The organism is Peptostreptococcus sp., from assembly GCF_977045075.1.
Map to the genome: position 1 here is coordinate 1 of NZ_CDRRTB010000005.1, position 42415 is coordinate 42415.

A 42415-nucleotide genomic window follows, 5' to 3' on the forward strand; every position below is an offset into this window, starting at 1 on the left:
CACTAGTAGGAGATACACAGTGTTCTCTTGCAATTAAGTCCATTGACTTAGTCTCACATAGGTTTAAAACTATGGACCTCTTAACATCATTCGATATGAAGCACCCCTTATCTACGATAGGTGTTTTGGCCATAAATGTTGACTCGCAATGCTTACAGAAAAATCTCTGCTTTTTAACCATTAATATCAAAGGGTTTGTATTAACCCTATTAAAAAGTATTTTTACAGTCTGACTCCCATTTCTAATTATGTCATAATTTTCATTGACTATACCACATTTAGGGCAGCAAGCTGGCCTATATGAAAGCTTTCCCCTTAGTACTGTATATTCTATCCCCTTGATATTTTCTTTTTCGTTACCTAAAATTACTAAATTGTTATCGTTAATTCCCAAGATTTCTGTTATACTAGCATTAGAACACATATCATTTCTCCTTTTTTTATTTTGTGGTGATTTAAATTATACATGAGATTTGATGTGTGTTCCTATTTTTTTGCAAAAAATTTAGCGTTGGGAGAGAATTTTCTCTCACCAACGCTAAATATTATACAACCCATTTTTTATGCTAGATTATGAGTTTAATTACTTGTTTAGAGTATTTACTAATGATAATTTAAGAACTAGTCTAATCTTTAGACTTTTGTAAATTACTTCAAGTTCAGAGATTTTAATTTTCTATATACCTGTCCGATGGGGAGACCCATAATGGTATAATAATCACCCTCTATATATTCTACTAAAAGGGCACCCATATCCTGAATACCATAGGATCCAGCCTTGTCCATTGGAGAACCTGTAGCAATATAGTCCTTAATAATTTGGTCCATAGCTGGATCAAGGTCGTAAAACTTGACCTGGGCTATACTTACAAAGCTATCCTCAAAGTCTGGTCCTACTATGCTTACACCTGTATAAACCCTATGTACCTGGCCTGCGAGGTTCTTTAACATCTTATAGGCATCATGGGAGTCCATTGGCTTACCAAGGATTGACTTGTCGGTAACAACAAGTGTATCTGATCCGATAACATAGTGGTCTTTTTTTTGTCTGTAGACATGGAGGGCTTTTTCCCTGGCCAATCTCTCAGTAAGTATTTTAGCCTGGTCAAAGGTCGATTTTTCCCTTGAATCAACTAAGATATGAGATTTTATAACCCCCTCATCTATGTCGGCAGCAAGGCTGCTGAAGTCAAGCCCACACATTTGTAAGAGCTCGATTCGTCTAGGAGACTTGCTAGCAAGTATAATTTTATTCATAGAATATCCTTTCCAAAAATCAAACCTATATAAGATACCTAGGAATTTGAGGACTATATAGGCTAGTACTTATATAAACTTTGTATCTATATTTATGTATACATTATAGCCTAGATATTTTTCCTTTACAAGTTCTTTGACCTGGTTCTTGACCTGGGCATGGTCCACCGAATAATCCAATAGTAGGTCAAAGTAGATGGACTTTTCTTCTTCATCTATATAAAGTCCATGGTAACCAAGACACGATGGGTTATTTGAAATATAGTCATTAATTATATTCAAAAAAGCTTTAGCAACCTTGTGGTTTTTATTGACAGAATAAAAACCAAATGTGAGATAGATGTTATGCTTCTTATAAATTTCCATCTGTAGCCTGTGTAGGGTAGGGTAGATATCGCCTACCTTGGTTTCATGGTCTAGTTCAACATTTATAGATCCCATATTATAGACTGGTCCATAATTGTGAATTATTAGGTCATATGCACCAAGAATACCTTCCTGAGACTTGACCATATTTCTTATTTCAGCAGTTGTTTTGGGGTCTAATTTTACTCCAAGAATATTATTTATAGAATCAAGGAGAATATCTGCCCCAGTTTTAATAATAAAGCCGGATATGATTATACTAGCATAGGCTTCGACCTGTATCTTTAGGAAGATACTGACTAGGGCAGAAATAATCGTAAGGCTGGTAATTATAGCATCATTTTTTGCATCTTTTCCAGATCCTATTAGGGCACCAGAATCTACCTCCCTACCAAGTTTTTCAGTATAGGAACCCAATATAACCTTTGTTACCACCGTCAATACCATAATAACTAGGCTAAGGCTTGTGTAGTTTGTATGTACAGGGTGAAATATACCATTTACAGATGAAATAAGGACCTGTATACCTGTTACTATTACAATTATGCCTATAACCATACTTGTAAGGTACTCTATCCTACCGTGACCAAAGGGATGCTTATCGTCTTCCTCTTTTGATGATAGTTTTGTACCTATAATAGTGATGATTGAAGAAGAGGAGTCCGTCAAGTTGTTCATTGCATCAGTAGTAATAGCAATAGAGCTTGTTATTGATCCCAGTACAATTTTAATTATGGCTAGGCCTATATTTGCTATAATACCAATTATAGACGTCCTCATTATTTTTCTTTCCCTATTGTCTATATTAGTCGTCCTATTTTCCTGGCTTGAGGCCCTATTATTTACTTTATCTGAACTAGCCTTAATATCTTGATTAAAAATAGCACTGTCTATTTGCTTTAAACTATTAATATTTTTCTTATTATTTTTCATTTTATAACCTCCTTTATCATTAGATTATCGATTGATAATAACCTAGTTAATATAATACCACTTTTTATAAATAAAAAACAAGAAATTTAATATACTAGTATAAAATAGATTTTTAATATATAATATATCTAATAGTTTTGAAGAGGAGGCAGTATGGATATATTATTCGAAAATAAGCAAATTTTTGTGTGGATTCTTTATTTTTTTATATATGCCTTTATAGGCTGGATAGTTGAGGTTATCTACCATGTTGTAAAACAGGGAAAATTTGTAAATAGAGGTATGCTGGCAGGTACTATTTGCCCAATATACGGCTTTGGTTCAGTCATGTTGGCCTACTTATTATTTCCTATGAAAGACAATATACCAGTCCTATTCTTGGGATCGGCCTTTATATGTACTTTCTTGGAGTATATGGCTGGCCTGGTCTTGGACAAGTGTTTCCACAGGAGGTGGTGGGACTATTCTGATAATAAGTTCAATATAGGGGGTTATGTGTGTGTAGAGTTCCTACTATATTGGGGAATAGGTGGTCTTATACTGATAAGGGACATACACGCCACTATAGTTAACCTAGTAGGCCTGATACCAATTAGACTTTTGATTATAGCTGATATTATATTCTTGCTAGTTTTTATAATAGACTGGGTATCAACAGTTCAGGCTATCTTGAAGTTCAACAAAAAGCTTAAGTTACTAAGTGAAATGCGAGAAGATATATACAAGCTTAGCGACAAGGTTGGGGCAGGGGTAGCAGATAGGACCCTGGATGTTATGGACAAGGCTCAAGTATTGTCTGAATTTACACGTAGAGAGAGAAGGGTATTTAAGGCCTTCCCAAGTATGAGGGAAAATAGGTATAGAGAGGCCTTCCTTGAGCTTAGGAAAAAGTTTGATGAATCACAGCTAAAGCAGAGATTAAAGGACAGCTAGAAGACAAGGAAGCTTAGGGGAAAATAAATTAGTATATAAAGACAAATAAGTAAGGGGCTAGACCTCAACCATAAATTGGTAGGAGGAATAAGCCCCTTTTTATGATAGGGTCTAATAGGAGAATCCTATAAATATAAAAAGAAGGGATATTTGCCCCTTTTTAGACCTAGATACCTTGCATATAATACCATTTTAAGTTATTATATTTATTGTATATATCAGCTTTTAAGTCTGTATATATATGCTATAGATGAATTTGAATAGATTGAAGATAAACGAGGTGTGGTTAATGGAAAAAACAAAAATACAACCAATTTTATGTGGTGGTGACCTAAATTGCTACAGTGTAGCAAGGGCCTTTCATGAAGAATATGGAATAAAGTCAATTGCCTTTGGTAGGTACTACCTAGGTGCAACAAAGGACAGTAAGATAATAGACTTTAGGGTGACGCCAGATATTACAGATCCTGAAAAATTTGTTGATATATTACTAGAGGAAGCAAAGAAACATCCAGCAGATGTTAAACTTATACTTATGGGTTGTACTGATGAATATGCTGAACTGATAATAGACAAAAAGGACCAGTTAAAGGAGGCCTTTGTGCTTCCATATATAGATGCAGACCTTAAAAATAGGCTGGTCGAGAAGGAATCCTTCTACGCTGTATGTGAAGAGTATGGATTGGACTACCCAAAGACATATATATACAATAAGGGAGACCAGACAAGGGACTTTGGTTTTATGTATCCGGTAATAGTAAAGGCCTCTGACAGTATATCCTTCTTCCAAAACCCATTTGAGGGCATGAACAAGGCCTATGTAGCCCATAGTGAAGAAGAGTTCAACCAGATAATATCCGACGTATACTCGCATGGTTATGAAAAGAGTATGATTATACAGGATTTTATACCTGGTGAGGACGACCACATGAGGGTCTTGACATGCTATTCAGACCAGAATGCCAAGGTAAAGATGATGTGCCTAGGTCATGTTCTTTTAGAGGAACACACACCTAAGGGAATAGGCAACCATGCGGCCATCATTACAGAATATGAAGAGGAATTGATGGAAAAGTACAAGGCCTTCCTAGAAAAGATAGGCTATGTGGGTTTCTCAAATTTCGATATCAAGTATGATGACAGGGATGGCAAGTTTAAGGTATTTGAAATAAATCTCAGACAGGGTAGGAGTAACTTCTATGTAACATCTAGCGGTAATAACATAGCTAGGTATGTAGTAGAGGACAGGATATACAATAAGGAAATGGACCTTAAAATACAAGAGGACCCTTTCTACTGGCATGTAATACCGAATTCAGTAGTATATGACTTTGTAAAGGACAAGTCCTTGGTTAAGAGGTGTAAGGACCTTGTAGCCCAGGGCAAGTCGGCGAGCTCATTTGGATATGACTATGACTTGAGGGGCAACTTCAAGAGGAGGCTATACCTCTTCTTGTATGGCCTAAACCAGAAAAAGAAATTCAACAAGTATTGTAAGAAATACTAGCTATAAATATAAACGGAGAAAAACATGAAGAAAGATAAAACAGTTGGTGTATTGGGAGGACTTGGACCTATGGCAACTGTCTACTTCTACGATATGGTAGTCGAAATGACAGAGGCTAAGAGGGACCAGGACCACCTAGACATGATAATTATGAATAGGGCAACTACTCCTGATAGGACTGCCTATATACTTGGATCATCTGATGATAGTCCACTCGACTATATAGTTAGAGATGCAAAAAGATTAGAGGCAGCTGGGGCGGACTTTTTAGTCCTAACATGTAATACTGCCCATTACTTCTACAATGCTATTGTAGAAGGGCTAGGTATACCCTTGATAAATATGATAGAAGAAACGGTAGTTCATGCCAAAAAGAAGGGGCACAAGAAGATAGGTATACTAGCAACGACTGGAAATATAAATACTGGTCTTTACCAGGACATGTGTGTCAAGCATTCAATGGACTACTATGTTCCGAGTCAGCCGGTCCAGGAAATGGTCATGGATATAATATACGACCAGGTAAAGGCAGGCAAGAAGGCCGATATGGACCAGTTTAACAAGATTATAGAGGTATTAAAGGCTGAGGGATGTGATTGTGCCATACTTGGCTGTACAGAATTATCCATTATAAAAAAGGATGAAAAACTGCCAAACGACTTTTTTGTAGATTCTTCAGAAGTCCTGGCCATGACAACCATATTGAAGGCAGGTAGAAAACTAAAAGAAGACTATCAAATCTAGGTTGATAGAAATAGGGGTGGACTAAATGAAACTTAGTGAATTACTCACAGGCCTGGAATATATTTCAAACAGGGATATGGACCAGCTAAAAGAATGTGAGATAGACAACATATGCTACGATTCCAGAAAGGCAAGAGAAAATGGGATATTTGTAGCCATCAAGGGAGAAACAGTAGACGGACATAAGTATGTAGACTCAGCCTACCAAAAGGGTTGTAGGGTATTTGTGGTAAATGTCAATATGGACCTGGCAGAGGATGCCATTATGATAATAGTAGATGACAGTAGGAACTGCCTATCTCATATATCAGCCAACTTTTTTGGAAATCCTTCAAGAAATCTTAAGGTAATCGGTGTAACTGGTACCAAGGGCAAAACTACTATAACTAATTATCTAAGGTCAGTCTTGACTAAGTCAGGTCTGAACACAGGTGTAATAGGAACAAATGGGGTCTTCTACAATGACTATGCAGGTAAGACTATAAATACTACACCAGAATCATATGAGCTCCACAAGACTATTAGGGAGATGGTAGATGCAGGTGTCAAGTGCGTGGCAATGGAGGTATCTTCAGGAGGCCTAATGATGGAAAGGGTCAACCATGTTAACTTTGATATTGGTATATATACCAACCTATCACCGGACCATATAGGACCTAAGGAACATCCTACTTTTGAAGACTATAGGGATTGTAAGTCCAGACTATTTGCCCTATGTAGGCATGGTATTATCAATATTGATGACGATCATGCTTCATATATGATTGACAAGGCTACCTGTGATATAGAAACTTTTTCTATAAAGAAACCTAGTGATTTTAGGGCGGAGGATATCAGCCTGACTAGGACTCAGACCAGTCTTGGTGTTGACTTTAAGTATATAAGAAATGGTCAGCCTACCCAGACCCATATAGCCTCACCAGGTGAATTCAGTGTATATAATGCCCTGGCAGTTATTGCTACAGCTAATTATCTGGGTATAGATAAGACCAAGATGCTGTCAGCCTTGGCTACTGCCCAGGTGGATGGTAGGGTGGAAGTTATACCGTCAATACCTGATATAACAGTGGTCCTTGACTATGCCCATAATGGTGTCAGTCTAGAAAATGTTCTAGAAACCCTACTAAAGTACAAGCCAAGAAGGCTTATATGCGTATTTGGTTCAATCGGTGGAAGGTCGGTCCTACGTAGGAAGGAGTTAGGAGATGTTGCAGCCAAGTTGTGTGATATAGCAATCCTGACTACAGATAATCCTGACGATGAAGACCCAATGAAAATTATCAATGATATCGAAGAGTCCTTTGTAGATTCTAAGTGTCAAGTCCTAAAGATTGTTGACAGGTCCCAGGCTATCCTAAAGGGAATAGAAATTGCCCAGCCGGGTGACATGGTAATAGTTGCAGGCAAGGGCCACGAAAAGTACCAGATAATACACGGCGAAAGGGTATTTTATGATGAAAAGGCAGAGGTCCTAAAGGCTATTGAGATAGTAAAGGATAGACAGGATTCCTAAGAGACTAGTTGAATGATAGGGGCTATAATAATAGCCGATGAATAATAATTATAAGAAAGGCTACACACCTGTATAGTATAAGTGTGTAGCCTTTCTTATATCTTTGTTTATATATTTTCTATTGCTTTAATATTACAGCCTACTTGCTAGTAAAGTTAGAAAATTTACAGTTGATAACATTTGCTGAAAATACCCAATCTTCATTTAGGAGCTTCAAAAACTGGTCTTTGCTCAGGTAGATAGTAAAGAGGTTAGTCTTTAGGTCATCCTGCTTGCCTATATCCCTCTTGTATATATCGAAGTCATCAGGTATAATTTTCCCATATTCGTACGTGTCCTTTTTACCAGTAAAATTTGAGAGAGAACCGATGGCTATAGAAGTCTGGTCCATTCTTGATCTACTGGTAACAATCTCCTTGAAAGCTACAAATATATCCCTATTATTATCTATTAAGTCAAGGTTAGCCATATATACTTTCTTCAGTTTTTTTCTCAATTGGTCTTTACTAAGCTTGTCAATATCCTCATATAAGGTCTTAGGATCTGTATCTGTATAGGTTTCACCAGTAACCTTATCCTTAAGAGTTTTCTTCTTAACCTGGTAATGAGCACTAGGGTTTATACCTAACTCAAGGTAGTGGTCGTATGGATCACCAGGATAGAAAGTAAGGTCTGTCCCATCCGGTGACTTTTGTATCAAGTCGTAGCTAGCTGGGTCGACTACTCGTAGCCAAAACGGCAATATATCGAAGTTTTTATCAAAGTCTTTTAAAAGGTCAGCTATAGATATTAAATTCTTGCTACCCACAGAGGCGAAAATATATGCTGAATCTGGTAGCTTTTTGACATTTTCTATCAAGTCCTTTTTATCAGGGAAGCTACCATACAAATTTCCATTAATACTAGCTCCATATTTGCCGTGATCAAGAGTTATCTGGCCTCTTTTATAGATAATTTCTAAATCAATATCTCCAACAGCGACTGATCCATCATAATAGTTACCTGTATCAAGGTAAAACTCGTAGGACCCGAACTGTCTATCAACAACATCCAAATTAATTAGTAGTCTGGTAGGATCACTGGTTGCATAGAATGAGTGGACCATATTGGCCAGGTCATTGTACTGACTGGTATAATTTCTATTGTTACCATAAAGGAGGGGACTAAGATACCTATTTTTCACCTGGGTCCATAGGGGTTTGTTTTTTTCCTCGCTATTAGCCATAGTGTAGAAGTCTGGATAAAAGGACTTTACTATGGGGTTAATTATAAAGAGAAGGGCCACAACAAGTATAGCCGTCTTTAGTAGGACAGACCTGGTAGTCCTTGCTATCCTTTTTTTTATTTCCTTATCAATTAGTTTTTCCATTTTGGCTTCCAATTCCATTTGGTCAGGGTCTTGGCTAAAAAGGTCTTCAAAGCTTTCAATAGCATCATCTACTGATTTTTTATTCTTGGAAGGACCCTCCTGAAGATTGTCTTCATCAAGAAGATCTTTGCTAGAACTAGCCTTATCTATATTGTCTATGTCAATAGCACTATTTGTAGTTATATTGTCTCTATTATCATTCTTCATACTTTTCACCCCATTTTCTTTCAATTAAAATTTCCTTTAGTCTTTGACGGGCCCTGGACCTAATCTTTCTAATGTTGGCAGGGCTGGTGTTCATAATATCGGCAATTTCCTCATCCTTGAGCTGCATATATATGGTGTACATGAGGACAACCCTATAATTTTTAGGTAAGAGGGTGATGCCGTGGGCAACCTCTCTCATACTCTCCTCTTTTATAAGGATATCCAAAGGGTTATCTGGTCCAGATAAACGCTCAAATATTAGGTCAGGGTCATCTACATAACGTGAACTATGCCGTATGTGGTTTATAAACTCATTTTTAAGAACCTTAGACAGCCAAAACTTTAGGCTACCACCCTCCCTATATGAAAGGTAGGCCTTGGCAAAGGTAACCTGAACCAAAGACTTGGCCAGCTCGTAGTCACCACATAAGGAAAGGGCATATACGAGTAGGTTCTTATGGTATTTTTTGTATATCTCTTCAAAGTCCGTATTCTTCATATATACCTCCTAGAAGATGGTGCCTAGCTATCAACAAATTAGAATCCAAGAATTTACTTAAATCTTGTTTGAGAAATCAACTCAAGAAAATTTTCTTTATATTAATATAACACAGGAAAGATGGATTTGTGACACTATTTAATAGGATTTATTTAAAGGTGGGTCGGGTGTCTATATATATACTTGTTTGAATATCTATTTTATGCCCATTTGATTGATTTTAAGGCTCTTATAGGTTATAATATATGGTGTTGAATAATGTAATTTAGCAAATATATTTTCTTTAAGAAAAGGATTTGGATATATATTTGTTTGCTAAGAATATACTTCGGAGGTTAAATTTATGAAATTAGGTATAGTAGGCTTACCAAATGTTGGTAAGAGTACACTTTTTAATGCAATTACGCAGGCAGGTGCCGAATCTGCCAACTACCCATTTTGTACTATAGATCCAAATGTGGGTGTGGTATCAGTTCCTGACAATAGATTAAACAAGCTAAAAGACCTGTACAATTCAAAGAAGATTGTCCAGACAGCTATAGAATTTGTCGATATAGCAGGTCTGGTCAAGGGTGCTTCTAAGGGAGAAGGGCTTGGTAATAAGTTCCTTTCAAACATAAGAGAGGTTGACGCCATAGTTCATGTAGTCAGGTGTTTTGAGGACTCAAATGTAGTCCATGTTGATGGTTCAATCAACTCTTTAAGAGATATAGAGACTATAAACCTTGAGTTGATTTTCTCAGATATGGAAATTTTAGACAGGAGAATAGCCAAGACTACAAAAGGTCTGAAGGCTGATAAGACCCTACAGGGAGAATTAGATATACTCAATCAGGTTAAGGCTACTCTTGAAGAGGGCAAGAGCATAAGGACAATGGACCTGTCAGATGATGATTGGGCCTTTGTAAGGTCACTGGACCTGCTTAGTTCAAAGCCAGTAATATACGTGTCAAATGTTTCAGAAGACGACCTAGTTGATGATGGAGTAAACAATGATATGGTTAAGGCTGTTAGGGAATTTGCTGCAACTGAAAATTCTGAGGTAGTTGTAATCTGTGCCCAGATTGAGGCTGAAATATCAGAATTAGAAACTGAAGAGGAAAAACTAGAATTCTTGGAGACTTTAGGTCTATCCCAGTCTGGTCTAGACAAACTTATCAAGTCCTCTTATCATCTATTAGGCTTGATTTCCTTCCTTACTGCTGGTGAGCAGGAGGTCAGGGCTTGGACTATAAAGAATGGTACTAAGGCTCCTCAGGCTGGTGGAAAAATTCACTCAGATATTGAAAGAGGTTTTATCAAGGCGGAAACTATAGCCTATGAGGCCCTTATAGAGTATGGAACTATGTCTGCAGCCAAGGAAAAGGGTCTGGTAAGACTTGAGGGCAAGGACTATATAGTAAAAGACGGGGATGTTATACTATTTAAGTTTAACGTGTAAAGTCATTTGAATATTACTAGTCTAGGGCTAGAAATATATAAATAATCAGGTGGAAATAATAAGGGGATTGAAGTAACTAGGTCCCAATAAACAATGTGAGGTGTAGATATGTTTGTAAAGTTTGAGTGTGACAATTTTAAGAGAGCAATAATTGATAATTACAGGGAAAAGATTGATCCTGCCTTTGATGGTCAGGAAATCAGTCCTGATATGATGGAAAAGTTTGACCTATTGGATATGAATGACTATGGAATTACTAGTATTGAGGGTATTCAAAATGCTAAGAATTTAAGACTCCTATATATGGCCAATAATGAGATAAAGGATCTTACCCCACTAAAGGAATGTGGTAAGCTTGAAATCCTTGACTTCCAGAGAAACCAGGTGGAGGATATATGGCCACTTGAACTCTTGAGAAGGCTTGAGTCTTTAAATATAGCCTACAACAATATTACAGATGTAATGGCCTTGAACGATATTGCCAATATTGATAGCATCAACATATCTGGTAATACTATTGAAAATAGGCTACCCCTACGTCATATCAGGTTTGTGAAGAAGTAAATCCTTGATATATGGTGACCATTCACCAGGAAGGTAACGATAATGACAATGATGAATATTATAGACCTAGGAGATGGCTTATCCCTAGGTCTAGTAAAGACAAAAAAATTTAAATCTAATTTGATTTCTATATATTTCCAAAGGCAACTTGACAGGCAGGAGGTTACGAGACTTTCTTTATTGACAAACCTTCTACAGGTTGCCAGCAATAAGTATCCAAGCATGAAGGCCATATCTCAGAAACTAGATAGTCTTTATGGACTGTCTATGAACCTAGGTCTTACTAAGCATGGTGAAAAGCTAATTGCTAGTCTCAAACTATTGACTATATCAGACAAGTATCTTGACCAGCCAGTTTTTGAGGATGTGATTAACTTTGCCAGTGAAATACTATTAAATCCACTAGTGGTTGATGGACAGTTAAACCCAGACATGCTAGACCTAGAAAAGAAAAATCTTGAGGAAGAAATAAGTTCAAAGATTAATGATAAGAGGACCTATGCAAGTCTGAGGTGTATAGAACACATGTGCAAGGATGAGCTTTATTCAATTGACCATATTGGTTATGTTGAGGACTTAGACTCAATAGACGCCAAGGATATTTACGATACATATAGGGACCTCATATCAACATCTAGGATTTTTATAATGGTTGAGGGTGACTTTGACGAAGATAAGGTAAAAGACCTTTGTATCAGAAAGTTCAAGTTTGAAAGGACAAATGTTCAAAAATTAGTAAGAGAAGACTACAAATATTTGCCCACTAGGACTAAATATTTCGAAGAGGATATGGAGACCAGCCAGGCAAAGCTAGTAATAGGTCTTAGGACTGGTGTGGACTATATGGACTATGAGAGATACTATAGTCTGATGCTTGCCAACAGTATATTTGGTGGTGGTCCCCACTCCAAGCTATTTAATAATGTGAGAGAGAAGGAGAGCATATGCTATTATGCATCCTCTAACCTAGAAAAGACTAAGGGACTTATGTTTATAAGCTCAGGCATAGATGTAGAAAATTACGATAAGGCAATATGCCTCATATGGAAGGAACTTGAGGATACAAGGCAGGGAAGGATAAGCCAGCTAGAGCTAGATAATGCCAAAAAGAGCCTGATTAACTCCTTGAAGGCCATGGGAGATTCCATAGTTTCAGATGTTGACTTTATATATAACCAGTATATATCTGGTAGCAAGTTGACCGTAGAGGATGTTATTGGATATGTAGAAAAAGTTGATATACCAATGATCATAGAATCCATGAAGGATGTAAAAGAAGATACAATCTTCTTTTTGAAGTAGGTAAAAGGGGGATTTTATGAAGAAAATATATAATGAAGTAATAAGAGAAACTTTATACTATGATTGTCTTGAAAATGGTCTAGAGGTATATTATATGCCTAAGAGAGGCTATACGAATAAGTATGCGGTTTTGGGAGTTGACTTTGGTTCTAATGACCTTGATTTTATACCTATTGGTGAAAGTGAGAGGATTAGGGTCCAAGAGGGTATAGCCCATTTCTTGGAGCACAAGATGTTTGAGCAACCAGATGGTGGTAATGCCTTTGACAAGTTTTCCCAGCTAGGGGCCAGTGCAAATGCCTTTACTAGCTTTACCATGACTGCCTATCTTTTCTCTACTACAGACAATTTTATGGAGTCACTAGACCACTTGATAGATTATGTCCAGACTCCATACTATACAGAAGAAAATGTAAATAAGGAAAAGGGGATAATAGCCCAAGAGATAAAGATGTATGAAGACGATCCTGAATGGAATGTCTACTTTAATTGCCTGAAGGCTATGTATTCCAAACACCATGCTAATATAGATATAGCTGGAAGTGTTGAATCGATAAATAAGATTAGCCCTGAAGAGCTTTATAAGTGCTATAGGACCTTCTATAATCCGGCTAATATGAAGCTATTTGTTGTAGGCGACCTAGATGTAGAGATCTTGATGGATACAATTAAGAAGGCTAACCATAAGGACCTTGACTTTGACAAGAATATTAGGTCATTTATGCCAGAGGAGCCTGTAGAGGTAAAGCAGAAGAAGATAGTTGAAGAATTTACGGTGTCTATCCCCCTATTTTATATAGGCTATAAGGATGTTAAGAAGCCTATGGAGCCTAGGGAGGCCCTTAAAAATGAAATTAGGTCTGACATCCTCTTCGATATGATTTTTTCTGAAAGTGGAGACCTCCACCAGACCCTATATAATGATGGTCTTTTGCTTGGTAATATTTCTGGTGGCTATCTTAGCCAAAAGGACTATGCCTATGCAATAGCATCAGGTGTATCAAGGGATCCGGAAAGACTTAAACAGGTGGTAGACACATATATTGACGAGCTAAGAAAATCGGGTCTCGATAGGCAGGATTTTGAAATAAATAAGAAAAAGAAAATAGGTGGCTTCTTAAAGTCCTTTGACTCTATCGCCTATATTGCCAATAATTTCTTGTCATATAGGTTTAGGGGAATTAACTTCCTTGACTATTTAGAGGTATTAAAGGAGATTAGCTTTGAAGATGTAGAAGATAGGTTGAATGACTTCTTCTGCCAAGATCAAAGTGTAATATCTATAGTGAAGCCTAAATCTAGTAATTAGGAGGTTATTATGGATAGGGTAGCATTTTCCATTTTTGGACTAGATATAATGTGGTATGGAATCCTGATAGCCTGTGGTATTTTAATGGCGATACTAGTTTCTTCTAAGGAGGCACGGAGACTTGGCTACCAGGAAGGACAGGTAACAGACATTTGCCTTTTTGCTATACCACTTGGCATAGTGGGTGCCAGGCTATACTATGTAGCCTTTAATTGGTCCCAGTATGCTGGTGATTTAAGAGAGATTATAAATATTAGAGGTGGTGGACTTGCCATCCACGGTGGGATACTAGCAGGTATATTGACAGTCTGGGTATTTACAAGGATAAAAAAGCTTGAGTTTTTTAGGACGGCTGACATCCTAGTCTTGGGCCTACCTATGGCCCAGGCTATAGGTAGGTGGGGTAATTTTATAAACGGAGAGGCCCATGGTGGTCCCACCAACCTGCCTTGGGCAATCCTAGTTGAGGGCCAAAGGGTCCACCCAACCTTCCTGTATGAATCAGTATGGGATTGGATGATATTTGTCTATATATTTATGATTAGGAAAAATAAAAAATATGAGGGCCAGCTCCTAGTGGATTACATATTCCTATATTCACTTGGTAGGTTCCTTATAGAGGGTCTAAGGACCGACTCCTTGATGCTGGGACCTATCAAAATGGCCCAACTAATCAGCCTAGTAGGTATAGGCATGGCCCTTGTGGCTAGGTACTTCCTTTTAAAAAAGAAGGCATATAAGGAAAATACCGGAAAGTAGGTAAAGAGATGGAATTTAACCATGTATCAGTTCTTTTGAACGAATGCATTGAAAATTTAAATATTAAACCTGATGGAGTCTATGTTGACTGCACAATGGGAGGGGCTGGTCATAGCAAGGAAATAGTAAAAAGACTATCTGCTAAGGGTAGGTTGTTTTGCTTTGACCAGGATATCAATGCCATCAATGTTGCAAAGGACCGTCTAAAAGAGTACAATGATAGGGTGGTCTTGATCCATAGTAACTTTGAGAACCTTAAGGCAGAGCTGGAATCAAGGGGTATATATGGTATTGATGGAGTCTTGGCTGACCTGGGAGTTTCATCCCACCAGCTAGATGAGGCAGACAGGGGGTTTTCCTATATGCACGATGCTCGTCTAGATATGAGGATGGACGATAGGGCAAGTATGTCTGCCTGGCAGGTGGTAAATGAGTATTCCCAGGAGGACCTTTATACTATAATCAAGGACTATGGTGAAGAAAAATGGGCAAAAAGGATAGCCGAATTTATAGTCGAGGAAAGGGCTAACCACACTATTGATACAACATTTGACCTAGTTGATGTCATCAAGAAGGCCATACCTAAGGGGGCCAGAATTGATGGGCCTCATCCAGCCAAAAGAACCTTCCAAGCTATCAGGATAGAGGTCAACAACGAGCTAGGCGTAATAAATACAATGATAAGGGATGCTGTCTCCATGATGAACAAGGGGGGGAGGATCTGTATAATAACCTTCCATTCTCTAGAAGATAGGATAGTTAAAAATGAGTTCAGGTACCTCAACAAGGACTGTTTATGTCCTCCTGAACTGCCATTTTGTCAGTGTAATAAGAAAAGTGAGCTGAAGATAATAACTAGGAAGCCGATTTTACCAAGTGATGAAGAGGTAGAATTTAATCCACGATCTAGGAGCTCAAAGTTGAGGGTAGGAGAAAAGAAGTAAACAATAGCTAGGAATAGAGGTGAAAATATGATTAGCTTAAGAGTTGAAGAAGTTGTCCAAGCGACCCAGGGCCAGCTAGTATGTCAGGGCGAGGACAGCGGAGTAATTACCAATATAGTCATAGATAGCAGGCTAGTATGTCCAGGAGCTATGTTTGTCGCTATAGTTGGTGAAAGTATGGACGGACATACATTTTTAGAGTCTGCCCACCAAGAAGGCTGTAAATTTTTCTTGGTAAGTAACGAAAGCTACATCACAGATAGGTTTAAGGACAGCACTGTTATTAAGGTTGATAATACGGAGATAGGACTTGGCTTGTTAGGCAAGTACTATAGGGATAAGTTTGATATACCTTTCGTAGGTATAACTGGTAGTGTAGGAAAGACTACTACCAGGGACATGGTTTATTCTGTTTTAGCTAGCAAGTTTAATACCATAAAAAATGAAAAGAACTACAACAATCAATTTGGGGTACCCCTTACCCTGTTTAGGCTAGAGCCTAGTCACCAGTGTGCGGTGATAGAAATGGGTATGTGTGACTTTGGTGAGATAGAATATTTGGCTAATATAGTTAGGCCTAAGATTGGAATTATAACTAATATAGGAATGTCTCACATAGAACACCTTGGCTCCCAAGAGGGTATCTTCAAGGCAAAGATGGAAATAACATCGGGTTTTGACCGGGCTTCATCACTTATAATAAACGGGGATGATAGATTTTTAAGGGCTGAGCTTGAGAGATATAGAAATAGCAATAAGGACTCATATAAGGTATATTCCTTTGGCATGGAGCTTCAAAATGATTTATGCTGCAAGTCACAGGAAATAATAGACCATGATAAGACTAGGTTTACATGTGGTTTTGAAGGTCAAAGTTATGATTTTACTATACCTTGTCTAGGAGAGCATAATGTAAAAAATGCCATGGCAGCTATCCTAGCAGGTCATATAATGGGTATGACAATGGAAGAGATTTCAAAGGGATTGATGGACTTTGTTGCAACTGAAAATAGGCAGGACATTATCAAGACTGATAGGTTTGTCCTGATAAATGATGTCTATAATGCTAGTCCAGACTCTATGATAGCAGCCCTAAAGGTCTTGAAGCTATACAAGGATAATAGAAGGGTGGCTATACTTGGAGACTGTCTAGAGATGGGACAGTTCGCAGAAGAGGCCCATAGAAAGGTAGGCTACCAGTCTATAGATAAGGCCGATATTATTATAACTACGGGCCAGGCGGCTAGATTTATTGGTGTAGAGGCTATGGAAAGAGGATTTGACCTAAGTAGGGTCTTTCACTTTGAAAGTAAGGATGAACTGATTTGCGCCCTTCCGGAAGTCGTAGATGATGGTGATGTAATCCTCCTAAAAGCATCTAGGGGTATGAAGTTTGAAGATATAGTAGAGGTCTTGAAAGGAGGCTGTCAATGTTAGGTTTTAGAGACTTGGCCATTACAGGTTTATTTTCATTTGTATTGGTGTTAATAATGGGTCCAATAGTTTTACCAGCCCTTCATAGGTTCAAGTTTGGACAGACTGTTAGGGATGATGGTCCCCAGAGTCACTTAAAAAAGAATGGTACACCTACAATGGGAGGTGTTATGATCATAGCAGCAATCCTGCTTGTTACATTAATCAGGGCAGGTGTCAGCAGGGATATTTTAATGGCCCTATTGTGTATGTTTGGGTTTGGTTTAGTAGGATTTTTTGACGATATTGTCAAGATTAAGATGACAAGATCTTTGGGGCTTACACCTATACAAAAGATAATAATACAGGTTGTTTTAGCCTTTGTACTTGCCTTATATAGGTATTGGACTATAGGTACAGGCGACCAGTTTATCATACCATTTATACAGGTGGGCATTAATATCGGTATTTTCTATATACCTCTTATGCTTATAGTAATTATAGGTACAGTAAATGCTGTAAACTTAACCGATGGTCTGGATGGTCTAGCTTCTGGTATTACGGCGATTGTATCTGCATTTTTTGTGGTATTTGCCCTAATTATTGCGCACAACTTTGGTATATCACAGATGGCAGCAGCAACACTTGGTGCCTGCATAGGCTTCTTGTGGTTTAATGTGAATCCAGCCAGAGTATTCATGGGAGATACTGGGTCTATGGCACTTGGTGGTGCAGTTACAGCCTTTGCCTTGTTTACTAACTCTGTCCTAATTATACCAATTGTTGGAGGTATATACTTTGCAGAGGCCCTTTCAGTAATGATCCAGGTTATGTACTTCAAGAAGACTAGGAAGAGAATCTTTAAGATGGCACCATTACACCACCATTATGAACAATGCGGATGGCCAGAAACAAAGGTTGTATTTATATTTTGGCTAGTATCAATAGTCCTTGCCTTAATCGGACTAGTAGCCATGTTTTAATTAAATAATAGATGAAAATTAGAGCCTAGTTTACTGGGCTCTTAAGATATGATGGGCAATAGCTCACAGACTGACAAAACGAAATGAAGGTGACTATAATGAGTAAGAAAATACTAGTTGTTGGTATGGCAAGGTCAGGGCTGGCAGCAGTCAAGTACCTAGCAAAGAAGGGGCATAGGGTATTTGTTAATGATTCCAAGTCTATAGAAGACCTAGGTCAGGTATTGGATGAATTAAAGGCCTATGAGGACTTAGAATATATTTTGGGACAGGACCCAAGTATAGAAGTTTTAGCCCAGTTGGACCTGGCTGTTGTTTCACCAGGTGTTCCTCTAGATCTAGATTTCTTAGTTCGACTAAGAGAGATGGGCAAGGAGGTCATAAGTGAAATTGAACTAGCCTATAGGGAGGGTCTAGAAAAGGACATAAAATTTATAGCAATTACAGGAACAAATGGAAAGACTACTACTACATCAATAGTAGGTGAAATATGTAAGGAGGCTGGCCTAGATACCTATGTAGTTGGAAATATCGGAAATCCAGCTATTAGTGCTGTTGAAGAGGCTCAGCCAGGTGCAGTTTTGGTGACTGAGCTATCAAGCTTCCAGCTTGAAGCAGTATATGACTTTAGGCCAGAAGTTTCTACAGTTTTAAACCTTACTGAAGACCATATGAACAGGCACCATACTATGGAAAATTATGCTAGGGCCAAGGCTAATATTTTTGCTAAACAGACACCAAAAATGGTGTGTGTTTTGAATTATGATGACCCAATAACAAGGAAAATGGGAACTTCTTGTCCTGCCAGACCGGTATATTTTTCTAGACAGGCTAGACCAAACGGAGGCATCTACCTTGATGACAAAGAGAATATTATAGCTGTCAAGGATGGTGTAGAACTTGAAATAGTAAATGCTGAAGATCTAAGCCTACCAGGTGGTCACAATCTGGAAAACTCTATGGCAGCCATAGGACTTTGCCTTCATTTCGGTATAGATAAGGAAGTTATTAAGAGGGTATTGACTAACTTTAAGGCAGTGGAACACAGGCTAGAATATGTTAATACGGTAAATGGAGTTGTATATGTAAATGACTCCAAGGGTACTAACCCAGACTCTACTATAAAGGCGGTTCAGTCATACAAGACACCTATAATCCTAATCGCTGGTGGCTATGATAAGGGAAGTGATTTTACTGAACTTTTTGATATAGCTGTTAATTATGTTAGGACAGTTCTAGTAATAGGTCAAACAGCTGACCTTATTGCTGATACAGCTTCCAAGGCCGGTATCAAGGAAATATACAAGCTAGAGAGCCTAAAGGACGCAGTTATCAAGGCTAGTAAGCTTGCAAATGAAGACGATGTAGTTCTATTGTCTCCAGCATGTGCTAGTTGGGGAATGTACAAGAATTATGAGGAAAGAGGACAGGAATTTAAGGATATAGTAAACAATATTTTATAGATAAAGGGGAGCATTATGAGACTTATATTGTCAGGTGGTGGAACTGGAGGTCATGTATATCCAGCTATTGCAATTGCCAATAAGATAAAGGAATACCATCCGGATGCAGAGATACTATTTGTAGGTACTAGGGCAGGCATAGAGGCCGAGATAGTTCCGAAGTATGGTTATAAAATAGAATACATTGATGTTCAAGGGTTTAGAAGGAAGATTGACTTCGATAATGTTAAGAGGCTTATCAAGTTCTTAAAGTCCTTGAGTGATTCTAAGAGAATAATTAAGAAATTTAAACCAGACCTAGTTATTGGTACAGGAGGCTATGTAAGTGGTTCGGTGGTTTTAAAGGCTAGTAAGATGGGCATTAAGACCTGTATACATGAACAGAATTCTTTCCCTGGCATGACCAACAAAATGCTATCAAAGAATGTTGACCTAGTTATGACTAGCTTTGAGGATTCACATAAGAGGTTTCCAGACCAGGCACAGTCAAAGCTAACATTTACAGGTAACCCAGTTAGGGATGAAATCCTGAATTCAGATAGGGTTGAATCTAGGAAGAGGTTGGGATTAAGTCAGGATGAAAAAATGCTACTAGTCGCAGGTGGTAGTGGTGGATCTGAGGAGATTAATAATGCCCTTAAAAAGTTGATACCAGCCCTAGTTGAGGGGGGAATTGCCTTCACAATAGCAACTGGTAGAGCTTACTATGATGACTTTATGAAAATCTATGCTAATCTAGACTTTGGACCAAACCAGAAAATACTTCCTTACCTGGATGATATGGCCAACAACCTTGCTGCGGCAGACCTAGTAATAGGATCAGCTGGTGCAATATCAATGGCAGAGATGACAGCAATAGGTATTCCGGCAGTTATAGTTCCGAAGGCCTATACAGCAGAAAATCACCAGGAATATAATGCTAAGAGTCTTGAAAGAGCCGGTGGTGCAGTGTGTATAACTGAAAGGGAATTAAATGAAGACTCCCTATATGACGCAGTTCTTGGCCTTCTTAATGACAAGGTCAAGCTAGAGGAAATGGCTAAGGCAAGTAGGGCCTTTGGTAAAAGGGATGCTATAGACCAGATATATGATAGGATTTCTGCTTTTTTCTAAATTAATTATAGATAAATTGCAAAAAAAGTCAAAAATATGTTGCATAAGTAGGACGATTTGAGATATTATATAATAGATAGAATGTTATTTATTTTAAATAATATAAGATATTTTTTGAGTATTATTTATGAATACAATTTATGAATATAATTACAGATTATTTAATGATATTAAACTATGTTGTGAATGGGGGTTTATAAATGTTAAACTTTGTTGAAGAACAAATCGGTGCTGCCAATATCAAGGTAATAGGTGTAGGTGGCGGTGGAAACAATGCCATAAATGTCATGATTAATTCAGGCGTAAGAGGTGTTGAATTTATCTCACTAAATACTGACAAGCAGGCCTTGGAAGCATCAAAGGCTGAACACGTATTACAAATAGGTGAAAAGTTAACTAAAGGTTTGGGCGCAGGTGCAAACCCAGAAAAAGGAAAGAAGGCTGCAGAGGAATCTGCAGATGAAATAGCTAAGGCAATAGAAGGTGCTGACATGGTGTTCGTAACAGCTGGTATGGGTGGCGGAACTGGTACAGGTGCGGCCCCAGTTGTTGCAAAGATTGCTAAGGAAGCAGGAGCTCTTACAGTTGCTGTAGTAACGAAGCCTTTCTCTTTTGAAGGTAGAGTTAGAATGAATAAGGCTGAAGAAGGTATAATCGAGTTAAAGAAGAATGTAGATACTCTGATAACTATACCAAATGACAAGATTCTTCAGATAATAGAAAAGAGAACTAGTATAACAGATGCCCTTTCTAAGGCAGATGATATATTAAAGCAGGGTATCCAGTCTATATCTGGTCTTATATCAGAGGCTGCCCTTATTAACCTTGACTTTGCTGACGTTGAAGCAGTGATGAAGGACCAGGGACTAGCTCATATGGGTATGGGTACAGCTTCTGGTGAAGATAGGGCCATAGCTGCTGCAAGACAGGCCATAGAATCTCCACTACTAGAAACTACTATAGATGGAGCTAAGGGTGTCCTAATAAACGTAACAGGTGGAACAGACCTAGGTCTATTAGAAGTTAGTGAAGCTACTGATATAATTAGACAGAAGTGTGATCCAGATGCAATGATTATATTTGGTGCTGCTACTAGAGAAGATTTCGGTGATGAAATTGTAATTACAGTAGTTGCAACAGGTCTACAGGATAATTCTGACGATTTGTTCACACCACAGTTGAGAAGAAACAACCCAACACCAGTTACACCAAAGTATAACGAAATACCAAGAGTAACTGAAGGTCAAAATGTTGAAAATATCAAGCCAGCTGAAGAAACTTTCTCAAATAGCTTTGATGATACTGCAACAGCTAGCGATGATGATATGGTTATTCCTACTTTTTTAAGAAGAAAGAAGTAAATAAATCAATAGAAAATTAGGTATGACTCAGCTTTTGTCTGAGTCATATTTTTATAAGGAGGATACTAGTATGATTTGTCCGTATTGCGAATATAAGGAATCTAAGGTACTTGATTCAAGACATATCGATACTTCTTCAATAAGGAGAAGGAGAGAGTGTGAAAGATGCAAAAAGAGATTTACAACCTATGAAAAGATAGAACTTATACCTGTTATGGTCATTAAGAAGGATGGCAGGAGAGAGTCCTTTGATAGAGACAAAATTAAGTATGGCTTGATTAGGTCATGTGAAAAGCTACCTGTATCTGTATCAAAGATTGATGAGTTAGTAGATTCTATAGAGGGTGAAATCAACAAGATGTTCATCAATGAAATAGAGACTACTAAAATTGGTGAAATGGTAATGGATAGGCTTAAGGATGTAGATGAAGTAGCCTACGTAAGGTTTGCATCTGTCTATAGGCAGTTTAAGGACTTGAATACCTTCGTAAACGAATTGGAATCTATTATAAAAGAAAAAAGGGATGATTAGTAGTGAAAATATTGGTAATTGATGATGAAGAACATATACTAGAATTACTAAAATTTAATCTAGAACTATCCGGCTTTGATGTTTGTGTATCTACTGAGGCTAACCAGGCTATTGAACTCATAGGTAAGGAAAAGCCTGATCTTTTGCTCCTAGATTGGATGTTGCCAAAGATTAGTGGTATAGACATATTAAGGAAAATTAGACAAGATGAGAACATATCTGATCTTCCAGTTATAATGCTGACAGCAAAAAATATGGAGGATGATAAAATTCAGGGGCTAAATGTCGGAGCGGATGATTATATAACCAAGCCATTTAGTATCAAGGAACTCATGGCTAGAATTAACACTATTTTAAGGCGCTATAGGATAAGTGACAAATCCCAATCAATAATAGAGGCAGGGAATATAATCCTAAACACAGACCAATATGGGCTGACTGTAGATGGTCGTGCTGTTGACCTAACTCGTAAGGAGTTTGAGTTATTAAAACTTCTTATGGAAAATAGGGGTAAGGTCCTAAAGAGGGATTACCTCTTAGAAAAGGTGTGGGGCTATGAATTTTATGGCGAGACCAGGACTGTAGATGTGCATATAAGGCGCCTTAGGAAGAAACTAGGTCTGGATGAGACCAGTGAAAATGGTATAGATACCATCAGAGGCCTTGGTTATAAAATGAAATAAAGAGGCTGAGGATAGTAAACGGTGTTTATTATCCTTAATTTTTGGAGGTTATTATGGACAGGATTATGTATATTTTAGTAGTTACAATGCTAATATCCTGGTTGATATTAATCCTATATTGGAGATATGTCCAGGCTTTTAAGGATTTTATGAAAGACCTGAATAGGATATCCTATAGGATTCAAAAAAAGGATTTTTCTGTTAGGGTTAGAAAGAGTAATAACACTGAGGTTATGGCATTTGTCAATAACTTTAACTCAACCCTTTCCTCATTGGACAAGTCATTTTATGACCTAGCCAAGAAGAATAGGCAGTTGGACGCCATAATAAAGTCAGTTTCAAATGGCATAATAGTAATAGATATAAATAATAGGGTCTACCTGATAAACTCAGTGGCTAGAGAGTACATTGATTATGAGGCTAGTGGTAGGCTTGAGGGCATGCCAATATCAAGCATAGTAAAAAATGAGGCCTTACTCGACTTTATTGTATATAATGTTGGAATGAACACCAGTGTTTCAAAGGAAATAAGGTCTTCGAAAGGAAGGACCTTCAAGGTAAAGATAGACCCGGTCAAGATGCATCTTGAAAAGGACCTAGTAATATCATCTGTAATAAATATTGAGGATATCAGTGAGAGGATAAGGCTTGAAAATATAAGGAGAGACTTTGCAGCGAATGTTAGCCATGAGCTTAAGACCCCCCTTACATCGATCCAGGGATTTATTGAAACACTCAAAGTGAATGATGAGACCATAGATCCTGCTACAAGAAAGAGGTTTTTGAATATTATAGACAATGAATCTTCAAGACTCAGGATATTAATTAATGATATTCTCATGCTATCATCAATAGAAGGAGACATAGACTTAAGTTTGGAGAAAGTTGACCTAAGGGAGGAAAATCAAAAGATGTTGGACCTCTTTGAGGATAAACTGTCCAAGAAAGAGGTAGAAATATCCTTTGACTATAATGGCCTTGAATCAATATACACACATAGGGAGTACTATAAGGAGCTAATGATAAACCTAATATCAAATGCCATAAAATACAATAAGCCAGGTGGTTATGTGAAGGTTATGTTTTTTGAAGACCAGGATAATTACAGGATATGGGTTAAAGATAATGGTATTGGCATAGGTCAAGAGGAACAGGAAAGAATATTTGAAAGGTTTTATAGGGTGACAAAGTCCAGGAATAAGGAAGTTGATGGGACTGGACTGGGTCTTGCTATAGTCAAGCATATAATCCTATCCCTGGGGGGAGATATAGGGCTTGAATCAGTCCTTGGTCAAGGATCAATATTCAAGATTAGCCTACCGAAAAAGCAATAATTTATTCAGTAGATTAATTTTATTGTAAATTTCAAGCAAAATCGGTTATAATGTTTAGATGGCTGTGATAAAATAATATTATTAGGCAAAAATATAATGATAAGTTTAATAGAAAGATTTTGATAATAAGTTTATAGAAAAGGAAGTGATATTTTGAATAGTGATAATAGACCAATAGTTGCTGTTGTAGGAAGGCCAAATGTAGGTAAGTCTACAATCTTTAATAAGTTAACGGGAACTAAAATATCTATAGTTGAAGACACACCAGGTGTTACCAGGGATAGGATATTTGGTGAGGTAGAGTGGTTAAATAAGTATTTTACAATTATAGATACTGGTGGTATAGAGCCAGAAAGTGATGATATAATTCTTTCGCAGATGAGAAACCAAGCCATGCTAGCGGTAGATATGGCTCATGTCATCTTGTTTGTAGTAGATGGCAAGAGTGGTTTGACAGCTGCAGACAAGGAAGTGGCAGATATATTAAGGAGGACTAAAAAACCAGTTCTTTTGGTAGTAAACAAGATAGATTCAAAGAGCCAGTTTGACAATATCTATGATTTTTATGAGCTAGGCCTAGGTAATCCTATCGCTATTTCCGGAGCCAATAGCATGGGACTTGGTGACCTTTTAGACGAGGCCGTTGAAAACTTCCCAGAAGGTATGAATATGGAATATGATGAAGATGTAATTAGGGTGGCCATCACTGGTAAGCCTAATGCAGGTAAGTCTTCTATACTTAATAATATACTTGGAGAAGAAAGGGTAATTGTGTCACCTATAGCGGGTACTACTAGGGATGCAATAGATACCTATTTCGAAAAGGATGAAAATAAGTTTCTTCTTATTGATACAGCAGGTATCAGGAGAAGGAGTAAGGTGTATGAAAATGTTGAGCGTTTCTCAGTAATCAGGTCTATGAGTGCAGTTGATAGGGCAGATGTAGTCCTAATAGTGATAGATGCTACTGAGGGGGTTACTGAACAGGATACAAAGATAGCAGGTATAGCCCATGATGAAGGTAAAGCCTGTATATTCGTCGTAAATAAGTGGGACCTAATAGAAAAGGATAATAAGACTATGGGTAATTTCAGGATGAGTGTTAGGGAGAAATTCCCATTTATGACATATGCCCCTATTCTATTTGTGTCTGCAGTTAGCAATCAGAGAATTGGAAAGATACTTGAGACAGTTGTTGAGGTATCTGCTGAACAGAATAAGAGGGTTACTACTTCTGTATTGAACCAGGTTATTGGTGAGGCCATAATGCTTAACCAGCCTCCATCTGACAAGGGCAGAAGGCTAAAGATATACTATGGAACTCAGACTGGAGTTAAACCTCCAACATTTAACCTATTTATAAATGATAAGGAGTTGACTCACTTTTCATATACTAGGTACCTAGAAAATAGGTTGAGGGAGAACTTTGGCTTTGAGGGGACATCGATAAAGATAGAATACAGCCAAAAGAAGAAAAAATAAGGGGGCTTTATTATGCTTGTATATTTATTAGTAGTTGTAATTTCCTACTTTATGGGCACCATTTCGTGTGCCTACTTAATAAGTAAATATATATTCTCGAAAGATATAAGACAGTATGGATCTAAAAATCCAGGCACAACTAATATGTTGAGGACCTTTGGCAAGAAAGCTGGTGCCGTTACTCTTGTAGGTGACTATTTAAAGGGTACAATAGCTGTTTTGATATCAAGCTTTTTGGCAAAGAAATTAGGGGCTGACCCTGACCTAGCCAAGTATATATCTGCACTTGCTGTAGTATGTGGTCATAACTGGTCTGTATTTATGAGATTTAGGGGTGGTAAGGGAGTAGCTACCAGCTATGGTGCCATGTTAGCTATTTCTCCTCTTATGACCCTTGCCAGTATGGTATTTTATATAATAATACTCCTAGTGACAAGGTATGTATCAATAGCTTCTATGCTTGGTGTATGCCTATTCCCGATTTTGATGCTGATGACAGATGATATGTCTGGCCTTTGGCTTGGTATTCTACTTTCAGTATCGGTTGTATATAAGCATAGGGAGAATATTAGAAAACTATTAAATGGAAGGGAAAACAGGCTTGGGACTAAGACGAGATAGTGGGTGTCTAGGCATAAATAGACAGTAAATAGACTATAAAATTCATTAGTGTATTAACTACAAAATACATTATTTTCATAATTCTTGGAGGATACTATGAGTAAAGTTTGTGTATTGGGAGCAGGCAGCTGGGGCACAGCACTTGCATCTGTGTTAGATGAAAATGGACATGAAGTTTTGATTTGGGCCAGAAGGCAGGACCAGGTTGATGAAATAAATAATAAAAATACAAATGAAAAGTACCTACCTGGAGTGAAGCTATCGAAAACTCTTAGGGCTTCTAGTAATATTGATCAGGTGGTCGATGGGGCAGAGTTCATAGTTCTTGGTGTACCGTCCCAGCAGATTAGGTCTGTTTGTAGTGATATAGCAGACAAGATAGGGCCAGACCAGGTATTGGTAAATGTAGCAAAGGGTATAGAAAAAAATACCAGCAAGAGGCTGTCACAGGTATGCTCTGAGGTATTACCACAAAATCCCTATTGTATGTTATCTGGACCATCACACGCCGAAGAGGTTTCAAGAAAGATGCCAACAACACTAGTCGCTGCTTCAGAAAATCTTGATATATCACAAGGGGTACAAGACCTATTTATGAATGAGTATTTAAGAGTCTATACAAATACTGATATGGTGGGTGTTGAGTTAGGTGGTACTACCAAGAATATTATTGCTTTTGGGGCAGGTATCCTAGATGGTATGGGTTATGGTGATAATTCAAAGGCAGCCCTTATGACTAGGGGTATAGCTGAAATTTCTAGATTTGGTGTAGCCTTAGGAGCAGATATATCTACCTTCTCAGGCTTGTCAGGCATAGGAGACTTGATTGTTACCTGTACAAGTATGCACTCTAGAAATAGGAGGGCTGGGATCCTAATAGGTCAGGGCTATAGCATTGAGGAAACTCAAAAAAAGATAGAAATGGTTGTTGAGGGTATTACAGCTACTGAAGCTGTATACAAGATAGCTAAAGAATTGAATGTTGAAATGCCGATTACTGAGTGTATATACAAGGTGGTCGAAGGTCAAATTGATCCAAAGACGGCTGTCAAGGAACTAATGACAAGAAATAAAAAATATGAAAATGAATCAATTTTTAAATTATAGATGAACAAAAGTATACAAATATAAGCTACATTATGCTATAATGGAATATATATGTGTATTCTTAATTGATTAAAGTAGGTGATATGATGAGCGATATTTCGGTTAGAATTGACCAGGTAAAGTCAAGCATACGACAAGCATCAACTAAGGCCAATAGGAATCCAGAAGATATTTTACTTCTTGGTGTCACTAAGACTGTTGATGTAGATGTAATTGAAGAGGCTCTTGAATGTGGGATTACAGATGTTGGTGAAAATAAGCCCCAGGAATTACAACGTAAGTATGGACTGATTGGGAATAGAGCCAAATGGCACCAAATTGGTACACTTCAGACCAACAAGGTCAAGTACATAATAGACAAGGTCGACTTGATTCATTCTTTGGATAGGATGGGCCTGGCAGAAGAAATTAATAAGAGGGCAGAAAGTATCGATAGGGATATTAAGTGTCTAGTTCAGGTAAATGTATCTAAGGAAGAAAGCAAGCATGGTATTTATGTAGAAGACCTTGAGAACTTTGTTAGAGAATGTGCTGATAAATTTGATAGAATAAAGATTGTTGGTTTGATGACAATGGCCCCAGATTCAGATGATGAAGCTGAAGTCAGGTCTGTTTTTAGGGGTCTTAAGGAGGCCTTTGAAAACATCAAGGCTATGTCTATTGAGGGTGTAGAAATGAAGGAACTTTCAATGGGTATGAGCGGTGATTATCAGATCGCTATAGAAGAGGGTTCAACAATAGTAAGAGTTGGAACATCTATATTTGGAAAGAGAAATTATAATATTTAAAATAAAGACACGCTGTTTAGGAGGTATAATATGGCTGGAATTAAGGATAAAATGGGTAAGTTAAAGAATTGGATGATTGTTGATGGAGACAATGCCAATGATGATTACGATGCATACGATGAATATGAAGATGATGTATACGAAGATGATGTATATGATGACTACGAAGATGAAGATGAACTAGAAGATTCTTACAATAGTCCACTAGGTTCTAGGGTAGATTATCAGGCTCATAACCAGATGAAGGTTGTAATAGTTGAGCCTAAGGTATATGATGATGCTGCTACAATTGCAGACCACTTAAGATTAAGAAAGACTGTAATAGTAAATCTCGAAGCCTTGACTCAGCAGAATACAAAGAAGTCTATATTTGACTTCATGAATGGTGCAGTGTATGTGCTTGATGGAAGCATCCAGCGTGTTTCTAAGTCAATATTCATACTAGCTCCTAAGAATGTAGATGTAGATGCAAGTATAAAAAAGGAATTAGAGAGTAAGGCAATCTTTCCTTGGCAGAATAAGTAATTAGGTGCCTATAATGGAAGTTTTAAAAATTGCTTTGGTTCGTCTAATCGATATAATTGTTTGGATTATTATAGCAAAGTCTATTATGTCATGGTTCCCAGGAGCGCAGGATAGTAGACTTTATGCTCTTTTAGATGATTTTACAGAGCCTGTTGAAGCACCTATGAGGAAGCTATTAAGCAGGTTTAATACTGGTCCGATTGATATATCGCCTATGTTGGCAATAATCTTCCTGTGGGTTTTAAGCAGATTGATATATGCTTATCTATAACGGGATGATGGTATGGACAAGTTAAAGGTAACAAGTCACATCAAGGATGATGACTTAAAAATAAAAATGTATAAGATAGTTGATATTTGTAATAGCGTTTCAAACTCTTATAGCCTTAGGAATACTGAATTCCTAAATCCCTATGAAATAAGGAATGCTATTTCTATTATAAACTATGATAAAGACCTAGAATATACTATTGAGGGTGGATATGATGATGCTGAAAGGGCAGTTATTTTTATTTATCCTGACTACTATTTCCTAGAAGAAGGAGACTTAAACCTGACCTACCTAGAGGTAAGGGGGTCTTTTAAGTTCACCACAGTATCTCACAGGGACTACTTAGGATCCCTAATGTCACTTGGCATTAAGCGTGAGAAGATAGGAGACATACTGGTACATGATGATTATTGCCAGATGGTAGTCCACAATGATATTGCAGATTTTATCATATATAACTACAATAGGATCAAGAACAATAAGGTAAGTGTGACAGAAATAGACAAGTCAGATCTTAAGCCACCGAAAAAGTCTTATGATGACAAGGTATTTAGCATATCTTCCCTAAGACTGGATTCTGTTATAGCAGGAGCATTTAACTTATCGAGACAAGAGGCCTCGAAATTGATAAATGCCGACCTTGTCCAGGTTAATTATGAGCCCACCAACAATGTCTCAAAAAGTGTTGAAGAGGGATCTATTATCTCTGTAAGAAAGAAGGGAAAGTTCATTTTCGACAAGGTATTAGGAATGTCCAAGAAGGATAAGTTTAGAGTGAAAATTAATAAATTTGTATAGGAAGTGATAAAATGATAGCGCCAGAACTAATAGAAAGTAAAGAATTTAAAAAGGGATTTAGAGGTTATAACGAAGAAGAAGTAGATGTATTCCTAGACCAAATCAAGGAAGACTATGAAGCTGTAATAAAGGAAAATGAGTCTCTAAAGGAAAAACTAGAAATGTATAAGGACCAGGTTGGCAAGTACTCTAGCATAGAAGAGACCCTAAAGGAAACTCTGATAACTGCCCAGAGTGCAGCGGAAGATACTACTAATTCTGCCAACAAGAAGGCTAGAATCATAGTTCAGGAAGCCGAGCTACAGGCTAAGCAGCTAATAGATAGGGCCAACAATAAGGTTGTAGAAATTAGAAATGAATACGAAGGCCTTGTTAAGGAATTTAAGGTATTTAGGATAAAATTCAAGTCACTATTGGAAGATGAAATGCAAAATGTTGATCAGATATTTAGTGGCATAGGCAATGAAAAGGAAGAATTCAACCAGGCGGTTAATGGGCCTGTTGACCTAGATATTACTGGTACTATGAGAATGGCTGTCCTAGAAGATGTTCAAGAACAGGAAGATAAGACTCTAAGTATTGAAACCGCAGAGTTAGAGGTTGAAGACCAGACTTCAAATGAAAATTTAAGTGGAGATCCTGAGGATATATTTAAAATAAAGTAAGCCAAAATTGCAATATCTATTTGTACACTTTTAAATATAGCTTAAAATAAAAAAGGAGATAATTTTATGAACAAAAAGAAAATTAACACTATTGTTGGTTCAATTGGAGCATTTATTGGGGTTTTCGTGTTTTTAACCTATATTCCTCAAATTATCGCTAATTTAGGAGGAGAAAAAGCTCTGCCTTGGCAACCGCTCACAGCTACAATTTCTTGTCTAATTTGGGTTATTTATGGATGGACTAAAGAACCTAAAAAAGATTTCATCCTTATTGTTCCAAATTTAGCTGGTGTAATATTAGGATTTTTAACTTTTATTACAGCTTTATAAATTTTTATTTATAATAAGTTGTAAAATTAAATGCGACATCTTAAATAATTAAAAACTCATACTAACTTCGTGTAAAATGTTAATAACGATAAAAATACACACACGGAGGTTAGTATGAGCTATAAACATATTACACTAAATGATAGAAATAAGATAGAGGTATTAAAACAAGAGGGCTATTCTTCTAGAAGAATAGCGAAAATTTTAGGCTTTCATCACTCTACTATTTCTAGAGAATTGAAAAGATGCAACAACATTTATTCTGCTGTTGAGGCAAATAAAGATAAAGATATCAAATTATTACAAAAAGGCAGAAAGAGCAAAGACTACTTGGCTACTTTTATTGAAATGAAATCAAGGTTCTATGTGGCATTACCAATGAAAGATAGGAGTAATGAGTCCGTGCTTGAAGCCATGAAAAAATTAATAAAACCTCTACCAAAATCAGCTTTAAAAAGCTTTACATACGATAGAGGAAAAGAATTCGATTGTTACAAAGAAATTAAGGATATTGGAATAGACTTCTATTTTGCAGATCCATATTCAGCATGCCAAAGAGGAAGTAATGAAAATTCAAATGGATTATTGAGGGAATATTATCCGAAGAATACAGATTTAGCTAAAAATGGACTGGAAGAGTTAATTAAAAATATAATGGAGCTTAATAACAGACCTAGGAAATGTCTAAATATTTTAACTTTATTTGATGTCTTTATGCACGAACTTAGTTTACTCTAAGTGTCGTAATATTATTTGCAATTCATCAAAATAATAAAAATATATTCAAAGAATAACGTTTTTATTGGAATTTTTAAATAATTCTAATAAAAAGATATTGACTAATAGGTTTTTATGCAATATAATCAATAACATAGAATTTAAAGATAGCTTTGACGAAGAGAGTAGTTCATGATTTCTTTTAAGCGAGTCGGGTATGGTGTGAGCCGATATATGAATGACTGAATGAAGATCACTTCCGAGCTGGATACTGAAAAGCCATGGCTGATTAAGTTGACCGGGTGGTTCCGATATTGACCGAGAGTGTCTGGGTTTTCCCAGGAACTAGGGTGGTAACGCGATTTGACTCGTCCCTTGATTGACCAAGGTGATGAGTTTTTTTTATTCGTTAAACTATCTAGCAGATAAGGAAAGGAGAAATATAAATATGGAAAATAAGACTGTATTTAAGAAACTGCATGAAGGCTCAATTGCCCAAGCAGAAGAGCTAACGTTAAAGCGTTGGCAGGAAGATAATATATTAGAAAAGGTGTTGGAAAAGGGTAAAAATGACCCGACTTATGTATTCTTTGAAGGACCACCAACAGCTAATGGTAATCCAGGTATTCACCACGTAATCTCAAGAACACTTAAGGATTGGGTTTGCCGTTATAAGACAATGAGTGGTTACAAGGTGCCTAGAAAGGCTGGTTGGGATACTCATGGTCTACCAGTTGAGCTACAGGTAGAAAAGGAATTAGGTCTTTCAGATAAGAAGGCTATAGAAGACTATGGTATAGAAGAATTCTGTAGTAAGTGTAGGGACTCTGTATTTACTTATGAAAAAGAATGGAGAAAGATGTCTGAAAGAATGGCATATGCTATAGACTTAGACGATCCTTATATTACTCTTGACAATGACTATATAGAATCTCTATGGTGGATCCTAGACAAGTTCAACAAGGAAGGCCTACTTTATGAAGGACACAAGATCTTACCATATTGTCCAAGATGTGGAACAGGTCTTGCATCTCATGAGGTTGCCCAGGGTTATAAGGAAATAAAGTCAAATACCCTAGTTGCTAAGTTTAAGAAGAAGGGTACAGAAAATGAATACTTCCTTGCATGGACGACTACTCCATGGACACTACCATCAAATGTAGCCCTAACAGTTAACCCCGATGTTGACTATGTGAAGGTTGAGGTAGATAATGAGGTATACTATCTTGCTGAAGCCCTATTGGAAAAGCACCTAGGTGACAAGGAATACAAGGTCCTAGAAACTCTAAAGGGTAAGGACTTAGAATATCAGGAGTATGAGCAGTTAATGCCTTTTGTTGAAGTTGAAGGCAAGGCCTTCTTTGTAACTTGTGCCGACTATGTAACTACTACTGATGGTACAGGTATAGTACATACAGCACCAGCTTTTGGTGAAGATGACTATAACTTAGGTAGGGCATATGAATTAGCATTTGTTCAGCCAGTTGATAGTGAAGGTAAGTTTACAACGACTCCATGGAAGGGCAAATTCGTAATGGAAGAAGGTCTAGATGTTGAAATAATCAAGTGGTTAGCTGCTGAAAATAAGCTATTCTCCAAGTTAAAGGTAGAACATAACTATCCTCATTGCTGGAGATGCTCTACACCACTTGTATACTATGCTAATCCAGGCTGGTACTTGGAAATGACTAAGCTAAAGGATAAGCTAATAGAAAACAATAACGGTGTAAACTGGTTCCCAGAATTCGTTGGTGAAGGTAGATTTGGTAACTGGCTTGAAGAACTAAAGGATTGGGCTATTTCTAGAACTAGGTATTGGGGTACACCACTACCAGTTTGGAAGTGTGAATGTGGCTGCAAGACTACAGTAGGCTCAAGAGAAGAATTAGCTAAGTTGGCTGTAGAAGATGTAGACCCAAAGACTATTGAGCTACACAGACCATACATAGATGAAGTTCATCTTAAGTGCCCAGATTGTGGTGGAACAATGACAAGGGTAACAGAGGTAATCGACTGTTGGTTTGACTCAGGAGCAATGCCTTTTGCCCAGTGGCATTACCCATTTGAAAACAAGGAAAACTTTGACGAACTATTCCCAGCTGACTATATCTGTGAAGGTATAGACCAGACTAGAGGTTGGTTCTACTCCTTACTAGCTGTATCTACATTTGTGACTGGTAAGTCCCCATACAAGAATGTTCTAGTTACAGACCTAGTATTGGACAAGAACGGTAAGAAGATGTCAAAGTCTAAGGGTAACACAATCAATCCATTTGAAATGTTTGACAAGTATGGAGCAGATGCCTTGAGATGGTACCTACTATATGTATCACCACCATGGACTCCATTGAGATTTGACGAAGATGGTCTAAAGGAAATCATGTCAAAGTTTATAGGAACACTGAAGAATACTTATAACTTCTTTACCCTATATGCAAATACTGATGGATTAAATCCAAATGACTTCTTTGTAGATTATAAGGATAGACCGGAGCTAGATAGATGGATCCTATCTAAGTTCAACAACCTAAAGAAGGAAATAGAAGAGAACCTAGAGATATTTGAAGTTAATAAGTCAATCAGAAGAATGACAGAATTCCTAAATGATGACCTATCTAACTGGTATATCAGAAGGTCTAGAAGAAGATTCTGGGGAACAGACTTAACTGAAGACAAAAAGTCAGTCTACAATACAACATATGAAGTATTAAGAGACTTCTGTAAGATGATAGCACCATTCTCACCATACCTATCAGAAGAAATGTATAGGAACCTAACTGGCGAGTACTCAGTTCACTGTGCTGATTATCCAAGATGTGATGATAGTCTTGTAGATCCAGCTCTTGAAGAAAAGATGGACTTGGCTAGAGATCTTGTGACTCTAGGTAGAGCCGCTAGAGAAAATGCTAAGATAAAGGTAAGGCAGCCAATCGCTGAGGTCCTTGTAGATGGTAAGTATGAAGCTACTCTAGGAGATCTTGTTGAAATCATAAGAGAAGAGCTAAATGTTAAGCAGGTTAAGTTTGCCAAGGAATTAGGTGAATTTATGAACTTTAACCTAAAGCCAAACTTCAAGGTACTAGGACCAGTTCTTGGTAAGAATATAAATGCATTTGGTAAGGTATTAGATGGCCTAAATGCTCATGAGGTAGTTGCCAAGGTGGAGTCTGGTCAAAAGGTAAGAGTCGATGTTGAAGGGCAGGAATTTGAATTTGGCAAGGATGATATCCTAATAAATATAGATTCTAAGCCAGGCTTCAACGTTTCTATGGAAAACAACCTATTCGTGATCCTAGAAACTAACCTAAGTCCAGAGCTTATAAGTGAAGGCTTTGCTAGGGAGTTTGTATCAAAGGTACAGCAACTTAGAAAGTCAAATGGATTCGAAGTATTGGATAATATCAAGGTATACTTTGATGGAGATAGTGATATAGCAAATGCTGTTGCTGACTTTGAGGACTACATCAAGACAGAAACATTAGCCATTGAAGTAGTAAGGGTTGAAGATCCAAGCCTAGAAAAGCAGAACTTAAATGACCACGAAACTGGTATAAAGGTTGAAAGAGTTTAATAAATACTAAATATAGTCTACTAGGCCCTCTTTGAAGGGTCTAGTAGTCATTTAAAGGAAGAGAATATAGCTATGTTTAAGGATAAAGTTGAAACTATAATAGCTAGTGATGAGAGCGAACTAAGAAAGCTACAGCTAGTAATATTAGAAATAATGAAGGTCATAGACCAGATTTGCCAGGACAATAATATAGACTACTGGATAGATGCAGGAACCCTACTTGGTGCAAAGAGGCATGGTGGCTTTATACCATGGGATGATGACTGTGATATTTGTATGATGAGGAAGGACTACAATAGATTTATAGGTCTCATCAAGGACCAGCTACCAGAGGGTCTTATCTATGAAAATAAGGATTGTAAGGACTGGTCACAGAAGGATGTTGACATACAACCATCCTTTCTAAAAATATTTTATCTAGGTCATTTTTCTGGCTTTGAGAGGGCTTCTGGCTTACCATGTCTTGGAACCTTTGTGGATATATTTCCTATGGACCCTATGAACGATAAACTTATAGATTCGAAGATTGGTAAATTTATGCACAAGATATCTTTTTTCCGAAAGTCTAAGCCAAGGAAGCTAAGAGACTATATTAAGATACTCCTACAAAATTCGGGTCTAGAGGAAAGGTGGATTAACAAGTGTGCCAAACTTGAGGACAAGGGTGATGCTCCATATATTGTTTACGGAGTAGATACACCATTTATGACCAGGGAGTTTTTAAAAAAGAAGGACCAGATTTTCCCCCTTTCAAGTATTGAATTTGAGGGGTGTCAGCTAAAGGCACCTAGGGACGTTCATGCCTACTTAGAAGATCTTTATGGAGACTATATGGAGATACCACCAGAAGAGGAGAGGGTTCCCCATATTTTAGATCTGAAGATATAAATAAATATACAATAAATAAATATATTGAAAAAAGTATGGTTGTAAAAAATAAAATTGGATATACAAATAACGTAAATGATAGAAAAAATATTAAATCCACAAGGCTACTATAAGATATTTTTTTAAAATTATTTTGAGATTTTTTATTGTTCAATTAATGTAAAAAACAGAAAAAATAGTTTGACTTTAAAAAATAAAAATGATATAAACTAGGGTGAGTATTTATATGGATTTATTATTTTGAATAACTATTAAAATTCAAGCGTGAATTGCAATAATAAGTTGAACATTGATAACTAAAAATCCATATCACGAAGCTGTCTGTCGATATATAAGGTCAAGCTCATCTTCGAATACTTCATCCGGTGTACGATAATTCAGTATTTTACGTGGCAAGCTGTTACACAATACTTCTATGTCAGCAATATAGTTTACATCAAAGTCACTGATACGTTTACCCTTCGGTATAAATTTTCGTATAATACCATTATGACGTTCATTAGTTCCTTTTTCGCATGACGTATATGGATGTGTATAGAAAACAAGCGTATCGGCTAATTCTTCAAGTTCAGATAACCTTGAAAACTCAGAACCATTGTCTGTCGTGATTGTCTTGAACACTTGACTGAAATGCTCGCTATATATTTCCTGAAGAGTTTGAAAGGCTTCCATCACAGAGTCTGCATGACGATTCTTGATTGGTAACATCCAGTATTCGCGGCTTTTATGTTCAACAAGGGTGAGAAGCACTTGGTCATTTCCAGATTTTTGTCCAACCACTAAATCTGCTTCCCAGTGGCCAAACTCTTGACGGTTTTCAACTTCTTTTGGACGTTCTTCAATACTACGACCAAGCTTTTTCTTGTTTTTGCGTATGCGATGAGCTTTGCTATTTCTTTTTAGTTTCTCTGGAAGATTATGGTTATGTGTACCCATCAGACCAAGGTCAACGTAACAATACAGTGTTTCGGTGCATACAAGCTCACAAGGGGCAAATTCGCTACTTTGCAGGGCTCTTCCGACACAAGCATCTAAAGACCACTTACCCTCTTTGATATGTGAGTCTACATAGGCAAGGAAAGCTGCCTTTTCTAGGTTATCTAGGTGTCTGCCGCAGGCAAGACGATTCTGCTGGTATGTAGCTCGTCCTACCTTTGCCTTGTAACGCTTAACATTACCTCTATACAAGGAGATAGTACCTCTGCGTATCTCATTGCGGACAGTGTTTGGAGCACAGCCGATTTCTTTAGCGATTTTGTTGGCTGACCATCCATCTTTCAAGCGAATCTGAATCAAAACTCGTTCATCATAAGAAAGATGTTTCCCTTTTTCGTGTTTGGTTGTGGTAAAATATACATGATCCATAGTTATAACTCCTTTGGTTTATTGTTTATTTAACACCTACATTCTACCACAGAAGTATAGCTATGTATTTTTTATTTAAATGTTCAACTTGATTATACAATCAATCATTGATTTTTTTTTATTTAATCAATTTTGTTAACCACTTTACTTAAAATCAAGATTTTTCCCGTCTAGAGATTCAAATTATGGTGAAGGTATTTATATTAAAAGTAATAGTGAATGTCGATGTATTAGATGCAAAAAATTAATTATTAACATCTTAAGTACAAATATTTTAAAACAAGACAAATATAGGACAGTGGGTGCAATATAAATCTTAAACTTAAAAAGTAACTGAAATAGCAATTTAAATTCATGTAAGTCATAATTGGGATATTTTCAGAAATTTTCCACGTGTTGAAAATAATTAAAGAAATTTATAAATACTTGCCTTCGAAAGCAAAATATGCTACAATTGAAAAGAAAAATGGCATTAATAAATATAGGGAGGAGTACAAGCATGAAAAATATATTTTTTGACTCTATAAAACGTTTTTCCATCCGGAAGTACACTATCGGGGTCGCTTCTGTGTTGTTATCAACACTGGTATTTGTGGAAGGAAACGTTTATGCAGAGGAAGTGAAGAATAAAACAGATTCACAAACTTTAGTTGTCGCACAAGAGAATCAAGGCGAGAGACACAAGGAATCTGGCCTTGAATCAAATGGAGTCGTAGCACCAACTAGCAGTAGTGATACATCAGCTGAATCAGTTTCACAACCTTCGCAAGCTAGTACCGAAGGTTCTGTACGTGTGACTAAAAAGGAAAAAACTGAGGCACAACCTACAACTAGATCAAGACGATCTAAAAGAGAACTACCTTCGTCAGGTGGTACAACAACTTATGTAAAAACAGGTGATACGATTACCGTACAAAATCCAGACGTTGAAGTAAATTTCCCAAATGGTAATGGATTGTATGCTCCAGTAGAAACTATCATTCGCATGAATATGCCTGATAGTTTAACCATCAATCGCAATGATAAACTGGTAGTTGATATCCCGGATGCTATGAGAATCCCCACAAGTTTGCACTATGATGTGTATGGACCAAATGGTCAAGTTATCGGTAATGCGTTTTTGGATTCAGTCAATAACAAAGTGATCACAACTTTTACAGATTACTTTGAGAAAAATAATCTCGGAAAAAATTATACGTTAAACCTTAGTACAGGTTGGAAAGCAACGGTTAAGCCGAATGTTCCAATGGAATTAGATTTCAGTGGACGTAAGATTACTGTAACAGTAGGTCCCGAGAATGCTCCAACACCAGCAGCAAAATCAAAGGTTGAGAAATACGGAGAAGCAGTAACAGGACATCCCGAATTAATCAAATGGACCATCCGTCTAAATGCAGGAAGTCTAGTAGCTCCACAGGTTTTAAATAACTACCAATTGATTGATAGTATTCCAGATGATCAAGAATTGGTTCAAGATGGTGATGCAGTTTTAACAGAGTTTGATAATCAAACAAAAGCAACATGGCGAGCAGGGCATGCAACACCAATTCCTGATGACCATGTGGATTTGTGGAATGGAAAAGCTCTCAGAGCCGAAAAGGTTCAGTCGATTTCACCGTGGGTGTCTAAAGGAAATGCAATTCAATTATTAGAGAATATCAAGACAAGTTCGTCTGGTTTTTCATTCAAGATAGCACAACTGAACGAAATGATTTACGTCCGTTATATGACTAGATTGAAGAATGTTTCAGCAAACAGTACACTTGAAGAATTGCAACAAAAACACGGGAATGATATTAAAATAACTTATAACAAAGGAGAAGAGTATAGTTACCAAGCAACTTTTGCCTTTAAGGCAGGAGGATCTGGCTCAGCGACAAAAGCAAAAAAACCAGCGAGGGTCGATTTATCATTCACGAAACAACTGGAAGGAAGAGATTTAAAACGTGACGAATTCACTTTTAATTTGATTGACGACAGTACAGGTAAGGTTGTTGACACTCAAAAAAATGATAGTTTGGGTAATATTACTTTTAATCCACTCTTGTTTAACTCTGTAGGAACCTATCATTATACAGTTGAGGAAGTCACTGGTTCAGAAGTTGGTATGACCTATGATCCAATGAAAGCTAACGTGACAATCACGGTAAATGCTAACGGAGATTCATACATCGCTCAAACGACTATGCCAGCAGATACAGAGTTCAACAACACTTTCAGATCATCTCCAGTTAAGGTAAATCTTGAGTTCAATAAGTCTCTCTCAAATGGAACATTGAATGCCGGTGACTTTAGCTTCACATTGACTGGTGATAATAATGTAAACGAAACTGTTACTAACAAGGCTGATGGGAAAGTCAACTTCAGTGAATTGTCATTCGATAAAGTTGGTGTTTACAACTACACTGTTAAAGAAGTGAAGGGTAACAAACCTGATGTAGACTACGACGAAATGACTGTTGCAGTTAAAGTAACAGTTATAAAGGATGAGGATTCAGGTCTCTTGGTAGCTAAGACTGAAATGACTTCAACAGGTGGAGAAGCAACTAGTACTGATGATACAACTTTTAACAACCACGTTGTAGCTCCAGTTAAGACTCGTTTCGACTTCAGCAAAGCTCTTGCGGGTCGTGAGTTGAAAGCTGGCGAATTCAGCTTTGTATTGAAAGATTCAACTGGTAAAGTTCTTCAAACTAAGACCAATACTAAAGAAGGTGTTGTAGCCTTTGATGATTTGACTTTTGACAATACACAAGTTGGTACTCACAAGTATACTGTAGAAGAAGTTATTCCAGAAACAAAAGAAGCAGGAATGACTTATGACACCATGAAGGCTAATGTGACAGTTACTGTTACGAAATCAGGTCATGCACTTACTGCTGTAGCAGCACTTCCAATAGATACAGAGTTCAACAATACCTTCAAATCATCTCCAGTTAAGGTGAATCTTGAATTCAATAAGTCACTCTCAAATGGAACATTGAATGCCGGTGACTTTAGCTTCACATTGACTGGTGATAATAATGTAAATGAAACCGTTACTAACAAGGCTGATGGGAAAGTTAATTTCAGTGAATTGTCATTCGATAAAGTTGGTGTTTACAACTATACTGTTAAAGAAGTGAAGGGTAACAAACCTGATGTAGACTACGACGAAATGACTGTTGCAGTTAAAGTAACAGTTACAAAGGATGAGGATTCTGGTCTCTTGGTAGCTAATACTGAAATGACTTCAACAGGTGGAGAAGCAACTGGTACTGATGACAAAACTTTCAATAATTATGTTATAGCTCCGGTTAAAGCGCAGTTTAATTTTACTAAGAAACTTGATGGTCGTGCCTTGAAGGCTGGTGAGTTTAGTTTTACTCTGAAGGATGAAAAAGGAAACGTGATTGAAACTGTAAGCAATGATGCTGAAGGTAAGATCAAGTTTTCAGTTCTTGAGTTCAAACGTGGTCAAGAAGGTACTTATATCTATCATGTAGAAGAAGTGAAAGGTACAGAAGCTGGAATTGAGTACGATAAGATGGTAGCGACTGTTGTAGTTACTGTAACTAAAGATGATAAAGTGTTGACACTTACTTCACAAATGCCTGAAGATACTGAGTTTAACAACAAGGTAACACCGCCAACACCACCAACACCGCCAATACCACCAACACCACCAACACAGCCAACACCACCAACAAAGCCAACACCGCCAACACCACCAACAAAGCCAACACCGCCAACACCACCAACAAAGCCAACACCGCCAACACCACCAACACCACCAACACAGCCAACACCACCAACACAGCCAACACCACCAACACAGCCAACATCACCAACACCACCAACACCAGAAAAACCTAAAGGTCGTGAGTTGCCAAAGACTGGTGAACAATCTAAATCTGGGGTTGCCGCACTTGGTGCTGCACTTGGTCTTGTAGGCCTAGGTTTGATTGCGAAACGCAAAAAAGAAGATGAAGCTTAATATTTCTAGTTTTCTAGAATGATTCAAGATTTGTCTTTGAATATCTAAATACAAGATATTCTACATTTATTAATGGTTGTATAATATTTAGCGTTGGTGAGAGAAAATTCTCTCCCAACGCTAAATTTTTTGCAAAAAAATAGGAACACACATCAAATCTCGTGTATAATTTAAATCGCGAAAAAAAATAATAATGAGAAATGATATGTGTTCTAATGCTAGTATAACAGAAATCTTAGGAATTAACGATAAAAATTTAGTAATTTTAGGTAACGAAAAAGAAAATATTAAGGGGATAGAATATACAGTCTTAAGGGGAAAGCTTTCATATAGGCCAGCTTGCTGCCCTAAATGTGGTATAGTCAATGAAAATTATGACATTATTAAAAATGGGAGTCAGACTGTAAAAATACTTTTTAATAGGGTTAATACAAACCCTTTGATATTGATGGTTGAAAAGCAGAGGTTTTTCTGTAAGCATTGCGAGTCAACATTTATGGCCAAAACACCTATCGTAGATAAGGGGTGCTTCATATCGAATGATGTTAAGAGGTCTATAGTTTTAAACCTATGTGAAACTAAGTCAATGGACTTAATTGCAAGAGAACACTGTGTATCTCCTACTAGTGTTGCCAGAATACTCCGTTTAACTGAGGATAGGAGAAGAAAAAATTACCTTCCTAGGATTCTATCAATAGATGAATTTAAGTCAGTAAACACAGTTGATGCGTCTATGAGTGTAAATTTAACCGATTTAGAAGGCGGTCATATTTTTGATATCC

The 42415-nt window shown here is 37.3% G+C and carries 38 protein-coding genes and 1 other annotated feature; of the genes, 32 read left to right on the top strand and 6 right to left on the bottom strand.

Annotated elements, in window-relative coordinates; all coding sequences use genetic code 11:
• The 3 genes from ACW6OJ_RS01095 to ACW6OJ_RS01105 all read right to left on the bottom strand — a co-directional run.
• On the bottom strand, positions 1-424 hold a 424-nt coding region (locus tag ACW6OJ_RS01095; RefSeq protein ID WP_456095539.1), incomplete at its 3' end, for a transposase family protein.
• 224 nt (positions 425-648) lie between these two features.
• Positions 649-1257, bottom strand: coding sequence for a Maf family protein (locus tag ACW6OJ_RS01100; protein ID WP_456095540.1), 609 nt, complete (start codon positions 1255-1257; stop codon positions 649-651).
• Between the two features lie 69 nt (positions 1258-1326).
• Positions 1327-2556, bottom strand: coding sequence for a cation diffusion facilitator family transporter (locus ACW6OJ_RS01105; protein ID WP_456095541.1), 1230 nt, complete (start codon positions 2554-2556; stop codon positions 1327-1329).
• Positions 2557-2709: 153 nt separating this feature from the next.
• Between ACW6OJ_RS01105 and ACW6OJ_RS01110 the strand changes: the two genes are divergently transcribed.
• From ACW6OJ_RS01110 to ACW6OJ_RS01125, 4 genes are all read left to right on the top strand, one after another.
• Positions 2710-3489: a putative ABC transporter permease gene (locus ACW6OJ_RS01110; protein WP_456095542.1), complete on the top strand. Its 780-nt coding sequence runs from the start codon at positions 2710-2712 to the stop codon at positions 3487-3489.
• A gap of 289 nt (positions 3490-3778) precedes the next feature.
• A complete protein-coding gene (locus ACW6OJ_RS01115) occupies positions 3779-4996 on the top strand; it encodes a carboxylate--amine ligase (protein WP_456095543.1) in 1218 nt (405 codons plus the stop codon).
• A gap of 24 nt (positions 4997-5020) precedes the next feature.
• Positions 5021-5740 (top strand): cysteate racemase, encoded by a 720-nt coding sequence (gene cuyB / locus ACW6OJ_RS01120; protein ID WP_412426708.1) that lies wholly within the window; start codon positions 5021-5023, stop codon positions 5738-5740.
• A gap of 25 nt (positions 5741-5765) precedes the next feature.
• A complete protein-coding gene (locus tag ACW6OJ_RS01125) occupies positions 5766-7253 on the top strand; it encodes a UDP-N-acetylmuramoyl-L-alanyl-D-glutamate--2,6-diaminopimelate ligase (protein WP_456095544.1) in 1488 nt (495 codons plus the stop codon).
• 139 nt (positions 7254-7392) lie between these two features.
• Here the strand turns inward: ACW6OJ_RS01125 and ACW6OJ_RS01130 are convergent, their stop codons facing one another.
• On the bottom strand, positions 7393-8829 hold the full coding sequence (locus ACW6OJ_RS01130; protein ID WP_456095545.1) for a hypothetical protein: 1437 nt from the start codon (positions 8827-8829) through the stop codon (positions 7393-7395).
• Positions 8819-9328, bottom strand: coding sequence for an RNA polymerase sigma factor (locus tag ACW6OJ_RS01135; protein WP_456095546.1), 510 nt, complete (start codon positions 9326-9328; stop codon positions 8819-8821). Before ACW6OJ_RS01135 ends, ACW6OJ_RS01130 begins: the two co-directional genes overlap by 11 nt.
• A 343-nt stretch (positions 9329-9671) precedes the next feature.
• On the opposite strand from ACW6OJ_RS01135, the gene ychF reads away from it, so the two are divergent.
• The 26 genes from ychF to ACW6OJ_RS01265 all read left to right on the top strand — a co-directional run bounded on the left by ychF (position 9672) and on the right by ACW6OJ_RS01265 (position 36292).
• Positions 9672-10769: a redox-regulated ATPase YchF gene (gene ychF, locus ACW6OJ_RS01140; RefSeq protein WP_456095547.1), complete on the top strand. Its 1098-nt coding sequence runs from the start codon at positions 9672-9674 to the stop codon at positions 10767-10769.
• Between the two features lie 108 nt (positions 10770-10877).
• Complete coding sequence (locus ACW6OJ_RS01145; RefSeq protein ID WP_456095548.1) at positions 10878-11333, top strand: leucine-rich repeat domain-containing protein; 456 nt, start codon at positions 10878-10880, stop codon at positions 11331-11333.
• A gap of 42 nt (positions 11334-11375) precedes the next feature.
• The gene (gene yfmF, locus ACW6OJ_RS01150) at positions 11376-12635 is read left to right on the top strand and encodes an EF-P 5-aminopentanol modification-associated protein YfmF (protein WP_456095549.1); all 1260 of its coding nucleotides are present in this window, start codon (positions 11376-11378) and stop codon (positions 12633-12635) included.
• 16 nt (positions 12636-12651) lie between these two features.
• Positions 12652-13944 (top strand): EF-P 5-aminopentanol modification-associated protein YfmH, encoded by a 1293-nt coding sequence (yfmH, locus tag ACW6OJ_RS01155; RefSeq protein ID WP_456095550.1) that lies wholly within the window; start codon positions 12652-12654, stop codon positions 13942-13944.
• Positions 13945-13953: 9 nt separating this feature from the next.
• Positions 13954-14703, top strand: coding sequence for a prolipoprotein diacylglyceryl transferase (lgt, locus tag ACW6OJ_RS01160; protein ID WP_456095551.1), 750 nt, complete (start codon positions 13954-13956; stop codon positions 14701-14703).
• Positions 14704-14711: 8 nt separating this feature from the next.
• A complete protein-coding gene (rsmH, locus tag ACW6OJ_RS01165) occupies positions 14712-15647 on the top strand; it encodes a 16S rRNA (cytosine(1402)-N(4))-methyltransferase RsmH (RefSeq protein ID WP_293699437.1) in 936 nt (311 codons plus the stop codon).
• Between the two features lie 27 nt (positions 15648-15674).
• The gene (locus tag ACW6OJ_RS01170) at positions 15675-17084 is read left to right on the top strand and encodes a UDP-N-acetylmuramoyl-tripeptide--D-alanyl-D-alanine ligase (protein WP_314504595.1); all 1410 of its coding nucleotides are present in this window, start codon (positions 15675-15677) and stop codon (positions 17082-17084) included.
• Positions 17078-18043, top strand: a complete 966-nt coding sequence (gene mraY, locus ACW6OJ_RS01175) for a phospho-N-acetylmuramoyl-pentapeptide-transferase (protein WP_293429562.1) — start codon at positions 17078-17080, stop codon at positions 18041-18043. The genes ACW6OJ_RS01170 and mraY overlap by 7 nt, the downstream gene beginning before the upstream one ends.
• A 98-nt stretch (positions 18044-18141) precedes the next feature.
• Positions 18142-19506: a UDP-N-acetylmuramoyl-L-alanine--D-glutamate ligase gene (murD, locus tag ACW6OJ_RS01180; protein ID WP_456095552.1), complete on the top strand. Its 1365-nt coding sequence runs from the start codon at positions 18142-18144 to the stop codon at positions 19504-19506.
• 15 nt (positions 19507-19521) lie between these two features.
• A complete protein-coding gene (gene murG, locus ACW6OJ_RS01185) occupies positions 19522-20619 on the top strand; it encodes an undecaprenyldiphospho-muramoylpentapeptide beta-N-acetylglucosaminyltransferase (protein WP_456095553.1) in 1098 nt (365 codons plus the stop codon).
• 200 nt (positions 20620-20819) lie between these two features.
• Complete coding sequence (gene ftsZ / locus ACW6OJ_RS01190; RefSeq protein WP_293429571.1) at positions 20820-21980, top strand: cell division protein FtsZ; 1161 nt, start codon at positions 20820-20822, stop codon at positions 21978-21980.
• A gap of 70 nt (positions 21981-22050) precedes the next feature.
• A complete protein-coding gene (gene nrdR, locus ACW6OJ_RS01195) occupies positions 22051-22512 on the top strand; it encodes a transcriptional regulator NrdR (protein ID WP_293429574.1) in 462 nt (153 codons plus the stop codon).
• A gap of 2 nt (positions 22513-22514) precedes the next feature.
• Positions 22515-23195 carry a response regulator gene (locus tag ACW6OJ_RS01200; protein ID WP_456095554.1) on the top strand — a complete coding sequence of 227 codons (681 nt, stop codon included), beginning with the start codon at positions 22515-22517 and terminating at the stop codon, positions 23193-23195.
• A 53-nt stretch (positions 23196-23248) separates the two neighbouring features.
• Positions 23249-24529: a sensor histidine kinase gene (locus ACW6OJ_RS01205; protein WP_456095555.1), complete on the top strand. Its 1281-nt coding sequence runs from the start codon at positions 23249-23251 to the stop codon at positions 24527-24529.
• A gap of 153 nt (positions 24530-24682) precedes the next feature.
• Positions 24683-26011, top strand: coding sequence for a ribosome biogenesis GTPase Der (gene der / locus ACW6OJ_RS01210; RefSeq protein ID WP_456095556.1), 1329 nt, complete (start codon positions 24683-24685; stop codon positions 26009-26011).
• Between the two features lie 12 nt (positions 26012-26023).
• Positions 26024-26632: a glycerol-3-phosphate 1-O-acyltransferase PlsY gene (plsY, locus tag ACW6OJ_RS01215; RefSeq protein ID WP_455105224.1), complete on the top strand. Its 609-nt coding sequence runs from the start codon at positions 26024-26026 to the stop codon at positions 26630-26632.
• A gap of 96 nt (positions 26633-26728) precedes the next feature.
• The gene (locus ACW6OJ_RS01220; RefSeq protein ID WP_456095557.1) at positions 26729-27739 is read left to right on the top strand and encodes an NAD(P)H-dependent glycerol-3-phosphate dehydrogenase; all 1011 of its coding nucleotides are present in this window, start codon (positions 26729-26731) and stop codon (positions 27737-27739) included.
• 86 nt (positions 27740-27825) lie between these two features.
• The gene (locus tag ACW6OJ_RS01225) at positions 27826-28527 is read left to right on the top strand and encodes a YggS family pyridoxal phosphate-dependent enzyme (protein ID WP_456095558.1); all 702 of its coding nucleotides are present in this window, start codon (positions 27826-27828) and stop codon (positions 28525-28527) included.
• Positions 28528-28557: 30 nt separating this feature from the next.
• Complete coding sequence (locus ACW6OJ_RS01230) at positions 28558-29052, top strand: cell division protein SepF (protein WP_293432438.1); 495 nt, start codon at positions 28558-28560, stop codon at positions 29050-29052.
• Between the two features lie 13 nt (positions 29053-29065).
• Positions 29066-29323, top strand: coding sequence for a YggT family protein (locus ACW6OJ_RS01235; protein ID WP_456095559.1), 258 nt, complete (start codon positions 29066-29068; stop codon positions 29321-29323).
• A 12-nt stretch (positions 29324-29335) separates the two neighbouring features.
• Positions 29336-30121 carry a YlmH family RNA-binding protein gene (locus ACW6OJ_RS01240; RefSeq protein ID WP_314497031.1) on the top strand — a complete coding sequence of 262 codons (786 nt, stop codon included), beginning with the start codon at positions 29336-29338 and terminating at the stop codon, positions 30119-30121.
• An 11-nt stretch (positions 30122-30132) separates the two neighbouring features.
• Entirely contained in the window at positions 30133-30786 is a 654-nt protein-coding gene (locus ACW6OJ_RS01245; RefSeq protein ID WP_293429600.1) for a DivIVA domain-containing protein, read from the top strand.
• A 66-nt stretch (positions 30787-30852) separates the two neighbouring features.
• Positions 30853-31116: a SemiSWEET family transporter gene (locus tag ACW6OJ_RS01250; RefSeq protein ID WP_314497022.1), complete on the top strand. Its 264-nt coding sequence runs from the start codon at positions 30853-30855 to the stop codon at positions 31114-31116.
• A 114-nt stretch (positions 31117-31230) separates the two neighbouring features.
• Positions 31231-31854 (top strand): IS30 family transposase, encoded by a 624-nt coding sequence (locus ACW6OJ_RS01255; protein ID WP_293432423.1) that lies wholly within the window; start codon positions 31231-31233, stop codon positions 31852-31854.
• 143 nt (positions 31855-31997) lie between these two features.
• Positions 31998-32212: a binding site (T-box leader), on the top strand.
• 69 nt (positions 32213-32281) lie between these two features.
• The gene (gene ileS / locus ACW6OJ_RS01260; RefSeq protein ID WP_456095560.1) at positions 32282-35404 is read left to right on the top strand and encodes an isoleucine--tRNA ligase; all 3123 of its coding nucleotides are present in this window, start codon (positions 32282-32284) and stop codon (positions 35402-35404) included.
• A gap of 72 nt (positions 35405-35476) precedes the next feature.
• On the top strand, positions 35477-36292 hold the full coding sequence (locus tag ACW6OJ_RS01265; RefSeq protein ID WP_456095561.1) for a LicD family protein: 816 nt from the start codon (positions 35477-35479) through the stop codon (positions 36290-36292).
• A gap of 309 nt (positions 36293-36601) precedes the next feature.
• On the opposite strand, the gene ACW6OJ_RS01270 is transcribed toward ACW6OJ_RS01265, so the two are convergent.
• A complete protein-coding gene (locus ACW6OJ_RS01270) occupies positions 36602-37657 on the bottom strand; it encodes an IS30 family transposase (RefSeq protein ID WP_456095562.1) in 1056 nt (351 codons plus the stop codon).
• A 499-nt stretch (positions 37658-38156) separates the two neighbouring features.
• On the opposite strand from ACW6OJ_RS01270, the gene ACW6OJ_RS01275 reads away from it, so the two are divergent.
• The gene (locus ACW6OJ_RS01275; RefSeq protein ID WP_456095563.1) at positions 38157-41633 is read left to right on the top strand and encodes a Spy0128 family protein; all 3477 of its coding nucleotides are present in this window, start codon (positions 38157-38159) and stop codon (positions 41631-41633) included.
• Positions 41634-41838: 205 nt separating this feature from the next.
• A partial coding sequence (locus ACW6OJ_RS01280; RefSeq protein WP_456095564.1) for a transposase family protein occupies positions 41839-42415 on the top strand: 577 nt, incomplete at its 3' end.

Coding starts and splice junctions, on each gene's coding strand:
- ACW6OJ_RS01100 (WP_456095540.1), bottom strand. CDS start 1,257: ATGAATAAAATTATACTTGCTAGCAAGTCTCCTAGACGAATCGAGCTC.
- ACW6OJ_RS01105 (WP_456095541.1), bottom strand. CDS start 2,556: ATGAAAAATAATAAGAAAAATATTAATAGTTTAAAGCAAATAGACAGT.
- ACW6OJ_RS01110 (WP_456095542.1), top strand. CDS start 2,710: ATGGATATATTATTCGAAAATAAGCAAATTTTTGTGTGGATTCTTTAT.
- ACW6OJ_RS01115 (WP_456095543.1), top strand. CDS start 3,779: ATGGAAAAAACAAAAATACAACCAATTTTATGTGGTGGTGACCTAAAT.
- cuyB (WP_412426708.1), top strand. CDS start 5,021: ATGAAGAAAGATAAAACAGTTGGTGTATTGGGAGGACTTGGACCTATG.
- ACW6OJ_RS01125 (WP_456095544.1), top strand. CDS start 5,766: ATGAAACTTAGTGAATTACTCACAGGCCTGGAATATATTTCAAACAGG.
- ACW6OJ_RS01130 (WP_456095545.1), bottom strand. CDS start 8,829: ATGAAGAATGATAATAGAGACAATATAACTACAAATAGTGCTATTGAC.
- ACW6OJ_RS01135 (WP_456095546.1), bottom strand. CDS start 9,328: ATGAAGAATACGGACTTTGAAGAGATATACAAAAAATACCATAAGAAC.
- ychF (WP_456095547.1), top strand. CDS start 9,672: ATGAAATTAGGTATAGTAGGCTTACCAAATGTTGGTAAGAGTACACTT.
- ACW6OJ_RS01145 (WP_456095548.1), top strand. CDS start 10,878: ATGTTTGTAAAGTTTGAGTGTGACAATTTTAAGAGAGCAATAATTGAT.
- yfmF (WP_456095549.1), top strand. CDS start 11,376: ATGACAATGATGAATATTATAGACCTAGGAGATGGCTTATCCCTAGGT.
- yfmH (WP_456095550.1), top strand. CDS start 12,652: ATGAAGAAAATATATAATGAAGTAATAAGAGAAACTTTATACTATGAT.
- lgt (WP_456095551.1), top strand. CDS start 13,954: ATGGATAGGGTAGCATTTTCCATTTTTGGACTAGATATAATGTGGTAT.
- rsmH (WP_293699437.1), top strand. CDS start 14,712: ATGGAATTTAACCATGTATCAGTTCTTTTGAACGAATGCATTGAAAAT.
- ACW6OJ_RS01170 (WP_314504595.1), top strand. CDS start 15,675: ATGATTAGCTTAAGAGTTGAAGAAGTTGTCCAAGCGACCCAGGGCCAG.
- mraY (WP_293429562.1), top strand. CDS start 17,078: ATGTTAGGTTTTAGAGACTTGGCCATTACAGGTTTATTTTCATTTGTA.
- murD (WP_456095552.1), top strand. CDS start 18,142: ATGAGTAAGAAAATACTAGTTGTTGGTATGGCAAGGTCAGGGCTGGCA.
- murG (WP_456095553.1), top strand. CDS start 19,522: ATGAGACTTATATTGTCAGGTGGTGGAACTGGAGGTCATGTATATCCA.
- ftsZ (WP_293429571.1), top strand. CDS start 20,820: ATGTTAAACTTTGTTGAAGAACAAATCGGTGCTGCCAATATCAAGGTA.
- nrdR (WP_293429574.1), top strand. CDS start 22,051: ATGATTTGTCCGTATTGCGAATATAAGGAATCTAAGGTACTTGATTCA.
- ACW6OJ_RS01205 (WP_456095555.1), top strand. CDS start 23,249: ATGGACAGGATTATGTATATTTTAGTAGTTACAATGCTAATATCCTGG.
- plsY (WP_455105224.1), top strand. CDS start 26,024: ATGCTTGTATATTTATTAGTAGTTGTAATTTCCTACTTTATGGGCACC.
- ACW6OJ_RS01220 (WP_456095557.1), top strand. CDS start 26,729: ATGAGTAAAGTTTGTGTATTGGGAGCAGGCAGCTGGGGCACAGCACTT.
- ACW6OJ_RS01225 (WP_456095558.1), top strand. CDS start 27,826: ATGAGCGATATTTCGGTTAGAATTGACCAGGTAAAGTCAAGCATACGA.
- ACW6OJ_RS01230 (WP_293432438.1), top strand. CDS start 28,558: ATGGCTGGAATTAAGGATAAAATGGGTAAGTTAAAGAATTGGATGATT.
- ACW6OJ_RS01235 (WP_456095559.1), top strand. CDS start 29,066: ATGGAAGTTTTAAAAATTGCTTTGGTTCGTCTAATCGATATAATTGTT.
- ACW6OJ_RS01240 (WP_314497031.1), top strand. CDS start 29,336: ATGGACAAGTTAAAGGTAACAAGTCACATCAAGGATGATGACTTAAAA.
- ACW6OJ_RS01245 (WP_293429600.1), top strand. CDS start 30,133: ATGATAGCGCCAGAACTAATAGAAAGTAAAGAATTTAAAAAGGGATTT.
- ACW6OJ_RS01250 (WP_314497022.1), top strand. CDS start 30,853: ATGAACAAAAAGAAAATTAACACTATTGTTGGTTCAATTGGAGCATTT.
- ACW6OJ_RS01255 (WP_293432423.1), top strand. CDS start 31,231: ATGAGCTATAAACATATTACACTAAATGATAGAAATAAGATAGAGGTA.
- ileS (WP_456095560.1), top strand. CDS start 32,282: ATGGAAAATAAGACTGTATTTAAGAAACTGCATGAAGGCTCAATTGCC.
- ACW6OJ_RS01265 (WP_456095561.1), top strand. CDS start 35,477: ATGTTTAAGGATAAAGTTGAAACTATAATAGCTAGTGATGAGAGCGAA.
- ACW6OJ_RS01270 (WP_456095562.1), bottom strand. CDS start 37,657: ATGGATCATGTATATTTTACCACAACCAAACACGAAAAAGGGAAACAT.
- ACW6OJ_RS01275 (WP_456095563.1), top strand. CDS start 38,157: ATGAAAAATATATTTTTTGACTCTATAAAACGTTTTTCCATCCGGAAG.